The following is a 57671-nucleotide window of genomic DNA, read 5'->3' as shown; positions in this document are numbered from 1 at the left end:
GCGGGTCGATCGACAGGTTCGGGCTGCGCTTCAACAGGAACCACACGAAGTACGCGTCGGTGAGGATGTTCGCGATCACCGTGGCCCCCGCGGAACCGGCCGCACCCCAGCCGAAGACGTGGATGAACAGGGGATTGAGCACCACGTTGATCGCGGTGCCGGCGATCGAACCGATCATCGACTGCACCGCATGGCCCTCGGTGCGCAGCATGTTCGTCGGCGTCATCGACACGATGATGAACGGCGATCCGATGATGATCAGCGTGTAGAACTCGCTCGCCGGCACCCACGTGTCGCTGGTCGCGCCGAGGAGCGTCAGCATCTGATCGCGGAAGACGAGGCCCAGCACCACGATGAGGATGCCGGTCAGGATCGCCGCGTAGAAGCAGAACACGCTCAGCCTCTTGCCGTCGGCGAACCGGTGCTGGCCGAACAGACGGGAGATGACCGAACTGCCGCCAAGGCCGAAGATGTCGCCCAACGCGATCATCACCGTGAACACCGGGGCGGTCAGCGAGACGCCCGCAACCATGTTCGTGTCACCGGTGTGCGCGATGAAGTAAGTATCGACCATGTTGTACACGAGCGTGACCAGCATGCTCAGCACCACCGGCATCGCCAGACTGAAATACGCCTTCGGAATCGGCGCCCTCTCGAACAGTTCGCTGTCCATGACCGCTTGGCTCCTCCCCATGTCCGTTCGTTCTCCTCCGCACGCCCATCCACTCGGGCCGTGGGCATTGTATCCGCAACAGTGCGGACAACGACACGCTGGACGACCGTTGACCTCCAGCGCTTGAAGTCCATAGGGTGGGAATCAGTCGTCCACGCATGTCAAGGGAAAGGAACCATCGATGTTCGGAACCAGGAAAGGCGGTCTGTTCGCCGACAACAAGCCCACGCTCGGCCAGTGTGACCCGGAGTTCATCGACCTGTTCACCCGATTCGCCTACGACGAGGTCATCCACGAGCCGGGTGCCAACCACCCCGATCTCGACGACGCCACCCGGTCGATGGCTATCCTCGCCACGCTCATCGGATGTCAGGGCACGGACGCGTTCGCCACGATGCTGCCGGTCGCGCTCGACGGGGGAGTGACGCCCGTCCAGGTCAAGGAGGTCGTCTATCAGTCCGTCGCCTACCTCGGATTCGGCCGCGTCCTGCCGTTCCTCAACATCGTCAATGAAGTGCTGACCGATCGCGGAGTCACGCTACCGCTCGAAGGACAGTCCACCACGACGCCCGAGACGCGCGCCGAGGCGGGCGAGCGCTCTCAGATCGAGATCTTCGGCGAGGGGATGCGCGGCTTCGCCACGTCCGGACCGGAGGAGACACGACACATCAACAAATGGCTGGCGGACAACTGCTTCGGCGACTACTACACGCGCGGTGGTCTCGACACGCGTCACCGCGAGATGATCACGCTGTGCTTCCTCGCCGCGCAGGGTGGCTGCGAACCGCAGCTCGTCGCCCATGCGAAGGCCAATCTGCGCGTCGGCAACGAGAAGGCGTTCCTTATCGCCGTCGTCTCCCAGACGATGCCCTACATCGGCTATCCGCGCACCCTGAACGCGATCCGCTGCATCAACGAGGCCGCCGCCTCAGCCTCCGCTGATTGATCAGCGAGTCAACGACGCCGCAAACGATGCCCAGCACGGCCGGCAGCACCCATCCGAGCTGGGCATCATGCAACGGCAGCAGCGCGAGCGTCGCATCCATCCAGGGGATTGAGCCGCCGAACACCGTGACCAGCGAGGAGACGCATCCGGCGAACGCCACGAGACCGACCAGCAGCACTGTCCAGAAGTACACGCGCGGCAGTCGTGCACCCAGCACGCGATGGGTGAGCGCCAGCAGGACCAGCACGATCGAGATCGGATACAGTGCGGAGAGCACCGGCACGGACACCTTGATGATGAGGCTCAGCCCGGCGTTCGACACCACGAAGCTGAACACGGTGAACAGCAGCTGCCATGCGCGGTAGCTCACCGTGCGTCCGCCGACAGTGGGGAATTTCGTGTGGAAGTACGTAGCGCATGTGCAGATCAGTCCGGTGCACACGTTGAGGCAGGCGATGACGAACACGACGCCCAGGAACGCGGTGCCGGCCGTACCGAACACCGACTGGGTGAGATTGGTGAGCACCGTGGCGCCAGTATCGCCGGACGGGTTGATCGCGGTGATCGCTCCGGAGACCACGCCCACGTAGCTCAGCGCGCCGTAGATGAGGATGAGCAGCACGCCGGTGCCGACGCCCGCATATGCGGTCTCGACCTGCACCTGCCGTTCGTTGTTGATCCGCTGGGCACGGATGTTGGCCGAGATCACGATGCCGAAGTACAGCGCGGCCAGCAGATCCATCGTCTGATATCCGTCGAGGAATCCACGCGCCATCTGCCCGGACGCATAGTCGCCGATCGGCGCCACGTTCCGGTCGATGCCATGCACGAGGCAGGCGGCGAACAGCACGGCGATGAGCGTCAACAGCAGCGGTCCCATGAACCGTCCCAGCACCTTGGAGAGCTTCTCCGGGTGCTGCGCGAAGATGAACGACAATGCGAAGAACACCAACGAATAGACGAGCTGCGCGATCCATCGCGAGTCGGACGCGATATACGGCGCGACCATCATCTCGAACGACGTGGTCGCCGTGCGTGGGATCGCGAAGCACGGTCCGATCGTCAGAATGATGGCGATTCCCAGCAGCAGCGCGAATCTGGGGGAGACCCGTCCGGCGAGCGCGTCGAATCCGCCCGCGAACGTGACGGCCAGCACGCCGAGGATAGGCAGGCCGACCGCCGAGACGATGAAGCCGACGGCCGCGGGCAGGGCGGCGGATCCCGCCTGCGCGCCCACGAACGGCGGGAAGATGAGGTTGCCCGCTCCGAAGAACATCGAGAAGAACGTGAAGGTCATCACCAGCCGTTGGCGTGCGTTCAGTTGCGTGTTCGATTGCATGGAGCGTCATCCTCTCTGTTGTCTGTTGTTGTCTGTTCCGTTGTCCGTCGTGATTCGCGCGGCACGATGCGATTCGTGCGCATTCCACCATACGCATTGAGGCTCCCGACCGTAAAGGTCGGGAGCCTCAATGGTTCAGCTATTCAGCCGGTATGTGGACGCGCGATGCGCGACTGAGGGGATCTCAGGCGTTGACGCGGTCGATGCCGGACTGGACGTCGGCCAGGACGGAGTCCCAGGACTTGATGAAGGCGGCGACACCGTCGGCCTCCAGCTTGTCGGTGACGTCCTTGAGGTTGATGCCCAGCTCAGCCAGCTTGTTGATGATGGCGTGGGACTCCTCGTAGGTGCCCTCGATGGACGGAGCGCCGTTGCCGTGGTCGGCCAGAGCGTTCAGGGTCTTCTCCGGCATCGTGTTGACGATGTGCGGGGCGACCAGCTCGTCGACGTACTTGCAGTCGGAGTAGGCGGCGTTCTTGGTGCCGGTGGAGGCCCACAGCGGACGCTGGACCTTGGCGCCCTTGGCGGCCAGATCGGCCCAGCGCGGATCCTCGGCGAACTTCTTCTCGAACAGCTCGTAGGCGAGGCGAGCGTTGGCGACGGCGGCCTTGCCCTCGAGGGCCTTGGCCTCGTCGGAGCCGTTGGCTTCGAGCAGCTTGTCGACCGCGGTGTCCACGCGGGAGACGAAGAAGGAGGCGACGGAGCCGATGTGCTTGAGGTCGTGGCCGTTGGCGTCAGCCTGGGCGATGCCCTCGATGAAGGCGTCGATGACCTGCTCGTAGCGCTCGAGCGAGAAGATCAGGGTGACGTTGACGGAGATGCCCTTGGCCAGGGTGGCGGTGATGGCCGGCAGGCCCTCGAGGGTAGCCGGGATCTTGATCATCGCGTTCGGACGGTTGACCTTCTCCCACAGCTCAACGGCCTGCTTGGCGGTGTTCTCGGTGTCGTGGGCCAGACGCGGGTCGACCTCGATGGAGACACGGCCGTCGACGAAGTCGGTCTTCTCGGCGATCTCGCGGAAGATGTCGGTGGCGTTGCGCACATCGGTGGTGGTGAGCTCACGCACGGCGGTCTCGACGTCGACCTTGCCCAGCTCCTTGAGCTGCGCGTCGTACGGACCGACCTGGCTCAGGGCCTTCTGGAAGATGGACGGGTTGGTGGTGACGCCGACCACGTTCTTGTTGGCGATGAGGTCCTGCAGGGAGCCGGACTCGATGCGGGAGCGGGACAGATCGTCCAGCCAGATGGAAACGCCGTTGTCGGACGTGCGCTGAGTTGCTTCAGTCATTTATTTTCTCCTTGATACCTTATTGGATCAAACTTCGAAATCTATTGTTGGTGGGCGGATCGGTGGCCTTCGGCACGGCCGCTACGGCGTGCCGAAGGCCACCGATCGACGGGTCACTTGGCGGCTTCGACTTCCGCGATGGAGGCCTTGGCGGCTTCGACCACGTGCTCGGCGGTGATGCCGAGGTCGATCATGTTCTGAGCGCCGCTGCCCTGCAGGCCGAACTGCTCGATGGAGACGGGCTTGCCGTAGGAGCCGAGGTACTTGTACCACGGCATCGCCACACCGGCCTCGACGGAGACGCGGGCCTTGACGGCGGCCGGAAGCACGGCCTCCTTGTACTCGGCGTCCTGCTCCTCGAACCACTCCATGGACGGCACGGAGACGACGCGGGCCTTGACGCCCTCGCCGGCCAGGGTCTTGGCGGCGGAGACGGCCCACTGGACCTCGGAGCCGGAGGCCATGATGATGACGTCCGGAGTGCCCTCGGTGTCGACCAGGACGTAGGCGCCCTTGCGGACACCGTCCTTGGCCTTGGCGGCGGTCTCGGCGAGCACCGGCACGCCCTGACGGGTCAGCACCATGGCGCCCGGCAGCGTGTTCTTCTTCTCGAAGAAGTAGCGGTAGGCCTCGGCGGTCTCGAAGGCGTCCGCCGGGCGGATGACCTCGAGCTGCGGAATGGCGCGGAAGGAGGCCAGGTGCTCGATCGGCTGGTGGGTCGGGCCATCCTCGCCGACGGCGACGGAGTCGTGGGACCACACGTAGAGGTTCGGGATCTCCATGAGGGCGGCCAGACGGACGGCGGAGCGCTCGTAGTCGGAGAACATGAAGAAGGTGCCGCCGAACGGACGGGTGTGGGAGCCCAGCAGGATGCCGTTGGTGATGCAGCCCATGGTGAACTCGCGCACGCCGAAGTGCAGCTGGCGACCGAACTCGTTGCAGTTCGGCCACTGAGCGGTGGCGCACTCGGCCGGGGCGAAGGTGGCGGCGCCCTTGAGGTCGGTCTTGTTGGAGCCGCCGAGGTCGGCGGAGCCGCCCCACAGTTCCGGCATGACGGCCGCGATGGCGTTGAGGACGGAGCCGGAGGCGCCACGGGTGGCGACGCCCTTGCCGACCTCGAAGGTGGCCTCGAGATCATCGATGGCCTTGTCGAAGCCCTCCGGCAGCTCGCCGGCCTTCAGGCGGTCGTACAGGGCGGCCTTGTCCGGGTTGGCCTTGCGCCAGGCGTCGAACTTCTCGTCCCATTCCTTGTGGGCCTCGAGGCCGCGCTCGGCGACCTTGCGGGCGTGGGCGAGGGCCTCCTCGTCGACGTGGAAGGACTCCTCCGGGTCGTAGCCGAGGAGCTTCTTGAGGCCGGCGACGGCCTCGGCGCCCAGCTTGGAGCCGTGGGAGGACGGATCGTTGGTCTTGCCCGGGGTCGGCCAGGCGATCAGGGAGTGGACCTTGATGAGCTTCGGCTGGTCCGGAGCGGCGGCCTCGGCCTTGGCGATGACGTCGGCCAGGCCCTCGATGTCCTCCTTGTAGGAGCCATCGGGCTGGATGAAGCTAAACTCGTCGGTGTACCAGCCGTAGGCCTGGAAGCGCTTGAGCACGTCCTCGGCCAGCACCAGGTTGGTGTCGCCCTCGATCTGGATGCGGTTGGCATCGAAGATCACGGTCAGGTTGCCGAGCTTCTGGTTGGCGGCCAGCGAGGCGGCCTCGCCGGAGATGCCCTCCTCGATGTCGCCCTCACCACAGATCGCCCAGATCTTGTGGTAGAAGGGGGACTCTTCCTTCGGGGTGTTCGGGTCGAGCAGGCCACGCTGGAAGCGCTCGCCGTAGGCGAAGCCGATGGCGGAGGCGAAGCCCTGGCCCAGCGGGCCGGTGGTCATCTCGATGCCCGGGGTCAGACCGTACTCCGGGTGGCCCGGGGTGCGGGTGTCCGCGCCGCCGCGGAAGTGCTTGAGGTCGTCCAGGGTCACGCCGTAGCCGGAGAAGTACAGCTGAACGTACTGGGTGAGGGATGCGTGACCGCCCGAAAGGATGAAGCGATCGCGGCCTTCCCAGTTGGGATCGTTCGGATCATGCTTGATGAAGTGCTGGTACAGGGTGTAGGCGACGGGCGCCAGGGAGATGGGGGAACCGGGGTGGCCGGAACCGGCCTTCTCAACCGCGTCGGCCGACAGGACCTTCGCCATCTTGATGGCGCGTTCGTCCAGTTCGGTCTCCTTGAATTCGGTCATGGATTACTTTCCTTCCAATTGGTCGGGCCGCGTATCCGGCTTGTGCCGAGCGCAAGACGCCCTCACATTGCGATGCCTATGTTACCGTCATTTCACGACGTAGTGGTGTGATTTTGGCGTGTTTTGGTAGCTTCTGTTCCGTTAGCGTTCACAGAATGTGCCACTTCGCTGCCGACGAACGTGTTAGCACTCGACATATGGGAGTGCTAATACAATGAATATGTGCAAATAGGCCATTTTTGGCGGCGTGTCGACGCCGAAGGCCGCATTGCATGAAGCGAGATGAATTGTTGATGAACGTTTGTCCGGCGGGCGCGGGCCGCTGCCCATCGGGCCGTATCTGAAGGAGGTGCGCATGCCTCAATCGAGGCGCATGCTGGTCCTGCGCGCCGTCGTCGAGGACTACATCCGTTCGCAGGAGCCGGTCGGATCCGGGGCGCTGACCAAACAGCACGATCTCGGGGTGAGCTCGGCCACCGTGCGCAACGACATGGCCGCGCTCGAGGACGAGGGCTATCTGATCCAGCCCCACACCTCGGCCGGCCGCGTCCCCACGGAGAAGGGATACCGATACTTCGTGGACCGACTCGCCACCGTCGTGCCCCTGTCGAAGGCGCAGCGGCGGGGCATCGACAGCTTCCTGTCCGGATCGGCAAGCCTGCAGGACACCCTGCAGCGGGCCGCCCGACTGCTCTCCCAGATCACCGGGCAGGTGGCCGTCGTCGCATCGCCGTCGCTCGCCCGTGCCACGCTGCGCCACGTCGAACTGGTACCCGTGGCCATGAGCACGCTCCTCGCCGTAGTCATCACCGACACCGGACGCGTCGCCCAGCACACGCTTGCCATCACGACCATGCCTCCGACCGGCGCCCTCAACGACCTCACCGACGCGATCAACGCCGGATGCTCCGGTTCGTCGCTGCTCGCCGCCGCCCAGATGGTGCGCGCGCTCGCCAGGGACGCGCGCTTCCGCGACCTCGCCCCGCTGGCCGAGGAACTGGCCGAGGCGTTCACTTCGATGTCCGACGATGAACGCGCCAGCGAACTGTACATGTCCGGCGCATCCAGACTCGCGCACCAGCGCACGATGGCCGACCTCGCGCCGCTCTTCGACGCATTGGAGGAGCAGGTCGTCCTCATGAAGCTCATGAGCGCGCTGAGCGAGCAGAGCGCGCGCGCCGACGGGGTCGACGGCGTCGGCGTCGCCATCGGCTCCGAGACCCACACCCCGGGACTGCTGCACGCCGCAGTCGTCTCCGGCGGATACGGCCACGCCGAATCGGAGTCGTCCGCACTCGAGCCGGTACGCAACGAATCCGGCGAACCGGTCGCGTTCGTCGGCTCGATCGGTCCAACCCACATGGACTACGCCGCCACCATCGCCGCCGTGCGTGCGGTGGCCCGATACCTCACCGCCTTCCTTGGCGGCGACGAGCCCGCCGACGGATCCACAGACAACCCATCCCGATCCGCACCATCCGCATCATCCGGACGGTCGGACAGGGCGGACGGCGAACCGGCCGCCTGACCGAGCCTTGTGACACAATAACCCGCTAGCAACCAACCAGAATAAAGGACCAAACGAACCGTGGCAGATTACTACGAGGTGCTGGGAGTCGAACGCACCGCGAGCGAAGAGGAAATCAAGAAGGCCTATCGCAAGATGAGCCGCAAGTACCATCCAGACATCGCCGGACCCGAGTTCGAGGACAAGTTCAAGGAGGTCAACAACGCCTACGAGGTGCTGCGCGACCCCGACAAGCGGCGCATGTACGATTCCGGCGTCGACCCGAACGATCCCAACGCCGCGGCATCCGGCTTCGGACAGGCCGGCTTCGGCGACATGGGCGACGTGTTCAGCACGTTCTTCGGCGGCGCGTTCGGAGGCGGCGCACAGGGGCCGACGCCGCGCACCCAACCCGGACGCGACGCGCTCGCCAGCATGTCCATCGATCTGAAGACCGCGGTGTTCGGCGGCACCGAACAGGTGCGCATCACCACGTTCGGGCTGTGCCCCGACTGCTCCGGCACCGGATCGGCCGACGGCTCCAAGCCGACGACGTGCCCCGACTGCCACGGCAGCGGCTTCAGGCAGAAGGTCGTGCGCACGATGCTCGGCCAGATGATGACATCCGCACCGTGCGAGCGCTGCGAGGGCCACGGAGACATCATCTCCAAGCCGTGCCCCTCGTGCATGGGCCACGGTCGTGTGCGCGTCACGCGCAACGTAGGCGTCAAGGTGCCCGCCGGCATCCGCGACGAATCCCGCATCCGGCTGGCCAATCAGGGCGAGGTCGGCGAGGGCGGCGGCGCGGCCGGCGACCTCTACGTCGACATCCGCATCAAGGCGAACAAGGAGTTCACCCGCGACGGCGACGACCTGCACTGCTGGGTGCGCGTGCCGATGAGCTGGGCCGTGCTCGGCCACGATCTCGAGATCGAGACCTTCGACGGGCCGCAGACCGTCTCCGTGCCCGCCGGATGCCAGCCCGAGGACACCGTCACCCTGAAGGGTCTGGGCGTGGCCCGCATGCGCGAGCAGGGCGAGCGTGGCGATCTCGTCGCCCATATCGCCGTGGAGATCCCCACCAAGCTCTCCGACGAGGAACGCGACCTGATCGAACGCTTCGCCTCCTCGCACGACAACGGTGCCACCCATGTGGCGCAGAGCTCGCGTCCTGCCACCGGCGGCGCCTCCGGCAAGAAGGGCTTCTTCTCGAAATTGAAGGACGCCTTGAGCTGAAGCGATTCCGGACGATAACGAACGAGGGCCGCATCCCCGCGCGCATTGCGCAACGGGATGCGGCCCTCACTCATGGAAGCATGATTCGCCGCAGGTCATGTCCGGCGGCGAACGTCATCATCCGGCGACGGACGGATCGATCGCCGGCAGTACGCCGGTCAGCAGCAGAATCGCCACCACGACGGCCAGACCGATGCGGTAGATCGCGAACGCCCTGTAGGAGAACGTCGAGACGAACTTCAGGAAGCCGATGATCACGATGTAGCCGACGAAGAACGCCACGATCGTCGCGGCGATCGTCGGACCCCAGCCCGGCCAAGCCGCGCCGCCGATCGCCGCGCACGCGTCGGCGGCCTTGGTGGCGGCGCACTCGTTCACGTCCTTGATCGCGGAGACGGACTCGAGGATGCCCGCGCCGAACACGGCCGGGATGGCCATCAGGAAGCTCACACGCACGGCCGCCTCGCGGGTGTAGCCCATCGCACGGCCGAAGGTGATGGTGCCGCCGGAGCGGGAGACGCCGGGAATCAGGGCGAGCATCTGGCCCACGCCGAAGATGATGGCGTCCTTGACGGTCATCTGGCTCATCGACTTGACCTGCTTGGCGCGCGAATCGAAGATCCACAGCAGCACGCCGAACACGGCGAGCACGGTCACCGTGATCCACAGGTTGCGCAGCGTGGTCTCGATGACGTCCTTGAACAGCAGGCCCGCGATCAGGATCGGCATGGTGCCGATGATGATGAACCAGCCCATCTGCGTATCCGGGTTCTTGGCGCCCAGGCGCGATTTGAGATCCGTGCCCTCCTTGCCGAACAGCGAGCCGAACCATGCGCCGAGAATGCGGATGATGTCACGGCGGTAGTACAGAATCACGGCCAGCTCGGTGCCGATCTGGATGATGGCGGTGAACGCGGCGCCCGGATCGGAGCCGATCATCAGATCTCCGATGATGCGGATGTGCGCGCTGGAGGAGACCGGCAGATATTCGGTCAACGCCTGGACGAGACCGAGGAAAATCGCCTGAAAGAAATTCATATCCCTTTACTTACCTTCTATGATCTTCGGGCAAATCGTCAATTGCGGTGTCCACTGTACTCATTGGGGGCTAAGACCACGCTCACGACGGGGGGTATATGTGGATATCCTGCACAATACACACATTGGAGCCGACTATCGTGGGCTACGGAACGTGGCATGGTCGTCGTCACGCACTGCGCGGCCATGGAGAAGCGTAAAAGCAGCATTGAAAGGAGTCGTCATGGACACGTATCGCAAAAGCAGGGCCTTCAGCCCGAAGGGATTCTTCGAATGCGAGGGCAGGGGACTGCAGTGGCTTGGCGAGGCGATGGAGCAGGGCGGCCCCCGAGTCGTCAAGGTGATCGGCTGGGGTGACGACCATCTCGACATCGAACGCGTGCATTCGGCGATGCCGACCGTCAAGGCCGCGCACGACTTCGGCGCGGCGCTGGCTCGGATGCATGACGCCGGCGCACCGCACTTCGGTTCGGCTCCGGCCGGCTACGAAGGCACCTGCTATTTCGGGCCGCTGCAGGACCCGGTGCCGATGGACACCGGCACGTGGGACGACCCCGCCACCTACTTCGCCGAGGGGCGGCTTCTGCCGATGGTCGAGCTCGGCATGCGCCGTGGAGAGCTCGACAGGCAGGACATGGAGCTGACCGAACGAGTCATCGATGCGCTGCCCGATCTGCTGGGACGCGCCGCGAATGACAAGCCGGCGCGCGTGCACGGCGACCTGTGGAGCGGCAACGTGATGTGGACCGCGGATCGCGGATACAGCGAGGCGGTGCTCATCGACCCGGCGGCTCATGGCGGGCACCGCGAGGAGGATCTCGCCATGCTGGGTCTGTTCGGCATGACCTATCTGCGTGACATCCTCGACGGCTACCAGTCCGTGCATCCGCTCAAGGCCGGATGGGAGGAGCGCATGACGCTGTGGCGTCTGTATCCGATCGCCGGGCACTGTGTGTTCTTCGGCGGAGGATATGTGAGCGAATATCGCTCGATGTGCCGTTCGCTGCTCGGATGATCAGAACCTCTGATCAGAGGTTCTTGAGGAAGTCCTCGGCTTCCTTGACCAGTTGTTCGGCCTGGGCGGGGTTGGCGGCGGCGGTCCGGCGGGCCTCCTCGGCGGCGTCCCAGTCCCGCTCGAGGTGATGCACGTACTCGGCGAGCTGGTCGCTGCAGTGCAGCAGCATCGACGCCTTGGCCTCCCAGACGCGGGTCTCGGCCTCCAGATCGCCGGTATCGAACGTAAGGCCCAGCTCGTCGCCCAGACGATCGAGCAGCGCTAGTGTGGCCTTCGGGCAATCGTCGTTGCCGGTGTACTGGGGAATGGACGCCCACAGGGACGTGGTGTCGAACGACTGCTCGCGGGCCATGTCGTCGAGCACCGTGGGAATGCCGACCGGACCCGTATAGCCCTCCGAGGGATTCTCGACTTCGAGATCGTGGGAGACATCCACCGGTACCGGGCGCGTATGCGGGCAGTTGGCGAACATCGAGCCGAGCGTTACGATATGGTCCACGTCAAGCTCGTCGGCGATGTGCAGGCTCTGACGGCAGTACTCGCGCCACCGGTAGTTGGGCTCGGGCGCGATCTGCGCGAAGATGCGACGCGTGGGGGAGATGGTGATCTCGTAGAACGTGGTCTGCGGCCATATGATGCGCGGTGAGCCGAGCGCCCGGCAGAGCATCGGGCGCGACACCTGATAGTCGTAGTAGCCGTCGCAGCTGATGTGCCTGATCTCGCGGGCGTCGTACCGGTCCACCAGATGACGGACCGTGTTCGTGGCGGCCTGGCATGCGTCATTCCAACCTTCGAATGCCGCGATCAGCACATTCGGATGTTCGTCTCGTTCTTCGCTCATACCTCCTACAGTAACCGGCGAATGTGTCGGAAAGGGCGGTTTCATGCGGTTTTCGCCGTGGGCGTTCCCATATGTTCCCGACCCGTTCTCCTGCCGATCAGGAGCGCGACACGCCGTGCTTGCAAAACGGAAGGATGTCGTTATAGTAGTTACTCGTGCTTCGGCGGGAACAACCGCTGGAAATCACGCGGACATAGCTTAGTTGGTAAAGCGCAACCTTGCCAAGGTTGAGACCGCGGGTTCGAGTCCCGTTGTCCGCTCTAAGGTCCGAAGAGTTGACGAACCTTACGGTGGGTTAGCCAAGCGGTTAGGCAGCGGCCTGCAAAGCCGTATAGACGAGTTCGACTCTCGTACCCACCTCTCGGACGGCTGATGTACATCGGCCGAATGACATGCAGGCCCGGGCGGTTGGCGCAGTGGTAGCGCACTTCCCTGACACGGAAGGGGTCACAAGTTCGAATCTTGTATCGCCCACGAAACCGGTTTTCCGGCGGATATAACTGAATACCGAAGTAATTCGGGCGATTGGCGCAGCGGCTAGCGCACTTCGTTCACACCGAAGGGGTCGTAGGTTCGATTCCTACATCGCCCACTGGAATCCCGCTTCTCACGGCGGGAATCCTATGCGGACATAGCTTAGTTGGTAAAGCGCAACCTTGCCAAGGTTGAGACCGCGGGTTCGAGTCCCGTTGTCCGCTCCATCATAACCCCGCTTCAAGCGGGGTTTTTCTGTTTGCACAGAGTTCTGTTTGTGAAGATTTTCGCAGGCTTCATCCACATTCTCCGTTCGACTGGACTCCTCCCGGTCTTCGTGTGCATCGTGGACGGGACCATCCATCGATGGGGACCATCCATCACGTGGCAAAGGAGCCCGATTATGAACACCATGAACCCATTGCGTCGTGCATACGACGCATGCAAAGCATATATGACGCGAGCAGGTCGCGATCGTCGCGATCGTCGAGGTCGACCGGATAAGAGGAACGACGAACGTCGACGCCGCGGAGAACGTCGGTATCACGGATCCGGTCCGAATCGCGGTCCCGGTGGAGGAGACAATGCAGGAGGCATGGGCCCCAGACGACGTCTCATGGCGGCAATGCTGACGGCAACGGGGATGATGGCGCTGATGATGACGACGATCCCGGCCGGCGACATCGCACTGGCGAATGCGGCATCATTCGGCATCTCATCCGGCGATGGCGATGACATCGGCGATGACATCGGCAGCGCCAATGGTGCGTGCCGCGTGGGCATGGCCTGGCCGGTGGATGCGCCCGTAGCCGTTGTCCCGTTCGATGCTCCCGACAGCCCATGGCTCGCCGGACATCGCGGCATCGATCTGGAGGCTCAGGAGGGGGATCGGCTGATCGCCCCGGCGCGGGGCGTCATCGCGTTCGCCGGTCAGGTCGCCGGCAAGCAGGTGGTCAGCATCCGCACAGACGACGGTCTCACCCTCACCTTCGAACCGGCGTCCACCGATCTGCCGGTCGGCACGGCGGTGACCCGCGGCGAGCCGTTCGGTCAGGTGGCGGTGGCGTCGGACCACTGCCATGACGGCTGTCTGCACTGGGGTATTCGTCGAGGCAGACGCGACTATCTCGATCCGCAGCCGTTGACAGGCAGGCGACGCATCGGTCTCAAACCGGCCGTCCTTCCGTCGGGCTGGCTACAATCGGGGACGAAGCATTAGGTACAACTCGTAGGGGAGCATATGATCAAGGAATACCTGCGGCCGTTGGAACAGCCGATCGACACCGACGGTAATCTGTTCTCGATCCTCGATGACCGCGCCGCGCGTACGCCGGACAAGTCGCTCGTCGAATACAAGGATCCGAAGACCGGTGAATGGAAGTCGTTCACCGCCGTCGAATTCCGCGACAAGGTCATCGCACTGGCCAAGGGGCTGATCGCGCGCGGCGTCATGCCCGGCGACTGCGTGTCCGTGATCTCCAAGACCCGTTGGGAGTGGACCGCGCTCGACATGGCCATCATGTCCATCGGCGCGCTCACCGTGCCGGTGTACGAGACCAACTCGTCCGTGCAGGTGAGCACGATCTTCAACGATTCCAATGTGAAGATGGCCTTCGCCGAGAACGACATGCAGCGCGACAAGATCGAATCCGTGCGCGATCGCTGCCCGGATCTGGGTGACGTGTACGTCATCGATTTCGGTGCGCTCGATACCATCGAGGAATACGGCAGGACCGTCACCGACGCGGAGTTCCGCGAACGCGAGCAGGCGGTGCGCGGCACCGATCTGGCGACCATCGTGTACACGTCCGGATCCACCGGAACGCCGAAGGGCATCGAGCTGAGCCATGGCAACTTCCTGTTCATCACCTATTCCGGCGTGCGTTCGATGCCGGACATCGCGATGCCGGAATACGCGCGTCTGTGGCTGTTCCTGCCTCTTGCGCACGTCTTCGCCCGGTACATGCAGTTCTTCTGCTTCGCCGGCAACGTCACGCTGGGCCTGTCCGGCAACCTGAAGACGATCCTGGCCGACTTCGCCGCGTTCAAGCCGACGTTCATCCTCGCCGTGCCGCGCATCTTCGAGAAGATCTACAACGCCGCCTCGCAGAAGGCAGGCGCGGGTCTCAAGGGCCGCATCTTCGCGGGCGCCACCGGCGTTGCGCGTGAGTGGAGCGTCGCTCAGCAGTCCGGGGAGCCGATCCCGTTCTGGCTGGGCGTCAGGCACGCGGCGTACTCCAAGCTCGTCTACAAGTCGATCATGCAGGTGTTCGGCGGCCACGTCGAATACGCGGTGTGCGGCGGCGCTCCGCTCGACAAGTCGATCGCGCACTTCTTCAACGGCATCGGCCTGCCGCTGCTCGAGGGCTACGGCATGACCGAGACCTGCGCGCCGGCCTCCGTCAATCCGACCTCCGGCTATAGGATCGGCACGATCGGCCTGCCGATGCAGGGCACCGCGGTCGGCATCGCCGAGGACGGCGAACTGTGCATCAAGAGCCCGGCCGTGTGCGTCGGCTACCACAACCATCCGAAGATCACCGCACAGCAGATCGTCGACGGCTGGCTGCACACCGGCGATCTGGGATCGCTTGACGACGACGGCTTCGTCACCGTGACCGGCCGCAAGAAGGACCTCATCATCACGGCCGGCGGCAAGAACGTCAGCCCCGGCGAGCTGGAGGCGTCGGTGATGACCTCGCCGGTCGTCAACCAGTGCGTGGTCGTCGGTGACCGCAAGCCGTTCATCGCCGCGATCATCGCGCTCGATCTGGCCGAGACGAACGCATGGCTGGAATCGCAGGGTGCCGCACCGTGCAGGGATCTGGCCGAGGCCTCGAGGAACCCGATCGTGCACGCGGAGGTCGAACGTGCCGTCAACCAGGCCGACGAATTGGTCTCCCGCGCGGAATCGATCCGCAAGTTCGAGATCGTGCCCGACGACTTCACCGAGGACAACGGTCTGGTCACCGCGTCGATGAAGGCCCGCCGCGAGGCGATCACCGAACGCTATCGCGACCTCATCGACAACGTGATCTACGCCGGCAAGCGCTGAATCGCAAACAACAAAGCCCCCTCGTCATCCACGAGGGGGCTGTCGTATGGAAGACCGCCGACCGTCACTGACGCGGGGCGGTCTTCTTCGTATACATCTGCGTGGCGAGCAGCGTGGCGTAGCGCTTGATCACCTTCGGGCGGATGACCTTCAGAGACGCGGTCATCAGTCCGTTCTCCTGCGTGAACTCCTCGGGCAGGATGATGAACTTGCGCACGGACTCGGCGCGGGAGACTCCCTCGTTGGCCTGATCGACCCACTTCTGCACTTCGGCGCGCACGGCCGCGTTGTTGGCCGCGTCCTCCATCGACATGTTGCGGTCCAGTCCCTTGGCCTCGAGCCACGGGCGCAGCGTCTCCTCGTCAAGCGTGATCAGCGCGGAGATGAACGGACGCTTGTCGCCCAGCACCAGCGCCTGCGAGACGATCTCACAACGCTGGATGACCTCCTCGATCGGACCGGGCGCCACGTTCTTGCCGCCGGCGGTGATGATGAGATCCTTCTTGCGTCCGGTGATGTACAGGAAGCCGTCGTTGTCGAGTCGGCCCAGATCGCCGGTCATATGCCAGCCGTCCGGCGTGAACGCGTTTTCGGTGGCCTCGTCGTTCTTATGGTAGCGATGGAACACCACCGGGCCGGCCACCTGGATCTCGCCGTCCTCGGCGATGCGAAGCCTGAAGCTCGGGAACGGAATGCCGACCGAACCCTCGTGGAACGGCACGCCCAGCGGGTTGAACGCGCACGGGGCGGTCGTCTCGGTCAGACCGTAACCCTCGTACACCGGCACGTTCGCGCCGCGGAAGAAGGCGAGCAGCTCGGGGTCGAGCGGCGCGCCGCCGGTGACGATCCAGCGCATGCGGCCGCCGAGCACCTCGCGCAGCGACTTGTAGACGATCGGGTCGAAGGAGGAGCGGCGCATCGCGGTGAGTGCACTGGCCTTGCCGTTCTCGCTGATCTCCTTCATGTACTTCTGCGCTGAGGTCACGGCCGCGGCGAACAGCATGCCCTTGGCGCCATGGCCGGCCTTCTGCGAGGCTGCGTTGTACACCTTCTCCAGCACGCGCGGCACGACGATCATCACGGTGGGCTTGGCGACCTGCAGGTCGGTGAGCAGCGTCTTGATGCCGGTAGCGATGTAGATGCGCAGATTGCTGGCCACGCAGATGTAGTTGATCGCACGGGCGAACGTGTGCGCCTGCGGCAGGAAGAGCAGGATGGATCCGTGCTTGTCGTTCTTGAGCAGGTCGGGCATGTAGTCGCGCAGATTGAACGCATCGGTGCAGTAGTTCTCGTGGGTCATCTCGACGCCCTTCGGAGCGGAGGTGGATCCGGAGGTGTAGATGATCGAGCACAGGTCGGTCTTGCGCAGGGAGTCGATGCGCTCGTCGAGCTCCTCGTCGCTCACCGAATCGCCGTATGCGGCGATCTCGTCGAGGCCGCCGGTCTCGATGCATACGATCTGCTCGAGCGAGGGGCAGTCCTCGATCGCCCCGTCCGCCTTGTCTCGCATCGCCGTGTCCTGGACGATGAGCAGACGGGCGTCGGAGTTGTTGACGATGTTGCGGATCTGCTCGGCCGAATCGGTGTCGTAGATGGAGGCGAGCACGCCGCCGCACGCCATGATCGCCGCGTCGGCCAGATCCCACTCGTAGGAGGTGCGGCACATGAACGCGACCGCATCGCCCTTCTTCAATCCGTAATGCAGCAGGCCCTTGGCCACCTTGCGCACTTCGACGAGGAACTCGTTGGCGGTCTTCGAGACCCACTCGCCGTTTTCCTTGTATGTGTACAGCGGCTCGTCGCCCATGCGACGCGCACGGTCCTCGTAGATGCTGTAGATCGTCGTGTGGTCGTCGAGCGGCGGATTGCCGGCGGTCTCGGCGGTGAGCAGACCGGTCTTCTCGTCGATGAAGGTGGTGGTCGGGTATCCCGGGCCCCACTCGTCGGTGTGGGGCAGGGTGATGTTCTCCTCGCGGGAGATGCCCTCTTGGGCCTCGTCCTCGGAGACGTAGTCGGGCTCCATGCCCGAATCGTCGCCCACCGGGTGCACGAAATCGGTGCCGAGACGCAACGCCTTCCGCGTGATGTTCGTGGTCTGCTGTTTCAACGTGGAGAAAACCGACACGTGACGCTCCTTGCCAATGCTGCTATGTCCTGTCTCAACCAAGCCAGTGTAGCCGTCACGTCGCGACACGTCACCTTACGGTAGCGTAGGGAAAATGCCGGGGGAAAGCCCGTTTGTCGGATGATATCCGGGCGCGGCGCGCTTTTTCGATTACACTGGTCAGCGTATGGCCAGTTATGGTGCTGGCCTAAAGCCAATGTCAGAAAGGGCTCTCATGGCTGGAAGCAAGGAAGCCACGGTGGCTTTCGGTGTGCTCAGCGAGACGTCGGATGTCGAATCCCGCGTCGCGCTGACCCCGGATATCGTCACCAGACTCGGGCGGAGCGGGGTCTCCTGCCTGATCGAAGGCGGCGCGGGTGCCGCCGCGCACTATACGGATGATGATTACGCGAAGGCGGGGGCGACCGTCGCGACGCGGGACGAGGTGATCGCCGGAGCCGATGCACTCGGATTCGTCGACAGGCCGGACGCCGACGTGCTCGCACGTCTGCGTGAGGGCCAGTGGGTGATCGGCATGCTCGGCTCGTTCACCGATGCCGAATACGTCGCTGCGCTCGAGAACGCGGGCCTCGTCGGTGTGGCCATGGAGAAGCTGCCGCGTCAGCTCTCCAGTGCGCAGTCGATGGACGAGATGACCTCCCAGAACTCCGTGATGGGCTACAAGGCCGCGATCCTCGCCGCCGACGCCTACGGTTCGTTCCTGCCGATGATGACCACCGCCGCAGGCACGATCCGCCCCGCCAAGGCGCTCGTGCTCGGCGCCGGCATCGCCGGTCTGCAGGCCATCGGCACGCTGCGTCGTCTCGGTGCGGTCGTCACCGCCTACGACGTGCGTCCCGCCTCCAAGGGCGAGGTCGAGTCGCTGGGCGCGAAGTTCCTCGATCTGGGACTCGACTTCTCCAAAGGACAGGGCGAAGGCGGCTACGCGCGCGCCCTGACCCCCGAGGAGCAGGCGCAGCAGCAGGCCGCCGTCGATGAGAAGGCCGCCGGCTTCGACATCGTCATCACCACCGCGAAGGTTCCGGGCAGGAAGCCCCCGGTGCTGCTCACCAAGGCCGGCGTCGACGGGCTCAAGCGCGGTGCCGTCATCGTCGACTGCGCGGCATCCGATCTCGGCGGCAACGTCGAGGGATCCGCGGTCGGCACGCACGTGACCGACGGGGGAGTCACCATCATCGGCGCACCGTATCTGGCTTCCGGCGTGGCTACCACCGCGTCCAACCTGCTCGCACGCAACGTGGCCGACGTGCTCGCCCACTTCGTGCGCGACGGCAGGCTGACGCAGGACCTTCATGAGGAGCTGGACTCCGCGCTGATCGTGGCCGGGCGCGCCGAGGCGCCGACGCCCACGGCGTCCGGAGCATCCGCGGCGGAAGAGAAGAAGTAAAGGAAGGGGATAAGGATGCCTACGCTCGTCGTTTCCATCACACTGTTCGTACTCGCCCTGCTCATCGGCATCGAGGTGATCGGCAAGGTGCCCGCCACCCTGCATACGCCGCTCATGTCCGGAGCGAACTCCATCCACGGCATCGTCATCGTCGGCGTCGTGATCGTCGCCGCCGAGGCCAACTCGCCGCTCGCCTACGCGTTCATCTTCCTCGCCGCTGTACTCGGCACGATGAACGTCGTCGGTGGCTACGTGGTCACCGATCGCATGCTCGAGATGTTCAAGTCCAACAAGAAGAAGGGGGAGGAGAAGTAAATGGCCTCCGCAACCGTGGGAACCATCGACATCGTCGCATGGTTCGTCTATCTGTTCTCCGCCGTCATGTTCGTGGTGGGTCTGCACTTCATGAACTCGCCCAAGACCGCGCGCAAGGGCAACCAGATCTCCGCGTTCGGCATGGTCGTCGCCGTGCTCATGGCGTTCATCGTGCTGTTCGCCAAGGGCTTCATCAACACGATCGCCGTCGTCGTGCTCGTCGTCGGCATCGCCATCGGCGCGATCGCCGGCGTCGTGTCCGCCAAGAAGGTCAAGATGACCGACATGCCGCAGCTCGTCTCCGTGTTCAACACGGTCGGCGGCGGCGCGGCCGCTCTCGTGGCCTTGAACGACATCCTCACCAAGGAGGGGCTGCCGGACATCGTGGTGCTCATCACCGCCGGCCTCGGCATCCTCATCGGCTCCGTGACGTTCACCGGCTCGCTCATCGCCGCCGGCAAGCTGCAGGGCATCAGGTGGGTCAAGAAGCTCGCCCTGCCCGGCAAGGGCGTGTGGAACGTGCTGTTCGCCGTGCTGTCCATCGCGGCACTCGTCATGCTGTGCGTCCAGCCCGAGCAGCGACTCCTGTGGTCGATCCTGACCACCGTGTTCGCCCTCGCCTACGGCCTCGTGTTCGTCATCCCGATCGGTGGCGCCGACATGCCGGTCGTCATCTCCGTGCTCAACGCCTGCACCGGTACGGCCGTGGCCATGTCCGGTCTCGCCATCGACAACGTGGCTCTGATCGTCGCCGGTGCGCTCGTCGGCTCGGCCGGTGTGACCCTGTCCATCCTCATGGCCCAGGCCATGAACCGTCCGCTGATCTCCGTCCTCGCCGGCGGCTTCGGCGGCGGCTCGGGTGCCGCGGCCGCGGGCGAGGGCCCCGAGGGCACGATGAAGGAGACCACGCCGGACGACCTCGCCGTCCAGCTCGTCTACGCCGAGAAGGTCATCTTCGTGCCCGGCTTCGGTCTGGCGCAAGCGCAGGCGCAGCGCGAACTCGCCGACCTTGGCGAACTGCTCAAGGCTCACGGCGTCGAGGTCTCCTACGCCATCCACCCGGTGGCCGGCCGTATGCCCGGCCACATGAACGTGCTGCTCGCCGAGGCCAACGTGCCCTACGAGGAGCTGGTGGACCTCGAGGAGATCAACCCGCAGTTCCCGCAGGCCAACGTGGCCTTGGTCGTCGGCGCGAACGACGTGACCAACCCGGCCGCGCGCCGCCCCGGCACCCCGGTCTCCGGCATGCCGATCCTCGACGTCGACAAGGCGCAGAACGTGGTCGTCATGAAGCGCGGCCGCGGCATGGGCTACGCCGGCATCCAGAACGAGCTCTACTTCGAGGACAACACGCAGATGCTGTTCGGCGACGCGAAGAAGAGTCTGCAGGCCGTCATCGCCGCCGTCAAGGAGCTGCTGGCGTAGGGGAGGCTGTGCACGTCCTGCGTGCCGCATCAGATTCGAAGCATGCGGCTTCGCCTGCGTGCGGCACTAGAGACGCGTGCATCCATGCCATGCTTTCTCCCACTCGTGGGACTCAAGCGGGACTCAACGCGACTGCAGCCGGATTCGGCGTTGAGTCCCACGGAATACCAAATGAGGCTAGAGAAATAGGCCGGTAGTCGATCACAGCGTGTGGCGGAACGGGGGAGCGGGGAGGGCGTCGCCGTTGAACAGTGGAGCGGGACCCCAACTGCGCCACGCGTAGCGCACCTGCGTGGGTCGGTCCACCTGCTCGGTTCGCACGGTGATGGTGCCGTGCTCGACGTCGATGGTTGCCTCGGCTGGATGGAAGTCGCCGTCGGCGTCCGCCAATTCGAAGCCCGATTCCGCCGCGTCACGGTGGAATCGGGAATATGTAACGCCCATATCCGCCCCGACTTCGGCCGTATTTGACGCCGCCGGCGCGGTGGTGGCGATGTCGTGTCCGAATGTGCCTGGCACGGTGCCGTCGAAATGCAGTCCTGTGGCGTGACTGTAGCGCAATGTCACCGCTGCGCCCTCGCATTTGCCGTCACGTGCGGCGCTGCCGCTTGCGTTGTCGTCGGTCTCGGCCGCGGCGTGCACGACGACGGACGTGACCTCCGGTCCATCGACGGCGATGTCGCCGCGGTCGTATATCTCGTGCAGCGCGCAATCGGCCAGACGCTCGCCCGGCGTGCGCTTGTCGGTGGGGTGGAGATTATCGAACTCGCCGCAGTCGATCAACGTGATCATGGACACGCCTGAGATCGTGCGCGCCGCGTCTTGCTGTGCCTCGCGGATCAGCGGCCAACGCAGCGGGTCATTGCCGGCCGCGGCCGTCGCCTTGTCGATCCACTGCGGCAACTGCACGATAAGGAACGGCAGCGGCTTGCCGTTCGCGTTCCCCTCATCCGATCCCGCGCCGGGAACCGTCCACAGCCCACGCCATTCGTCGATGAGCATGCCCAGCAGATGACGGTAGCTTTCAGGGCAACCCTCATCCGACTCGCCCTGATACCATAGGAATCCCGCGATGCCATACGGTGCGACCCGCTCGACCATCGTGCCGTACGCGCCGGTCGGGCGCCACTGTGAGGTCGGCGTTTCCGGCGGCGGCCACGGGCATTCACCGTACTGCGCGGTCAGCTTCTCCCACGCCACACCCGGATCCGCCTTGCGCGCCGTGTCGATGTCGTGATTCCACTGGTCGAACTTCGTCTGCCACGCTTCGGTTTCGGCTCTGAACTGCTCGTCCGTTTTGCCTGCGATCGCCGCGTCGAACCGCTCCAGATAGTCGCGTCCGGCCTTGCACTGTTCCACGCTCGATCGACTCATCCACGCCGTAATCGACGTGCCGCCGATATAGCAGTCCACAACGCCCACCGGCACGTTTGGGCCGAGTTCGGCGCGCAGCTTCCGCGCGAAGTAGTAGCCGATCGCGGACATCGACCCGCTGGTGTCCGGTCCGGCGACCTGCCAGCGGGCGTGACGCTCGAGTTCCTCGCTGACGACACCGGTTTTCGGCGTGTTGTAGAAGCGCAGCAGCGGGTCGGCGCTCGCGGCGATGGCCGCGTCCGCGCCTGCGCTGGAATGCAGTTCGAGCTCCATGTTGCTTTGTCCGCCGGCGAGCCACACTTCGCCCACGACCACGCGACGGTAGACGAGCGTCACGTGGTCGCCCGACGAGGTGATTTCCAGCCGGTACGGCCCGCCTGCCTCCACCGCGGGCAGCAGCGCCAGCCAGTCGCCGTGTGCGTTGACGACGGCGGTCGCTTCGGCAACGCACACGGCGGCCGTCCCGGCAACGTCAGTTGCTGCCGACTCGCCCGATTCCTCCTCGGTCAGCCGCACACGCACGTCGATGCCGGGCTTACCGGTGCCGAATACGGGGATCGGGCGTCGTCGTTGCAGCACCATGTCATGCGAGAAGATGGCAGCGGCACGCAACGCGTCCGTGCCCAGCGGTTTCGCGTCGTTCGCCGCGTCGCCGTGATCGTTTAATCCGGAAAGGTTGGCGCCGGGCGCAGGTCCGGTGACCAGAGCAGTGGTTTCGGTCATGATGATCCTTAGAGGATGGGTAGGGTGTGATTGGTTGATGTGGAGTATCCGTCGTTCAGTCCGGCCCGTTCGATCAGTCTTGCCAGACGCCCTCGCCGAGGGATTCGATGAAAGCGGTCAATTCTCGCGCCATCTCCTCATGCTCGGCGACGCGCGGGTGGCCCGGCGTGGCCGAACCGTTACGCGTGAACAGGAAATGATGGGCTACGGCGGGGGTGGCGGCGTCGCGCACGGCGCCGATCTCGTCGTTCGTCGTGCCGTCGGCAACGGGTGCATCACTTTCGGCGAACTTGCCATACGCTGCGCTGACCGGCGCATCCGGAGCAGCGTTGAACGCGCGCACCGCCTCGTCGATGGCGCGATCCCACGCCGGATCATGCTGCAGCACCGTGGTGAGGCACACGATGACGGCCTTCGGATAACGCGCATGCAGCGACTTGAGGAAGTCGACGTAGCGCGTACGCCAATGCCGCGCGCGCTCGCCGTCGTAATCGGAGGCCATGAAATCGTCGGGATGCGCGTCGTTCTGCCCGATCGCGACGACCACGACGTGCGGCGTGTACCGGGAGAAATCCCACGGCTTCGATTCGCCGAGCGCGGGGTTGTACTGGATGCAGTCCCACGCGCTTTCCTGCCCCACGTAGTCAGGGCCCGCGAACCAGCCGATGCCGTCAAGCAGCGAAATGCCGCCCTGCGAAGTGTCATGCAGCTGCGCGCCGAGATTGCGTGCGGTGATGGCCGCATACGAGTACCACGCGTTGCTGTATCCGCTCAGGTCCGCGGCCGGGTCGAGCCTGCCGACGTACAGGGATGCCTCGTTACGCTCGCCGCAGGACACGGAGTCGCCGAACACTTCGATGCGTCGCGTCGGTTCGGGTGTCGCCGGCGGCAGGATGGTTGCGCCCGCGTCCAGCCTGTAGTCGAGCACTTCGAGGTAGTGCATGCCGTCCTGCCGTTTGAACAGCGTTACCTCGTGTTCGATGTCCGGCAGCCGGTCCGCCAGGGTCACGGTAACCGGTCCATACGTTGGCGCGGTGCCGCTTGTGTCGGCCGCGACGTCCGCTTGCGCGGCGTCGTCGGCCTCGACGGCGGTTGCCGGCGCCGCGTCCGTGCCCTCGCTGGTGCTGCTGTTGGGCATGTCGTTCGCGCCGATGAAACCGGAGGGGATGCGTACGGCGGTCTGCACGCCGTCGATGACGACGCCGAGTTTGGTGTCTCCATAGTTCCAATGGTTGACGACAGTGACGCTGAGCGAGGTTCCGGTGAAGCGGAAGGAAACCTGCGTGTAGGGGTACACCCACACCGGTCGGGTCGGGTCGGTCAGGTCGATGCGGCCCATGGCGCGCAACGCCGGATGATCGGGACTGATGATGGTGCGGTCGCCGTCCCGTGTGACATCCGCATCGGCGGCGGAAGTGGAAACGTCCGTAAAAGCGATCGTGTCTGGTAGGTGTGACATGGCGATTCGTGGCTCCTCGTTGACTGAATCGATGCGGTTCTAGGTCTTTTCCCGGTTCCTTCGATGCGACGTGGGCGTGAAACGCTTGCGCTCGCAACGCCTTAACCGGTTCATGTTTTTATGATACACTACTGCCGGACGGACCGACACCCGGCCGTTACCACAGCAATCACATACGCACCTGACGTCAGGCCGATGAAGGCCTCGACGACGCATAACCCCAAGAAAGGACATGGCAATCATGCGATTCCCCGAAGGATTCCGATTCGGCACGGCCACCGCCTCCTACCAGATCGAAGGTGCCGCAAAGGAAGGCGGGCGTACCCCTTCCATCTGGGACACGTTCTCGCACACCCCTGGAAAGACGGTCAACGGCGATACCGGCGACGTGGCCTGCGACTCCTACCATCGCTGGCGCGAGGACATAGCCCTGCTTGCTGACCTCGGCGTCAACTCCTACCGTTTTTCGGTGGCCATGCCGCGCGTGCTGCCCACGGAGGACGGTCCGGTGAACGAGGAGGGCCTCGACTTCTACGAGCGCATTGTTGATGAACTGCTCGCCAAGGACATCGAACCCACGGTGACGCTCTACCATTGGGACCTGCCGCAGTATCTGGGCGACAAAGACGGCTGGCTGAACCGTTCCACCGCCTATAAACTCGCCGATTACGCCGGTGTCGTGGCCCATCGTCTGGGCGACCGCGTGCGGACCTACACCACGCTGAATGAGCCGTGGTGCTCCTCCTACCTGAGCTACGGCGCCACCGAGCATGCGCCCGGCCTGGGGCTCGGTCCAGGCGCCTTCCCCGCCGTGCACCACCTCAACCTCGCGCACGGCCTGATGGCGCAGGCCGTACGCGCCGAAGTCGGCGACCGTTCGGACGTGTCGGTCACATGCAACCTCCAGCTCAACCGCGGTGACGCCGACGCCGTGCACCGCCTCGACCTCATCGCCAACCGTGTGTGGCTCGATCCGATGCTGCGCGGCTACTACCCGGACGAACTGTTCGCCATCACCAAGGGCATCTGCGATTGGGAGTTCATCAAGGACGGCGATCTGGAGCAGATCCACCAGCCGATCGACGTGCTCGGCGTCAACTACTACAACACCTCGCTGCTCGCGATGAGCGACCGGCCGCAGTTCCCGCAATCCACTGCCGCCTCCACCGCGCCGGGCGCCAGTGATGTGGATTGGCTGCCGACCGAGGGGCCGCATACCGCGATGGGCTGGAACATCGACCCGGACGGACTCTACGACCTGCTGATGCGCGTGCACAACGACTACCCGGAGATGCCGCTGATGGTCACCGAAAACGGCATGGCCTGCGACGACCATCTGGTTTCCGAAGCCGATCCCTCCACGGGCGAGACGGTCAAGGCCGTGCACGACGCCGACCGCATCGACTACCTGCGCCGTCACTTCGAGGCCGCCGGCCGTGCAATGGACGCTGGTGTTGATCTGCGCGGCTATTTCGTGTGGTCGCTGCTCGACAACTTCGAATGGGCGTTCGGCTACACCAAGCGTTTCGGCATCGTCTACATGGACTACGAGACGCTGGAGCGCACCCCGAAGGACAGCTTCAAGTGGTACAGGAAGCTCATCGCCGACCGCGCCATCCCGCAGGCGTAGCGCTTCCTTGCGAGATTCCTGAGGGGCGTCGCGGATAAGCGGTTTGGTCCGCATGACAGACGACACGCCGAGTGGCGCAACTTAACCGGTTGAGTTATAGTAAAGGCAACTCAACCGGTTAAGTCACATGATCGGCAAGAGGGACCGGCGAAGCCGCCGGCATAGAGAGAACCAACCAATCGAAAGGATTGACGATGACGTCGAAAGTGAGGAAAGCCCTGCGCCGAACAATCGCCGCGGTGGCCGCGCTTGCCTCCCTGGTGTCCGTCGCGGCCTGCGGCGGGACCTCGTCAAGCACCGCACAGGACGGCACGGTGGTCAGCATCTTCAACGGTACGACGGGTACGTTCAACGAGAATTTCAACCCGTTCTCGCCCACCGCACTCGGCCCCACCCTGGGTGTGATCTACGAGACGCTGTACTGGTACAACCTGGCCGCCGACGAGGATCCGACCCCGATGCTCGCCACCGGCTACGAGTGGAACGAGGATGGCTCCGAACTGACCATCACCACTCGTGAAGGCGTCAAGTGGCATGACGGCGAACCCTTCTCCGCCGCGGACGTGGCGTTCACATTCAACCTGATTCACGACACCCCGGCGCTGAACACCAACGGCACCGCATGCACGGCGGAACTGATCGACGAGAACCACGTCAAGCTCATCTTCCCGACCAAGAACGCCGACGGCACGCCGTTTGATGAGCCGTTCAAGGGTGCCTACATGCAGGAAGGCGGCATCCTCGGCGGTCAGGCCATCGTGCCCGAGCATATCTGGAAGAACGTCAAGGACCCGATGAACTATACGAACGCCAACCCGATCGGCACCGGCGCGTTCAAGCTCAGCAGGTTCACCAACCAGTCCTACAGCTTCTCCGCATTCAAGGACTACTGGAACGGCGCTCCGAAGATCGACGGTGTGCGCTACATCGCCTTGAACGACGCCTCCGCCGCCACCAGCACGCTGATGGCCGGACAGGTCGACTGGATGAGCGCCTACATCCCCAGCTACCAGATGCTGCTCAAGAACTACCCGCGCATCTCGGCCGTGAACACGCCGCGACTGACCACCGTGGTCATGACCTGCTCCAACACCGAAGCCGGATGCAAAGGCCCGCAGACCGACACGGCCGTGCGCCAGGCCATGTACTATGGCATGAACCGCACGCAGCTCAACAAGCTCGCCGGCGCCGGCGCGGGCGCCATCGGCTCGCCAACGATGCTCATGCCGGACCGAGACCGCAAGTGGATCACCGACAAGAACCTCGTCACCACGCCGGAAACCGCGGATCAGGAGAAGGCCAAGCAGATCCTCGAGGACGCCGGCTGGAAGATGGGCGACGACGGCTACCGCTACAAGGACGGCGTCAAGCTCAGCATGACCATCCAGACCGTGGCCGGCTGGTCCGACTACATTCTGATCAACGACACGTTGAAGCAGCAGATGAAGCCGCTGGGCGTCGAGATCATCTCCACGCAGATGGCATGGAACCAGTGGAACGAAAACGAGCAGAAGGGCAACTACCAGCTCTCCCTTGACTCGCTGGGCTTGGGTGTCACCGCTGACCCGTACTACACGTACAACCCGCGCTACAGCTCCCTGCAGATGGCCAAGGTGGGTGAGACCTCCGGCGGCCAGAACTACGCCCGCTACTCGAACCCGAAGGTCGACGATGCCATCGAGGCCGCCGCCGGCACGGAGGACGAGGCCGAGCGCAAGGCGCAGTATGCGATCGTGCAGAAGGAGATCGCGAACGACGTGCCCTACATCCCGGTCTACATCAACTCGATGCTCACCGAATTCAACGACTCCAAGGTGACCGGCTGGCCCACCGAGGACAACATGTACGCGCTGCCCGCAGCTTGGAAGGCGTGGGACATGGGCATCATCCTGCAGCATCTCGAACCGAAGCAGTGACGGCAGTAAGGAACCAATCATGAAATATGTCCTGAGAAAACTGGGCTTCTACTTGGTGGCCCTGTGGGCGGCACTGACGCTCAACTTCTTCCTGCCGCGCATCATGCCCGGCAACCCGGTCGACCAGATGATCTCCAAGCTCGCGCAGAAGGGCCAGGTCACCCCGGCCACCCGCCACGCTATCGAGCTCATGCTCGGCTCCGACTCCTCGGTGCCGATGTGGCAGCAGTACCTCAACTACTTCGGCAACATCTTCCGCGGCGATCTGGGTGTCTCCGTCACCTACTTCCCGAACTCCGTCTCCTCCGTGATCGGCAGCACCCTGCCGTGGACCGTCGGTCTGGTCGGTATCTCCACCATCCTCGCCTTCCTCATCGGCACGCTGCTTGGCACACTCGCCGGCTGGAAACGCGGCTCCTGGATCGACAACCTCATCCCGGTGACCACGCTGTTGCAGTCGATCCCGTACTTCTGGCTCGCGTTGATCCTCCTGTACTTCTTCGGCCTGCTCAACCCGATCTTCCCGCTGTTCGGCGGCTATGACGTGTGGAGCGTCACCCCCGGCTGGAGCTGGGAGTTCATCGGCTCGGTCATCAAATACGGCACACTGCCGGCCATCACCATCGTACTGTCCTCCGTGGGTGGCTGGATGCTCGGCATGCGCAACATGATGGTCGCCACCCTCTCCGAGGACTACATCCTGACCGCCGAGGCGAAGGGTCTGTCCCGAGGAAAGATCATGCGCTCCTACGCGGCTCGCAACGCCATCCTGCCGTCCATCTCCGGCTTCGCGATCTCCCTCGGCTTCGTCGTCGCGGGTTCGATCGTCGCCGAATCCGTGTTCTCCTATCCGGGCATCGGCTTCGCGCTGCTGACCGCCGTGCAGAACAACGACTACGCGCTCATGCAGGGCATCTTCATGATCATCACGGTCTCCGTGCTCGGCGCGAACCTGTTCATGGACCTGATCTACGGCTTCATCGACCCGCGCACCAGGGCCCAGGGCTGAGGAAAGGACTGAAAGACAATGGCTGCAACAACCACCAAAGCCGGCAAGGCCCGCAAATCCCGCGCCGACTCCATGCTTCCCCCGATGACGCCGAAGCTGGCCGTCGGTCTGACGATCGTCGTCCTCATCGCCGCGTTCGCCATCTTCGTGCCGTTCTTCGTTGACGACCCGAACAAGGTCAGCGACATCGGCATGACCGGCCCCAGCGCCGAACACTGGCTCGGCACCACGCAGACCGGACAGGACGTGTTCGCCCAGCTCGCCTACGCCTGCCGTGGCTCCCTGTTCATCGGACTGACCGTCGGCGTGCTCGCCGTGGCCCTCTCCAGCTTCTTCGGCATCCTCGGCGCCTACGTGGGCGGCGCCACCGACGAGGCGTTCTCCCTCCTGTCCAACGTGATGCTCGTCATCCCGGGCCTGCCGCTGATGATCGTCATCGCCAGCTACATGCCCTCCAAGTCGTCCGTGCTCGTCGCCGGCGTGCTCGCCCTGACCTCCTGGGCAGGACCCGCCCGAGTGCTGCGCGGCTACACGATGTCCGTCCGCTCCCGCGACTACGTGCTCGCCGCACGCGTCGCCGGCGAGAAGCCGTGGCGCATCCTGTTCGTCGAGATCTTCCCGAACCTCATCCCGCTGCTCGCCTCCCAGGCCATGAGCGCCATCATCGCCGCCATCCTCGGCGAGGCAGGCCTGTCCTACCTCGGCCTCGGCGCCACCGACTCCTACACCTGGGGCACGATGCTCTACTACGCGCAGAACGGCATGGCGTTGATCCTCGGCGCATGGTGGTGGTTCATCCCGCCGGGACTGTGCATCGCCCTGTTCGGCGCGGCCCTCGCGCTCATCAACTTCTCGGTCGATGAGATCGTCAACCCGAAGCTCAAGGCCGCAACCCGCAGCCAGATCAAGAAGTGGAAGCTCGAGGAGAAGGCCGGCAAGGCCAAGACCGACGCCGAGTTCACCCCGGCTGCCAACGTCAACGGCAACATCATCAACGGTACGAAGGAGGCCGTGGCATCATGACCGAGACGACTGAGATCAAGACCAACGTCATCCCGCCCGTCTACGAAACGGACCCGGTGCTCGAGATCGACGACTTCTGCGTCGAATACCGCGCCGAGAAAACCGTGCAGGCCGTCAAGCACGTGAACCTGAAGCTCGGCCGCGGCGAGGTCCTCGGCCTCGCCGGCGAATCCGGCTGCGGCAAGTCCACGCTTGCCTACGGCGTCAACCGGCTCCTGAAGCCGCCGGCGGTCGTCACCTCCGGCCGTGTGGTCTTCAACTCCCGCGAAGGATACCCGATCGACGTGCGAGCCCTCGAAGGCGACGACCTGCGCATGTTCCGCTGGGAGAAGATCTCCATGGTCTTCCAGGGCGCGATGAACTCGCTCAACCCGGTCAAGAAGATCAAGGACCAGCTGGGCGACGTGTTCACCACCCACCGCCCGGAAATGAGCAAGAAGGAACGCCTCGACAAGTGCGGCGAACTGCTCGAGCGCGTCGGCGTGGACCGCAACCGCCTCAACGCCTACCCGCACGAGCTGTCCGGCGGCATGCGCCAGCGCGTGATGATCGCGATGGCCATGGCCCTCGACCCGCAGGTCATGATCATGGACGAGCCCACCACCGCCCTCGACGTCGTGGTCCAGCGCGAGATCCTGCGCGAGATCACCCGTCTCAAGGACGAGTTCGGCTTCGCGGTGATCTTCATCACCCACGACCTGCCGCTGCTGCTGGAGATCTCCGACCGCATCGCCGTGATGCGCAAGGGCGAGATCATCGAACTGAACGACGCGATGAGCCTGTACACCAACCCGCAGCAGGAATACACCGCCAAGCTGCTCTCCAGCTTCCCCTCCCTGACCGGAGACAGAGGTTCGTTCATCCGCACCGGTTCCGAGGACCTCGCCGAAGGCGCCTCGCCGTTCGCCACCAAGGAGTGAGCATCATGACTACGCTGCAACTCAAGGACGTCACCAAGCAGTTCGACCTGCGTTCCGGCCTCAAGACCACGAAGTTCACGGCCGTAAGCCACGCGAACTTCACGCTCGAATCCGGCAAGACCGTGGCCTTGGTCGGCCAGTCCGGCTCCGGCAAGTCCACGATCGCGAAGATGATCCTCGGCCTCGAAACCCCCACCGAAGGCCAGATCCTCATCAACGGCAAGCCCGTCGACCATCATGGACGCAAAGCGGACCACATCTTCCGCAAAACCGTGCAGATGGTCTTCCAGGACCCGTACGCCTCGCTCAACCCGTTCCATACCGTGGAGCACCATATCGCCAGGCCGATGAAACTGCATCACCCGGGCATGAGCAACGAGGAAGTGCACAAGCGCGTCATCGAACTGCTCGACCGCGTGCGCCTCACCCCCGGCGAGGACTTCGCCAAGCGCCTGCCCAGCGAACTGTCCGGTGGCCAGCGCCAGCGCGTCGCCATCGCCCGCGCGCTCGCCCCCGAACCGAGCATCCTCATCGCCGACGAGCCGGTCTCCGCACTTGACGTGTCCATCCGTCTCGGTGTGCTCAACCTGCTCGCCCGACTTCAGCGTGAGGAGAACCTCGGCGTGCTGTACATCACGCACGACATGGCCACCGCACGCCACTTCTCCGACGAGATCATGGTGATGCGCCGCGGCGAGATCGTGGAACGCGGCCCCGCCGACGACGTGATCCTCAACCCGAAGAGCGACTACACGAAGACCCTCATCGGCGCCGCCCCCGACCCGGAGCGCCGCCTCAAGGAGCTCGCAGCCGCCCGCGCCGCCCACTGAAACCGCAAACCGTCATATCATCGCAAGGAACACCATGACGACAATCACCACCCCGAGCACGTTCTCCGCACTCGAGAGCGGATGGACGCTCACCGCGCTCAACCCCGAACTCGCGCCGGAGGAACTGCGCGAACGTCTCACCGCAGGCATCCCCGCCACCGTACCGGGAGAGGCAACCATCGACCTGTTCCACGCAGGTCTCATCGACGACCCCTTCGACGGCGACAACGAGACCCGGCAGCAGTGGATCGGCGACATCGTCTGGCGATTCACCTGCGAATTCGACTGGCATGACGATGGCAACGCGCGCCACGATCTCGTCGCCTACGGACTCGACACCGTTGCGTACGTCGCGCTCAACGGCATCATCGTCGGCGAAACGCGCAACTTCCACCGCACATACCGTTGGGACGCGCGTCCGTACCTGCGCGACGGCGCCAACCGTCTGAGCGTTACGTTCCTGTCGCCCGTGGCAAGCTCCGATGACGCCGAACGTCGCCGCGGCTACTACCCGCACACCGAACACCATGCGTTCAACCAGATCCGCAAGCCCAGCTATTCCTTCGGCTGGGATTGGGGCATCGATGTCGCCAACGCCGGCATCTGGCGTCCGATCGGCATCGACTCGTGGAGCGGCGCGCGCATCGCCTCCGTCCGCCCGCTCGTCGACGTCCGCCCAGACGGCACCGGCGTGCTCGACGTCCACGTCGAGGTCGAACGCGCCGGACGCGGCCGCGTGATGACCGTGGCCGACGCGCTGGACCTCAACGGTGTGACCGGCGACGGCAGCGGCGCACTGCCCGTGACCGTCACCGTCGGCGGCTACGACGTCAATCTCGAAGTGGCCGGCGTCGTCGAGGAAGGATGCGACGAGGCCATGCTCACCGTCGAAATCCCCGAAGTGCGACGCTGGTGGCCGCGCGGCTACGGCGAGCAGCCGCTGTATGACGTGCACGTGGCGGTCGGCGGCACCGCCACGGAAGCCGAGTGGCGCGGCCACGTCGGCTTCCGCACACTCGCCGTCGACACCCGCGCCGACATGACCGGACGTCCGTTCCGGATCGCCGTCAACGACGTGCCGGTGCACGCGCGCGGCTACAACTGGATCCCCGACTCCGCGTTTCCCTCGCAGGTGGACGACGCGCGCTACCGCCGCGGCATCGCCGACCTCGTCGAATCGAACTCGAACATGGTGCGCGTGTGGGGCGGCGGCATCTACGAAGCCGACGAATTCTACGACATGTGCGACCGCGAAGGCATCATGGTCTGGCAGGACTTCATGCTCGCCTGCGCCGCCTACCCGGAAGACGCCGAAACGAAGACCGAAGTGGAGGCCGAAGCCCGCGAACAGATCGCGCGCCTGAGCTCCCACGCCAGTCTGACCGTGTGGAACGGCTCCAACGAGAACTACGTGGCCTACAGCGAATGGTGGGGCTTCAAGCAGGCCCTGCGCGCCGACGACCTGCCCGCCAACGAGCATGGCTACGGCGAAAAGGGCTGGGGCGACTACTACTACTCCGAACTGTTCCCCGCGTTGCTCGCCGAACTCGACCCGGTCCACGTGTACCTGCCGAGCTCCCCGATGAGCTTCACCCAGTTCACCGACGCCAACAAGGACGTGGACGGCACCATGCACATCTGGGACGTGTGGAACCGCGAGGACTACCGCAAATACCTCGACTACACGCCGCGCTTCGCCGACGAATTCGGCTATCAGGCGCCGCCCGCCTGGAGTACGCTCACCAGCGTGGTCCACGATGAGAAGCTCGACCCGTTCGGCAAGCAGATGCTCGTCCACCAGAAAGCGTCCGGCGGCAACGTCAAACTCGCCCGCGGCATGCGCTCGCATCTGACCCCCGGCCGTTTCGACGACGTGAGCTATAACACCGACGGCACGCGCGACTGGCTCATCCCCACCGACCGTTGGAACGACATCGAGGACTGGCATTGGGCGTGCCAGCTGCAGCAGGCGCAGGCCATCCGCTTCGGCGTCGAGCACATGCGCTCGTTGGAACCTGTCAACGCCGGCGCGCTGATCTGGCAGATCAACGACGACTGGCCGGTCGTCTCCTGGGCGGCCGTCGACTACAACGGTCACCGCAAGCCGCTGTGGTACGCCTCGCGCGACTTCTTCGCGCCGCGCTTCGCCACGATCCAGCCGCGCGTCTCCGCCCGGGCGCAGGCCGACCTGAGCTGGGAAGGCAAGAAGGTCAAGCCGGACACGCTCGTGCTTGTCGTCGTCAACGACACCTGCTCGCCGTGGCATGGCTCGTGGACGGTCGAACGCCGTACGCTCGCCGGCGAGACGCTCGCCTCGCAGACCTTCGACGATGTCACGTTGGAGACGACGTCATCGGTCACGCTGACGCTCGACGCGTCCGTCGCCGCGTTCCGCGACGCGACGGACGAGATCCTCGTCGCGACGCCCGCCGGTGGCGACGGCTTCGCCCGCGTCATCCACAACCCGGCCGAAGTCATCGAGCAGAAGCTCGACTGTACACCGCTCACGGCGATGGTCGAGGCCACTGACGGTGGATACACGTTGACGGTGACGGCGCACGCCTACGCCCGCGACGTGTTCTGCATGGTCGACAAGGTCGACGCGGTCGCGTCGATCGACGGCGGACTGGCGACTCTACTGCCCGGCGAGACGGCCGTCTGGCATATCGCATCGGACGGCGTCGACGATCCGCAGGCGTTCACGGCGTCCAATGTGCTGCGCTCGGCCAACGATCTCAAACGAGACTGAGCTGCGGCGCGAAGGAGCTGAACACCCTCGGCCTCGGTCTGGGTGTCGCAGTGGGCGTGTGGTGCGCCGCATGGGTGGCGTAAGGCTAGTATGGGGAACGACTGTACGGGTTCAGTGCCGCGGCATGGAACCCGTACCGCGTACCTGAACGGGAATATGCCGGGATGGACGAGTCCCGCGTAATCGCACGTAAATCGCGCGTAATCGGTTCGGATGAATCATGCGAACCGGTGTGATACGTGGCAGGGCTCCGATGTATGAGGAAAGTGAAAGAACCATGGCGAAAGGCACCATCACCATCGCTGACGTGGCGAAGGCCTCCGGCGTATCGAAAAGCGCGGTGTCGTACGCGCTGAACGGCAAGGCCGGCGTCTCCGAGGAAACCCGCGCCAAGGTGCTCAAATTGGCACGTTCCATGGGGTGGAAGCCGAACAGTGCCGCGAAATCCCTTTCCGATGCCTGCACCAGGTCCATTGGCGTGGTGCTGATGGTGGCCGATGCCGAGGAATTCGGCTCGGGCATGTTCGCCATGGACTGCCTCGCCGGCTTGAGTAAGGCCGTGGACCCGCGCGACTATTCCATCGTGCTGCGCATGACTGCGGGCGGCGCCGCGGCTGCCTGCCGCATCTACGAGGATTGGATCGCCTCCGGCAAGGTGGACGCGCATCTCGTCTTGGGCGTCGAACTTGGAGACCCGCGACTGGCGCTGTTCCGTGAACACCCCGAAGTCAAGGCCCTGTTCATCTCCCAGCGTGAGATCATCAGCGGACTGCCCACGCTCTACAGCTCCGACGACGAGGGCGCGCGCATGGTCGTCCGATACCTGCATGGCTTGGGCCATCGCAGCATCGCGCGCATCGCCGGCCCTGAGGATTACGTGCACACGTTGGCGCGCGACAACGCCACCGCCGACGAATGTTCCAAACTGGGCATGCGCTGCATCACCCTGCATGGCAAGTACATGGCCGAAACTGGCGAGCGGCTGTGCAATGCGATTCTGGACTTCGGACATCGTCCCACCGCGATCATATGCGATACGGATATTACGGCGGTCGGCGCGCTGCATGCGGCCTTGGCCCGTGGAGTTTCCGTGCCGGAGGATCTTTCCATCGTGGCCTGGGATGATTCCGCCGCATGCGTTTCGGCCACGCCCACGCTCACTGCCCTGCATCGCGATGTCCGGGCGATCGGACTGAAAGCGGGGGAGATGCTGTTGCGCATGATCGACGGGGAGACCGTCGGCGATGAGCCGGAGCCGCCGTACCGTCTGGTGGAGCGGGCTTCCACAGGGCCAATGGCGTAGGGGCGCCTCTGAGGTCATCGATATGGGGACGTCGTGTTGATCGTCACGATCGACTCGTCCGTCTATTCCGTGGCGATGTTCTAGAAACTGAACCGGTAAAGTACGCAATCGCAAGTCCTCGCGCTGGGCGTGACTCTACACTTCGCGCCTTACCTGCCGCTTCTCGACATACTTCGCTATATCTTTCCCAAATCTAGTAAGAAAGGCAACATAATCATGTCAATCTCACCCCAATACACGCTCGGCACGCCGGAGAACAAGATCTGGCTGAACTCCCAGCGCGACTCCCTGATGGCTTTTGGCCACGCGTTCCCCGCCCCGACCGGCGGTTCGTACTGGCTGGGCGACGACGGCACCCCGTGGAAGGACCGTAATCGCGAAACGTGGATCACCTGCCGTATGACCCACGTCTACTCGCTCGCCGCGTTCACCGGGCACGACGGCGCCGAGGCGCTCGTCGACGCCGGACTGAAGGGCCTCACGGGCGAGCTCCACGACGACGCCAACGGCGGCTGGTACGCGGCCGTCACCCCGGAAGGCGGCCACATCGGCACCAAGCAGTGCTACGCGCACGCCTTCGTGCTGCTCGCCGCATCCTCCGCCACGCTGCTCGGCCGCCCCGGCGCCGGCGAACTGCTCGCCGACGCGCAGCAGGTGTTCCTCAAGCGATTCTGGGATGACGAAATCGGCCTGTCCGTTGACACGTGGAACGAGGACTTCACCGAACTCGACCCGTACCGCGGACTCAACGCCAACATGCACTCGGTCGAAGCGTTCCTCGCCGTGGCCGACGTCACCGGTGACGAAACGTGGCGCACGCGCGCCGGACGCATCATCGACCACGTCATCGGCTGGGCTGAAAACAACGAATGGCGCATCCCCGAGCACTTCCATGAGGACTGGTCGCTGGACCTCGAATGCAACGCCGACAAGAAGGACGACCAGTTCAAGCCGTACGGCGCCACCCCGGGCCACGGCATCGAATGGGCGCGACTCATCACCCAGTACGCGCTGAGCGCCCCTGGCCTTGCCGAGTCGAAGAAGGCGCAGCTGGTCGACGTGGCCGAGCACCTGTTCCGTCGCGCCGTTGCGGACGGATGGGATTCCGACGGCGCGCCCGGTATCGTCTACACCACCGATTGGAACGGCGTGCCCGTCGTGCACGACCGCATGCACTGGACGCTTGCCGAGGCGATCAACACCTCGTCCGTGCTGGCCCGTGTGACCGGCAAGACGGAGTACGCCGACCTGTACTCGACCTTCCTCAAGTACGCCGACGATTGCGTCATCGACCATGTCAACGGGTCCTGGTTCCACCAGCTCGACCGCACCAACCAGCCGATCGGCACGGTCTGGCCGGGCAAGTCGGACCTGTACCACGCCACCCAGTCGATGATGATCCCGTTGTACGACCCGTCGCTGTCCATCGCCGTCGCCGCCAAGGAGACGCGCGGCTGATCTACAGCCCGAACACCCGTTCCACGAACGCCGTGACCCGGCTCCAATAGAGGTCGGGATCAGTGCTCGTGCTCATCGCGTGACCCGCGCCGGGCACGAGCAGGCGTTCGCGGTCGGGGCCGGCGCACGCCGCGATGTTGCGGTCGAGGAACCCCGGATCCACGAAGGTGTCCGCGGCGCCGTGGATGAACATCATCGGAATGATCGTGTGCCGCAGCGAGGCGACGCTCGATGCCTCCTTGAAGTCGTATCCGGCCCTCCTTCGCGCGATCGCGGACATCGCGGAGACGACCGGCACGCCCATCCAGCGATACGGCAGATGGTACATGTGCTTCGCGTTGAACAGGAACTGGTCCCACACCGACGTGTAGCCGCAGTCCTCGATAGCTGCGACCACGTTGCGCGGCAGCTGCGGCTCGCCGGTGGTCATCATCACCGTCGCGGCCCCCATCGATACACCCTGCAGCAGGATGCGCGCCTCCGGATCGCTTGCGACGATGAGCGTGATCCATCCCATGAGATCGCGACGCTCCAGCCATCCCATGCCGATGTAGCGGCCCTCGCTCCTCTCGTGGCACCGCTGCGCGGGGACGAGCACGGTGAATCCCATGCGCGCGAAGCGATGCGCATACTTCGCCATCTCCGCCGGGCCTCCGGTGTATCCATGCATGGTGATCGCATACAGGTGCGGGGCGGGGGAGGCGCAATCCGGATCGAACAGCCATCCGTTGAGCTTCAGACCGTCCTCGCTGCGCAGGGAAACCGGCTGCTTCGCCGTCTCGAACCATCGGGCGGCCTCCGCCTCCTCGGCGGCATCGCGTCGCGGTGCCTCGAGGTACGGGGCCGCGGCCGGGGCCGACATCAGACGCTCCATCCAATGCGAGTATTTGACGTCCAACGACAGGCGGAACATCAGCTCGGCCGTCGACAGCAATCCCGCGCCAAGGACTCCGGCCGCGACGCCGGACCCGATAAGCGCGTCTCTGGTGATTCGCTTCATCGCAACTCGATTCCCTCGAAGCAACATCAATCCCCTCCAGTCTAGTCGTTACCGGTACCTTGTCCCGACTTTGGATATACTTGAATGCTGTTGCTTTGGCAGGCCGAGCCGTGAAGCGAACAATCCGGTGGATTGTTCGTAGGCGAGGGGAACGCGGTGTACCGCGTGACCTTGCACCGAGCCAAAGCGTGTTGCTTTGGCGAGGGAGGATGCAGTCCCGCAAGAGATCCGCGTTCTCCGTTATCGACTCGGCGTGAATACCTTCCCTCCTTAGGGGATCGTTCTGCGGCGCGTCGTGGCGTCAAACAAGACAGAACGACAAGTGACACAACACTGTTAACCAACCTAAGGAGTCCAGCAATGGCCAACAAGATCACCCTCAACGGTGAAGTCCGTAACGAGTTCGGCAAGGGCGTCGCCCGCCGTATGCGCGTCGCCAAGCGCATCCCCGCCACCATCTACGCCGGTGGCGCTGAGCCGAAGTTCATCACCCTCCCAATGAAGGAGACCACCAACGCCCTGCGCCACACCAACGCCCTGTTCGAGCTGACCTTCGGCGAGGACAAGGCCATGGCCGTCGTCAAGGACGTCCAGCGCAACCCCGTCAAGCGCATCGTCGAGCACATCGACTTCTACGAGGTCAAGGCCGGCGAGAAGATCGACGTCGAGGTGCCGGTCTTCGTCGAGGGCACCCCGAAGGGCGCCGCCGTCGCGTTCGTCGACATCCAGGAGCTCAAGGTCCGCGCCGATGTCGCCAACCTGCCGGAGAAGATCGTCATCAACGTCGACGGTCTGGCCGACGGCGCCAAGGTGTTCGCCAAGGACGTCGTCCTGCCGGAGGGCGCTGAGCTGGACATCGAGGATCCGGAGGAGTCCGTCGTCTCCGTCGAGGTTCCGGAGGACGCCACCGAGTCCACCGCCGCTCCGGAGGCCGCTCCGGCTGCGGATGCCGCTGCCGCTCCGGCTGCGGATGCCGCTGCCGCCAAGTGATCGATGCCGGAGCGAATCCGGCCGACGACATGACGGGTCTCGCGCCCGTCGTGCCACATGAGATCGATATCGAATCGACCCGCGACCTTGAACCGTCGCGGGTCTTTTCATCTCTTTTCAGAATGTGAACCAGACCATATTTTGGATGACGGGATGTGACAAAGTATCCCTCAGCACCGCGTGCCACGAGCGCGCGACCGAATCTTCGTAACGAACGCCGCTTCCGGCGGCCCGATACAAAAAGAAGTGAACATGACTGAAAACACGCATCACGATCCTGCGGAACTCGACAAGCTTGCCGAGCCCTTCACCGTACTGCCGAACGAGAACCCCGCATCCGACGCCAAGCGTCAGGAGCTGATCGACAAGCCGGCGTTCGGACAGGTCTTCTCCGATAACATGACCCACATGACCTGGACCAAGGGCGAAGGCTGGTCCGATCGTCGCGTCGAGCCGTACGCGCCGCTCAAGCTGGACCCGGGCGCCTCCGTGCTGCACTACGCGCAGGAGGTCTTCGAGGGCCTCAAGGCGTACCGTCATGCCGACGGCTCCACCTGGCTGTTCCGCCCGGACGCGAACGCCGAGCGTTTCCAGAACTCCGCCAAGCGTCTCTACCTGCCTGAGCTGTCCATCGACGACTTCCTCGGCTCCGTCGCCGCGCTCGTCAAGCGTGACGTCAACTGGGTGCCGTCCCGTCGCGAATACACGCTGTACATGCGTCCGTTCATGTTCGCCTCCGAGCCGTTCCTCGGCGTGCGCGCCCCGCAGGAGGTCGACTACTGCGTGATCGCCTCCCCGTCCGGCCCGTACTTCCCGGGCGGTGTCAAGCCCGTGAGCATCTGGGTCGAGGACAAGTGGTTCCGCACCGGCCCTGGCGGCACCGGCTTCGCCAAGTGCGGCGGCAACTACGCCGCCTCCCTGCTCGGCGAGTACACCGGTATCGACAACGGATGCCAGCAGGTGTGCTTCGTCGACGCCGCCACCAAGACCTATCTTGAGGAGCTCGGCGGCATGAACATGATGGTCGTGCACAAGGACGGCCACGTGGAGACCCCGTCCCTGACCGGCAACATCCTGCCGGGCGTGACCCGTCGCTCCCTGATCCAGCTCATGCAGGACCGCGGCATCGACGTCGTCGAGACCATGATCCCGCTCAAGCAGCTGCTCGAGGACATCAAGTCCGGCGAGGTCACCGAGGTGTTTGCCTGCGGCACCGCCGCCATCATCACCCCGATCGGCCGCTTCAAGTCCAAGGACTTCGACGTGACCGTCGCCGACGGCGAATCCGGCAAGCTCACCGTCGACCTGCGCGACGAGCTGCTCGGCATCCAGCTGGGCGAGCGTGAGGACCCGCACAACTGGATGTGGAAGGTATGCTGAGATAGCCTAGGTTGCTTGGCTTGGAGACCCCTTGGAATCGCAATGGTTCCAAGGGGTCTTCGTGTATCTGGACAAGGTGCGGAAAACCCTTCCGGGTAAAAGGCGCGTTGGTCCTTGGCGTTGGTCCTTGGCGTTGGTCCCTAGTCAGCGTCACATATTCCCGGGATTTCTCCAGTGCTCGGTAAAAGGTGACGCTGACGTCGGGGTAGAGTCACTTATTGCCGGGAGATGGGCTTATTTCGGGAATAAGTGACGCTGAGAGACAGAAATGGGAACGCAGATGGGAGGTATTGGGTGGAAGGTGCTCAACCCGACATCAGGCCAGCCGGACCTGCACACGATTATCACCATCCATACCGCCCGATCCAGTTCGTTTCGCTGACCTGTGACATGCGCTTGGCTGGTGGAACGCGCCGGGGCGCCGGCGGCCTGTGGTAGCTTGTTGTGCGGTTCCATGAGGTTCCGTGCCCATGAGGGTTTCACCGGAGGGAGGAAGACGCCATGCAGCTGGCGCTGGAGAGCAACATGTTCTTCATGCTGGTGGAATACCTTGCGGTGTTCTGCTGCGGACTGGTCGGCGGACTTGCGGCCGTGCACAAGAACTACGACCTGTTCGCCATCCTCGTGACCGCATGGCTGACCGCGTTGGGAGGCGGTATCCTGCGTGATGTGCTCCTCGAGGTGCCGCCCGTCGGCATCACCGACCGATGGTCGGTGCTCTCCGCGCTGGCCTCCGGAGTCGCCATCGCCGTGCTGCACCTTGAGGTCGACAAGCTCAAATGGTCGATGCTGACCCTGGATGCTCTGGCGCTCGGCCTGTTCGCCGTGATCGGCACATCCAAGGCCATGTATCTCGGCGCCTCCGGCATGACCTCGGTGTTCCTTGGCATGGCGACCGCGCTCGGCGGCGGTCTGGTGCGCGACATGCTGCTCAACGACGTGCCGATGATCATCCGCGACAAGCACTGGTATGCCGTGCCCTCGGCCGTCGGATGCATCATCGACGTGTTCGTGTGCAAGGGGCGCATGGCCGGTCTGCTCAACGCGGAGCAGGAGATCGCGCTCGATCTGGTCATCATCGCCCTGGTCGTCGGCATGCGTCTGTCGTCGGTGATCTTCAACATCAAACTTCCCGGTGCGATGGAGCGCCATACCGTCTACCTGCCCGGCGAGGCCCGGTACCTCAGGCGTCCGGATATCACTCCCCACAAGACGGATAAGAAGACGGATAAGACCGGTCAGAGCCGGCGCGCGGGACGTGACGACAAATCCCGTCGAGCGGGAGACTGACACCCGCAACGGCAAGGTGCGAGTGTCGCGTCGTTTATCCTCGCCGCGTGCTATCATCTACGTCTCGTATGTCCTTATAGCAAACGTCGTTTGGAGTTACATTGGCAAACATCAAGTCGCAGAAGAAGCGCGTCATCACCAACGAGAAGGCGCACAAGCGTAACGTGGCCGTCAAGTCCGCGCTGAAGACCGCGATCCGCAACACCCGTAAGGCCATCGAGTCCGGTGACAAGGCCGCCGCCGAGGCCGCCTTCAAGGTCGCCGCCCAGAAGCTCGACAAGGCCGCCGGCGCCGGCGTGATCCACAAGAACCAGGCCGCGAACCGCAAGTCCGGCCTCGCCGTCGCGATCAACGCTCTGTGAGTGAAGGACACCCGGTAATCAGGGTGTGAGTCGCCGTCAATGGCGACATTGCCGTAAAGACCCCGTGAACCCGTCCGGTTCGCGGGGTCTTTCGCGTCGAGTACACTGGTTTCGTTTGACTTGAGTAAGGCTTGACAAGCAAGGTAGGAGGCACGTTCAGTGGTCAGCCAGCACAACCAGCCCGGTTCCACCGATCAGTCGTTGATCCGTAATTTCTGCATCATCGCGCACATCGACCACGGCAAGTCCACCGTGGCCGACCGCATCCTGCAGTTGAGCGGCATCGTGCCCGAACGCGAGATGCGAGACCGCTTCCTCGACCGCATGGACATCGAGCAGGAGCGCGGCATCACCATCAAATCGCAGGCCGTGCGCGTGCCGTGGACCTTCGACGGCACCGAATACACGCTTGGCATGATCGACACCCCCGGCCACGTCGACTTCACCTACGAGGTCTCCCGAGCGCTCGCCGCATGCGAGGGTGCGGTCCTCCTCGTCGACGCCACGCAGGGCATCGAGGCGCAGACGCTGTCCAACCTGTACATGGCCGTCGACCATGACCTGACCATCATTCCGGTGCTCAACAAGATCGACCTGCCCAGCGCCGAACCGGACAAGCACGCCGAGGAGATCGCCGGCCTCATCGGCTGCGAGCCTAGCGATGTGCTGCGCGTCTCCGGCAAGACCGGCGAAGGCGTGGCGGACCTGCTCGACCGCATCGTCATGGAGGTTCCCGCGCCCCACGGCGACCCCGAGGCTCCGGCGCGAGCCCTGATCTTCGACTCCGTGTACGACTCCTACCGCGGCATCGTCACCTACATCCGTATGGAGGACGGCGAACTGCACGATCGCGAGAAGGTGCACATGATGGGCATCGGCATGACCCACGATCCGATCGAGATCGGCGTGATCAGCCCCGACATGACCCGCACCAAGGCGCTCGGCGCCGGCGAGGTCGGCTACATCATCACCGGCGCGAAGGACGTGAGCCAGTCCAAGGTCGGCGACACCCTGACCTCCGCCGTGCGCCCGGCCACCGAGCCGCTGCCCGGCTACCGTGACCCCAAGCCGATGGTGTACGCCGGCCTGTTCCCGATCGACAACGCCCAGTTCCCCGAACTGCGCGACGCGCTCGACAAGCTCAAGCTCAACGACGCCGCGCTCATCTACACGCCGGAGACGTCCGTGGCGCTGGGATTCGGTTTTCGCTGTGGCTTCCTGGGCCTACTGCACATGGAGATCGTCAACGAACGTCTCTCCCGTGAGTTCGGCTTGGACCTCATCCAGACCGCCCCGAACGTCACCTACGACGTGACCGCCGAGGACGGTTCCGAGCATCATGTGACCAACCCGAGCGAGTTCCCGGACGGCAAGATCAAGAAGATCGTCGAGCCGATGGTCGCCGCCGACATCATCACCCCCAAGGAGTTCATCGGCTCGGTCATGGATCTGTGTCAGGATCATCGCGGCCAGATGGGCACGATGGAGTACATCTCCACCGATCGCGTCGAAATGCATTACCGTATTCCGCTCGCCGAGATCGTCTTCGACTTCTTCGACCAGCTGAAGTCCCGTACGAAGGGCTACGCCTCGCTCGACTACCACGAGGACGGCGAGCAGTCGGCCGACCTCGTCAAGGTCGACATCCTCATCCAGGGTGAGAAGGTCGACGCGTTCAGCGCCATCGTTCACCGCGACAAGGCGTACAGCTACGGCGTGATGATGACCAAGAAGCTGCGCGAGCTCATCCCGCGCCAGCAGTTCGAGATCCCGATTCAGGCTGCGATCGGCTCGCGCATCATCGCGCGTGAGAACATCCGCGCCTTGCGCAAGGACGTGCTCGCCAAGTGCTACGGCGGCGACATCACCCGTAAGCGCAAGCTCCTCGAGAAGCAGAAGGCCGGCAAGAAGCGCATGAAGATGCTCGGCCATGTCGAGGTGCCGCAGGAGGCGTTCATCGCCGCACTGTCCACCGGCGAGGACTCCAACGACCGCGACACCAAGGACAAGATCCGCGCCGCCCAGAAGACCGAAGGCTGAGCAGGAACGGATTCGGGGAAACTTAGGCACTTTTATCGTTTCCTAGGCAGGTGTTGGTCCGGAGACGGTTCAAAATCCCTGTCTTTTCAAGGGTGTTCGTATCGGTATCCGAGGGGCGGCTGCCTAAGAAATGCGAAATCTGCCTAGGAAATGAGGGGAGGGCATTCGGAATGTCGTTTGAGGTGTACATTCATGTGCCGTTCTGTCTGAGACGTTGCGGCTACTGCGACTTCAACACATATACGGCGGTCGATTTAGGCGCCGGGGCCTCGCGCGGCAACTACGCGAACATGGTCATCCGCGAGATGGAACTCGTGCGTGAATGGCAGGAGGCCCACGGTGTCGACGAACCGCCGGCGGATACCGTGTTCTTCGGTGGCGGCACGCCCACCATCCTCTCCGCGGATGATCTGGTGGCCATGCTGGATGCGATCCGACGCATCTGGGGGCTTGCACCCGGCGCGGAGATCACTACCGAGGCCAATCCGGACACCGTCAACGAGTACTACATCAACCGTCTCGCCGAGGGCGGCTTCACGCGCGTCTCCTTCGGCATGCAGTCGGCGGTGCCGCATGTGCTGAAGACCTTGGACCGCACGCACACGCCAGCGAACGTCGAGGCGGGTGTGCGTGCCGCCGATGCGGCCGGCCTTCGAACCAGCGTCGACCTCATCTACGGGGCGCCCGGGGAGAGCCTCGACGACTGGCGCACCTCGGTCGAGACCGCCATTGGCCTCGGCGTCAATCACATCTCCGCCTACGCGCTGACCGTCGAACCGACCACGAAGATGGGCCGCCGGATCGCCGCGGGCACACTGCCCAAGCCCGATGACGACGACGAGGCCGCCAAATACGAGATCGCCGACGACCTGTTCTCGAAGGCCGGCCTCGAATGGTACGAGGTCTCGAACTGGGCGCGGCCCGGATACGAGAGCCGTCACAACCTCGGATACTGGAGGAACGTCGACTGGGCGGGACTCGGCCCCGGCGCCCACTCGCACTACAATGCGTGCGCCGATGCGGGTGCCCGGCCCCCTCTGACGAGGGGGCTGTCAGCGCAGCTGACTGGGGGAGAGACGGCGTTGGCCCAACCGAGGGAACAGATCACGGGCACGAACGCCCTGCGCGCATGGGACATCGCGCACCCGCGCCTGTGGGGCACGGCCATCAACGAAGGCCGTGTGCCGTGGGCGGGCAGCGAGGAGATCACCCCGGACGAGAATCTCGAGGAGCTCATCATGCTGGGCCTGCGCATCCGCGAAGGGCTCGATCTGGGCCGCATCAACCGTGCCATCGCCTCAGCCGCTGGTAGTGGGGCGGTCGGCTCCTCGAGCCTCAAGCCCATCGACCCCGCGCAGCTCATGCCGATGGTCGACGAGGGGCTCATCACTTTGACCCAAGATTCCCGTGATGCCGGAGACTCCAGTGTCCGCGTCGTTCCCACCCGCAAGGGCCGTCTGCTCAACGACGCCGTCATCGAACGCCTTTTCGACCTCGTCGGCGTGTGAACCCCGCGGATACGGGGGACTCAGTGTGATTGCGTGAGGATTCGTCTTTGAGTCCCGCGGCGCGGCCCTTTCCGTTGATCTCATCATCCTCGCCTCACCGTGATTTCCCCCACGGAAAAATAATATGGCATATTATATAGATGAGATACACAAAGAAGTATGCCGAAACAATGCGACGGTGGAAAGGACTCGACGATGACGACGGCAACACACGAACTCAATTGGGCGACTCTGGGATGCGGAGTCATCGCCAACCAGCTTGCACAGGCGTTGGAATCCAAAGGCCGCAGGCTGTACTCGGTGGCCAACCGCACGCATGCCAAGGGGGTTGCCTTCGCCGAGAAATACGGCATCGGCAAGGTCTATGAGCACATCGACGACGTGTTCGACGACCCGGACGTGGACGTGATCTACATCTCCACCCCGCACAACATGCATATCGGGCTCCTGCGCAAGGCGCTCGCCGCCGGCAAGCACGTACTGTGCGAGAAATCCATCACGCTCAATTCGGACGAGCTGGACGAGGCGGTCGCGCTCGCCGAAGCCAATCATGTGGTGCTCGCCGAGGCCATGACCATCTACCACATGCCGCTCTACAGGAAGCTCAACGAGATCATCGACTCCGGTGCGCTCGGCGAGCTGAAGCTCCTGCAGATGAACTTCGGCTCCTACAAGGAGTACGACATGGCCAACCGCTTCTTCAGCCGCAACCTCGCAGGCGGCGCCATGCTCGACATCGGCGTGTATGCGCTTTCCTTCGTCCGCTGGTTCATGAGCTCCAAGCCCGACCAGATCCTCTCGCAGGTCAAAACCGCCCCCACCGGCGTGGACGAGCAGGCCGGCATCCTCCTGACCAATCCTCACGGCCAGATGGCCACGGTCACGTTGTCGCTGCACGCCAAGCAGCCCAAGCGCGGGCTCGCCGTGTTCGACAGAGCCTATGTGGAGGTCGTCGATTATCCGCGCGGCGAACGCGCCACCATCACCTGGGTGGACGACGGCCGCACGGAGGTGGTGGAAGCGGGGCGTACCGCCGATGCGCTCTCCTATGAGGTGGCCGACATGGAGACGGCGATCGCCGGCGACCCGTCCGTCATGCATCTGGACTACACGCGCGACGTGATGGCCATGATGACCGAGATCCGCGTCGGCCAGTGGAAGATGACCTACCCGGAGGAGGAGCGGTAGTTCAGTCTCCCAGCCGCTTGATGAGCGAATCCACGTGTCCCTTGGCGCGCACGTTGTAACGCGCCAAGGTGATGACGCCGTGCTCGTCGATGGCGAACGTGGAGCGGATGACCCCGACGTGCGTCTTGCCGTACAGCTTCTTCTCGCCCCAAGCGGCGTACGCCTTATGCACGCCGAGCTCCGGGTCGGAAAGCAGCGGGAACGACAGATGATCGCGCTCGCGGAACCGCTGCAGCTTGGTCATCGGGTCCTTCGAGACGCCCAGCACTGTGTATCCGAGCGTGCTCAGACGGGCCATGTTGTCGCGGAAGTCGCACGCTTCGGTGGTACAACCGGGCGTCATCGCCGCCGGATAGAAGTAGAGGATCACCTTGCGGCCCTGCTTGGTCAGATCGGCAAGTGAGATCGTCGATTCCGTGCCGTCCGGTTCGACCGCCGGAAGCGTGAAGTCCGGTGCGTGCTGACCCGCTTCGAGTCTGGTCGGCGGCTCCTGTGCAGGGGCCTGTGCTGCAATGTCTGTTGTGTTCTCTGTCATGTGAGCCATCGTAGTCCGTTGCGGTCCTGCCGATCGCCGTTGCGGTCCTGCCGATCGCCGTTGCGCTTGGGCCGGCCGAGCCGAAACATAGCTGCGCTACCATCGGCGCCATACTTGCGATACGCAATAACGCAATATCTGCCGTTATCAGTTCGGGGAGGACGCAGCAGCCATGCCGGAGATATCGAACCGCGCCCGTGAGGCGCTGTACCCGTCGGTGCGCGAGATGTTCGAACTCGCCTCGCATGTGACCGACGCGATCTCCTTCGCGATCGGCGAACCTGGATTCGACACGCCCCGTCCGATGATCGACGTGGCGTACCGGGCGGCGCTCGCCGGCGACACGCACTACACGCCGAACAGGGGAGCGGAGGCGCTGCGTCGCGCATGGTGCGCCGCCCGCGAACGAGCCGACGGCATGCACTACGTCCCCGAGTCGGAGATCATCGTCACCGCCGGAGGCATGGAGGGCGTGTTCCTCGCGATGACCGCCACGATGGATCCGGGCGATGACATCCTCATCCCCGATCCCGGATACGCGAACTACTTCGGTCAGGCGCAGATGACGCAGACGCACGTCGTGCCGGTGCAGCTGCATGAGAACAGCGGATGGCGCATGCGGGCCGAGGACGTGGAGTTCGCGGTGACTCCGCGGTCGCGCGCTCTGCTGCTCAACTCCCCGTCCAATCCGACCGGTGCGATCATCGAGCCCGGCGAGCTCGCGCGCATCGCCGATGTGGCGAGGCGACACGATCTGTGGGTGATCAGCGACGAGGTGTACCGCGCATTCGTCTACGACGATGACACGCCTTGCATGTCCATCGCGCAGATCCCCGGCATGAAGGAACGCACGCTCGTCGTGGACTCCTTCTCCAAGACATACGCGATGACCGGCTGGCGCATCGGCTGCGTCTTCGGCCCGAAGAAGGTCATCGACCGGATGATGGTGATGCAGGAGAACGTCGTCTCCTGCGTGCCCGGCGCGCTGCAGGCCGGTGCGGTCGCGGCTCTTGAAGGCTCGTCGGACATTCTCGCGACGATGAAGAACGCCTACCGCGCCAACCGCGACATGGTGGTCGATGCGATCGCCGATATGCCGCTGGTCCGCTGCGATGTTCCGGATGGTGCGTTCTACGTGCTCGTCAACGTCACCGAGACGGGCATGGATGACCATACGTTCGCGGTGCGTCTGCTCAGCGAAGGCAAGGTCGTGGTCACTCCGGCATCCGGCTTCGGCGCTCGCGGCGCCGGGTATGTGCGATTGTCCTACGTGGGTACGCGGGAGGATACCGCCGAAGGCTTGAACCGTATGCGTACGTGGCTCGAAGGACTCGCCTCAGAGCGGTGATCCGGGCGTTGATCCGTGATCGTGCTTGGCGGGGCGCTCCGGCGGGTAACGCTCATGATGCTCGTGACGCTCACCACAGGATGTCCACCGGTGCGGTGGTTTTGTTAACCTCGATGATCCGGCAGATCTCCTCCGGGCTCTCCTTGCACCCGCGGCGGATCCACAACCAGATGATCGAGGAGACCGCGGAGACGAGGATCTCCATCGCGTAGTCGGCGGGGATGCCGTTGTAGTCGGTTTTCGGTTCGGCTCCGAACCGCGTTGCCTGCGCGACGATGAGGCGCTTGAGCACCTCCTTCATCCGGTCGTAGATCTGCATGTCGTTGCCGGAGCGGGAGACGACGCTGAAGAAGGCGTAGTCGTCGCGGATGTAGCGCAGGGCGTCGGCTATGGAGGCCGGCTGGAACGCGTCGCAGATGGCCTTGCCTCGGTGCGATGCGATGGCGTTCCCGCCGGGGGAGGCGGCCTTCCGGTCAGGGGAGGCGGCGTCGGTGACGAGGATGCGCGTCAGGTCTTCGATGGCGTCGTCGACGAGCTGCTGGCGCAGGTCCATCTTGTCGAGATAGTGCATGTAGAAGGTGCCGCGGTTGATGCCTGCGGTGCGGGCGATGTCGCTGACGGTCATCGCGTCGAAGCCCTTGGACTGCATCAGCGTGGTGAAGGCCGCCTTGATTCGGGCTTCGGTCTTCGTGTTGCGCTTTGCCGGCTTGCTCGCGGATACTGGGGTGTGTGTGGTGGAAGGCATGTGGTGCTCCTTGGATTCGTGCGGTCGACTGTGGCCGCGCCGTGGGGTCTGCAGGGGTCTGCATTGCTGCTTGGGGATGCTGATACCGATACATTATATCAACATGTTGTCTTTTTAATGGGTGATTCATGGTGATATGAACGGTTTGGGGAACAGTGTTCAATCTGAACGGATCGTCGGAAGTTGTTGATTGACCTGATATGCCGACGCTTCCTATCATCGACATCATTATATCAACATGTTGTTTATTTAGTGGTTGAGGCAACCATAAGGAACACAAGGAGGCGAAGGGCCTGTGGCATATATCGAGATGGTGCACAGCTACAAGCGCTACCACATGGGAGACACCGTCATCGTCGCCAACAATGACGTGAGCTTCGGCATCGAGAAAGGTGAACTGGCGATCATCCTCGGTTCGTCCGGCGCGGGGAAATCGACCGTACTCAACATTTTGGGCGGCATGGACACCAACAGCGAGGGACAGGTGATCATCGACGGCAAGGACATCTCGAACTACACCGCACGTCAGTTGACCGACTACCGACGCACCGACATCGGGTTCGTGTTCCAGTTCTACAACCTCGTGGCCAACCTCACCGCCCGGGAGAACGTGGAACTCGCCTCCGAGATCGTGCGTGACGCGCAGGATCCGGTTCAGGCGCTCGTGGATGTGGGGCTGAAGGACCGTGTCGACAACTTCCCGGCGCAGCTTTCCGGCGGCGAGCAGCAGCGCGTCGCCATCGACCGTGCCGTGGCCAAGAACCCCAAGATCCTCCTGTGCGACGAGCCGACCGGCACGCTCGACTACAACACCGGCAAGCAGGTGCTGCGTATCCTGCAGGACCAGAGCCGAATCAAGGGCGCCACCGTGGTGATCGTCACCCACAACTCCGCCATCGCGCCCATCGCCGATCGTGTGATCCACATGCACGACGCGCGAGTTAAGGACATCGAGGTCAACGAGCACCCCATGGACATCGAGGACCTGGAATGGTGAACGTCATGACGCGCCGTAAGCCTCGCAGGCTCCGCAAGCGCATGCTGTGGCGCGACATCCGTGCCACCCTCGCCAAATCCAAGGGGAGGTTCGCCTCCATCGTGAGCCTCATGGCCCTAGGATCGTTCGCTCTCGTGGGTCTGTTCGCCACCGCGCCCGACATGCGGGCCACCGGCCGCGCGTTCTACGGCGAGCACAATCTTGCGGATGTGACCGTGATCAGCGACTACGGCCTACCCGCCGACGACGAGGCGATCATTCGTGGAACAGCCGGCGTGAAGGACGCCGAATTCGGCTACTTCAAAGATGTGACGATCGCGGACAGTGACCACAGCCTGCGCATCCACTCGCTGCCCGAGACCGTCTCCACCTATGAGGTCGTGGAGGGCCGACTACCGCAAGCGGCCGGGGAGATCGCGCTTGACTCGGGGGAGCGTGATCGATTCGCCGTGGGCAGCTCCATCCGCGTGACCGAACTGCCGGACATCGCCGGCGATACCGTGCTCAAACGGACCGACTTCACCGTGGTCGGCTTCGTAGAGGCCAGCGACACCGTCTCCAACCTCAACATGGGACAGTCCACCGCCGGATCCGGCGAACTTGACGGATACGCCGTGGTCACTGCGGGCACGTTCGACTCGTCAGTGGCAATGATCGGCCGCGTCACCTTTGAGGACACAGCCGGACTGAACTACTGGGATGACGCCTACCGCGACCGCGTGCAGGACCACAAGACCATGCTCTCCCGGCGGCTCGCCAACCAGCCCGCCGCCCGCCGCGACTCCATCCGCTCCGAACGCCGTGAGCAGATCGCCAAGGCGCAAGAGCAGGTGGACGATGCCAAACAACAGCTCGCGGACGCCCAAGCCCAGCTTGACGACGCCAAGGCACAGATCGAATCCGGCAAGGACCAGCTTACCCAAGGCCAGCTCGACGCCGTCGATCAGGCATCCTCCGCGGCCGCCGAACTCGCCGGCGCAACCTCGCAGATCGCTTCCGCCAACTCCACGCTCTCCGCAGCCCAAACCCAGCTCGCCGCCGGCGCCCAGCAACTCAATCAGGGCCAAGACAGTCTCGAACTCGCCTGGCTGCAGCTCAATCAGGCCGGCAAGCAGCTCACCGTGGCCCGCGCGGCGCTCGACGCATCCAAGACAGCGCTCGACGCCACTGGCCGTCTCCTCGCTTCATGGCAGAAAACCGGAATAACCGGCAAGGCATACCAAAGCCTCAAGGGGCGCTACGATCAGGCGCTCGCCGACTGGAACACGGCCGCGGACACATACAACGCCATGCTGAACCAATACAACAGCGGCCTTGAACAGTTCAACGAAGGGGCCGCCAAGCTCGATCAGGGATCCGAGGAGTATCAAAGGAACTCGGCCGCGATCGCGGAAGCCCAAAAACTGCTTGCATCCAAGCAGACCGAACTCGGGCACGCCGTCTCCACGGCCGCATCCGGATCGGCGTCCGACGGTGCCTCACAGATGATCCAAGGCCAGCGCGACCTCGAGAAAGCCGAGGACGAATACGACCAGAAGCTCAAGGAATTCAACGATGCCAGGCCCGAGGCCGAGAAGAAGATCGCCGACGCGGAACGTCAGATCAAACTGGCGAGCGAAAAGGTGGACACCCTCGAAGTGCCCGCGTACTCAATCGACGGACGGCGTGAGGGACTCACCTCCGAGGGATATCGCGTGTACGAGATCATCGCGGACATCGTCATGAAACTCGCGCGTATCTTCCCGATCTTCCTGTACTTCGTGGCCGCGCTGGTCACGTTCACCACCATGGGTCGCATGGTGGACGAGGAGCGCACCGATTCCGGCACCCTCAAGGCGTTGGGATATGGGAACGCGGACATCATGAAGAAATTCCTCGTCTACGGCTTCTCCGCCTCCACGGCCGGCACGATTCTGGGCGTGGCGGCCGGGCATACCATCCTGCCGCTCATCGTCTACCACGCCTATGATTCCGGATTCACCATGCCGCGCATCGAGCTGCACTTCCACCCGGGCGTGACCGCCGCCGCGTTCCTGCTTGCATGGGCGAGCGCCGTGGCCCCCGCGTGGATCGCCGCGTCCCGCGAGCTTAAGGAGAGGCCAGCCGCGCTGCTCCTGCCCAAGCCTCCCGCCAAGGGTTCGAAGATCTTCCTCGAGCGGATCGCGCCCGTGTGGAACCGCCTGAACTTCACCCGTAAGGTCACGGCCCGCAACCTGTTCCGTTACAAGTCGCGCGGCCTTATGACCATTTTCGGCGTGGCCGGCGCAGTGTCGCTGCTCACCGCGGGCCTGGGCGTGCAGGCGTCGATCGGCCAGATCGGCGAGTTCCAGTTCGGCGGCATCATACACTACGACCTGATCGTGGCGGAGAAATCAGACAACAACGCCGACCAGCGCGACGCCGTATCCAAGGCCGTCGCCCCGGCGGACGGGGACGACGGCAATGGGGCGATCGACCAATCCGCGCCAATCCGCTACGAGGAGCTCACCACCACCGCCGGCAAACAGGGCGATAAGCAGACGATCACGCTCATCGTCACCGACGACGCCTACAACTTCGGCGACTACATCACCCTGCGCGACCGTGTCTCGCATGACCCGCAGGTCCTGACCGACCGAGGCGCGATCATCTCCGAACGCATGGCGGATATGCTCGGTGCCAAGGCCGGGGACACCATATCCGTGACGGATCCCGACGGCACGGAGCGCAAGGTGCGTGTGGACGGCGTGACCGAAATGTACATCGGCCACTTCATGTTCATGTCCTCCGGAGGCTACGATCGCGCATTCGGCGCCGACTACCAGTCCAACGCCTACGTGGTCCGTCTCAAGGATTCGTCCGTGGGCAACGCCAACAGGCAGGGAGCTGACCTTATGACTGTGGACGGGGTCAGGGGCGTGGTGCAGAACATCACCATGAGGAACCAGGTGGCCACGATCGTCGACTCGCTCGACCAGATCATGGAGGTGCTCATCTTGGTGGCCGCGCTGCTTGCGGTGGTGATCCTCTACAACCTCACCAACCTCAACGTGTCCGAACGCATCCGCGAACTGTCCACCATCAAGGTGCTCGGCTTCCATACCGGGGAGACGACCATGTACATCTATCGCGAAACGATCGTCCTGTCTGCGTTCGGAGTGCTGGCCGGATACGTGTTCGGTGCCGGCCTGCACCGATACATCATCACCGAGGTGCCGCCGGACGAGGTCATGTTCGACCCGGCCCTCGCCTGGCCCTCATTCGCCGTGCCGCTCGCCGTGGTGGTTGTGGTGCTCGCCATGCTCGGCTGGGTGGTGTACCGCCGTCTCAAGGACGTGGACATGCTCGGCGCGTTGAAGAGCGTGGAATGAGCCGGGAATGGAGAAAGAAAGGAAAACCATGAACCATCCGGTCGAATCGAATGATGCCGCCCCGCTGCGCTTCCGTGGCAAGATCGACTTCCAGTCGCACTACCTGCCTCCCGCGTATCTGGAATTCCTGCGCGCGCATTATCCCGGCAGCCCGGACGGTTATCCCACGCCCGACTACTGGACTCCCGACTGGCAGCGTGACAAGATGGACCTGCTCGGCATCGCCTATGCACATCTGGAACTCTCCTCGCCGAACGTCTTCCTGCCGCAGGCGGATGACTGTCTGCGGCTGGCCCGGAAGATCAACGACCAGGGGGCGGCAATCGCCGCCGAGGAACCGACCCGGTTCGGGCTGATTGCCACACTGCCCCTGCCATGGGCCGAGGAGTCCGCGGCGGAGGCCCGGCGCACGCTCGACGAGCTCAAGGCTGACGGCGTGGGACTGACGACCAACCACCATGGCGTGTATCTGGGTGACCCCCGACTCGATCCGGTGATGCGCGAACTGGACGACCGCGGCGCAATGGCGATCGTCCATCCCACCGCGCCGCCAGTGTCCGTGCCTGGCGCGTGCGAGGGCCTGTCCCTTCCTGCTTTCGAATACTTCGTGGAAACCACGCGGGCCTTCACCAACATGGTGTTGGAGGACACGTTCGTCAAGTTCCCGAACATCCGCTGGGTGATGCCGCATGCCGGCGCGTTCGTCTCCGTCCTCGCCGACCGGTTCGAAAGCTTCGCGTTCATGCTGCGCTTCGCCGACCCGGACCGCCGTGTCGACTATATGGACGCCATGTCCCATGTGTACTACGACCTTGCCGGATTCAGTGAGCCCAAGCAGCTCGCCGACCTTTTACGCAACGTGCCGGACACCCACCTGCTGTACGGGTCGGACACCCCCTACACGCCCATCGAGGCGGTGCTCGGCCAGGCTCGGGCGCTGGAGGGGACCGACAAGCTCACCGAGGAGCAGAAGCGCATGGCGTTCACCGGCAATGCGCTCGCCGTCAACCCGAAGCTCGCGGGGATCCCGGCATTGGCCCGGGCGGCTTCCGAGCCCACGGGGGATGCGGTGGGGGAGCGGGACGGACGGTGGTATGTGCGACTCCTGCACGATCTCTTCCCGCGCAGACATGTGGCCGTGCGCGTGCCTGTTCCGCCGCACGAGGCGGCCCCGAAGATCGCCGGAGCCGTCCGCGATGCCGGCGCCGCGCGTCTTGCGCCCGATTCCGGCGACGACCCGGCGCTCACCGCCCGCTATGACGTGCGGCTCAACTCGCCGGTGGGCGTAATCGCGATCCCTGTGATCGTCTCCTACGACGACGCGACCCGAACCTCGTTCCATGGCAAGGCGAAGGTCATGGGAATCGTGGCATCCTACCGGGATGGAGTGCGCGACGGGACGCGGCATTCGTTCGACATTCGCGTGCGTCTGCCGTTCGGCCCGCTCACCGTCCACCTCGATGCTGACGTGTCCGAACCTGACGGCTCGGTCGTGGGCACGGCCGTCGCGCCCCATCGCAGGCCCATGCCCTTCACCGGCCGGCGGCGCTGATCGATCTCGCATGCGTTTGTCTTCGAGCGCTTGAGGTGGGTATTACTGAAATCGAACGACAGACTGCCCGTATCGGGATGAAGGAAAGGAAGCATCATGTCCAAGCGCATGCTTGTCACGTATTTCTCCGCCACCGGCACCACCCGTGAGGTCGCCGAACGTCTTGCGCACGCGATCGGCGCCGACCTCAAAGAGATCGAACCCGCCGAGCCGTACACCGCCGCCGACCTCGACTGGCGTGATTCCGGCAGCCGCACCAGCGTCGAGCATCGCGACCGCGCCACGCGCCCGGCGTTGAAGACGCCGATCGACGTGAGCGGCTACGACGTGGTGTTCGTCGGATACCCGCTGTGGTGGGAGACCGCGCCGCGCGTGGTGCGCACGTTCCTTGAAAGCGAGGACTGGGAGGGCAGGACCATCGTCACGTTCGCGACCTCCGGGTCCAGCACGCGCGGTGCCGACGGCGTGCAACTGCACGATTCCGCGCCCGCCGCCCACTGGGTGCCGGGTCGCCGCGTGGGCGCAAATGAAAGCGAAGCCAAACTCGCCAAGTGGGTCGAGGGGCTGGCTCTGTAAATTGTAAAGTCGGCCATCGCGCCGCCCAGTCGCTTGCTGATCGCTTCGCTGACTGCCACGGTGTACCCCGTGAGTAGGCCGGAAGCTGATTGGCCTTGTACTGGCCTCTCGGAGGGCTCATACGAGACTGAGGGAGGGGCTGCGGTTTCGCTCACGCGTTCATCGCGCGAATACGACGCAGATCCGTGAGCACCCGCTGTGGTTGGTCGGACAGCGGGAAGTTGTCCTCGTCGCGCACGCCGTCGAGGCGACTGGAAGCGTCCGGTTCCAACGCGGCGAACAGCGGCTTGAGGTCAGGTTGCTCCTCGCCGCGCACGGCGACGAGTTCGAACGTCTTGCCCGTGGCGGCATCGCGGCCGAGGGCGTCCACCAGTGTGCGCGCTATCTGGTCGCGCGAGACGGCCCCATCTGACGGGCTGCCGGTGCGTCGGCCGTCCCCCTGCAGGAACACCAGACGGCGCTCGTCGGGCGATCCGTAGTCGAACCAGCCGGGCCGTACGATGGTGTACTCGTTGCCGCTCGCCCGCACCAGCCATTCTGATCGTCGCTGCGTCGACGTGCGAGCCCATCGTGAAGACGATGCCGTCGATGCCGTCCAGAGCGCGGGTGAACGATTCGACCGAGGTCAGGTCGCCTTCAAAGAGCTCGGCGCCCTGGGGCAGTCCGGCGCGTGAAGCGTCGCGCACCATGGCGCGGACTCGGTATCCCCGCCGCAGCGCCTCGGCGACGGCGAGTCTGCCGACGCTGCCGGTGGCGCCGACGAACAGTACGGATGACGGTCTGGTCATGATTGATTGCCTCTGTTCACTTGGTGGGCTGGAGCGGGCCGTAGAAATAGCTGGCGGTGGCGCCGCCGTCCACGAGCACGTCGGTGCCGGTGATGAACGCGCCGCGCTCGCTCATGAGCAGCTCGGCCACGTTGGCGATCTCGTCGGCGGTGCCGGGGCGTCCTGCCGGGCACTTGGCGAACATGTTCTTGTAGAAGTCGCCGCGCGGTCCGTTGAATTCGTCGATGGCCAGCGGCGTGACGACGATGCCGGGGGAGATCGAGTTGAGTCGCGCGCCGCGCTCGCCCCACGCCACGGACTGAGCCATCACGCGCTTCTCGTTGCAGCGTTTGGCCATCTGGTAGGCGTGCAGCGTGTCCATGATGTTGCCGGGCTGCAGCATGTCGAGGTCGAGCAGCTCCTCGGTGGGTGTGGTGGCCAGCAACCGGTCCTCCTCGGCGGTGAGCTGCTTCATGCGGTGGCCGGACTGGCTGGAGATCGTCACGCCCACGCCTCCGGGGGCGATGATCTTGCCCACTTCCTCGAGCAGTACGGCCGTGCCGTACAGGTCCACGTTGAGGATCGTCTCGATGGACGCCTGGCTGGGGGAGACGCCGGCCGCGTTGACCAACATGGTGACGTCGCCGAGGGAGGTCGCCATGTCGATGAGTTTGGTGATGGACTCGCGCGAGGCGAGGTCCACGGTTTCGGGGCGGGCGTCAAAGCCGGCGTTCCTCATGGTCTGCGCGATGTCGGCGGCGTG

Annotated in this window: 43 protein-coding genes, 5 tRNA genes and 1 pseudogene (2 of these 49 running past the window's edge); 35 read left to right on the top strand and 14 right to left on the bottom strand. The window is 64.3% G+C overall.

Translation table 11 applies throughout. The features are described from left to right. On the bottom strand, window positions 1-673 hold the start of the coding sequence (locus EMB92_RS02295) for an MATE family efflux transporter (protein ID WP_150393925.1). It extends 788 nt beyond the left edge of the window; the window shows 673 of its 1461 coding nt (coding positions 1-673); the start codon lies at window positions 671-673; its stop codon lies off the left edge, out of view. 181 nt (window positions 674-854) lie between these two features. On the opposite strand from EMB92_RS02295, the gene EMB92_RS02290 reads away from it, so the two are divergent. Further along, entirely contained in the window at window positions 855-1619 is a 765-nt protein-coding gene (locus EMB92_RS02290; RefSeq protein WP_150393638.1) for a carboxymuconolactone decarboxylase family protein, read from the top strand. Here the strand turns inward: EMB92_RS02290 and brnQ are convergent. From brnQ to tkt, 3 genes are all read right to left on the bottom strand, one after another. Then, window positions 1585-2958: a branched-chain amino acid transport system II carrier protein gene (gene brnQ / locus EMB92_RS02285; RefSeq protein WP_150393637.1), complete on the bottom strand. Its 1374-nt coding sequence runs from the start codon at window positions 2956-2958 to the stop codon at window positions 1585-1587. The genes EMB92_RS02290 and brnQ overlap by 35 nt on opposite strands. Window positions 2959-3142: 184 nt before the next feature. Next, entirely contained in the window at window positions 3143-4246 is a 1104-nt protein-coding gene (gene tal / locus EMB92_RS02280; protein ID WP_107041684.1) for a transaldolase, read from the bottom strand. Window positions 4247-4359: 113 nt separating this feature from the next. After that, window positions 4360-6468: a transketolase gene (gene tkt, locus EMB92_RS02275; RefSeq protein ID WP_150393636.1), complete on the bottom strand. Its 2109-nt coding sequence runs from the start codon at window positions 6466-6468 to the stop codon at window positions 4360-4362. A gap of 355 nt (window positions 6469-6823) precedes the next feature. Here tkt and hrcA point away from each other — a divergent pair, with 355 nt between their 5' ends. Both hrcA and dnaJ read left to right on the top strand, forming a co-directional pair. Next, window positions 6824-7996 carry a heat-inducible transcriptional repressor HrcA gene (hrcA, locus tag EMB92_RS02270; protein WP_150393635.1) on the top strand — a complete coding sequence of 391 codons (1173 nt, stop codon included), beginning with the start codon at window positions 6824-6826 and terminating at the stop codon, window positions 7994-7996. Between the two features lie 60 nt (window positions 7997-8056). Beyond that, complete coding sequence (dnaJ, locus tag EMB92_RS02265) at window positions 8057-9211, top strand: molecular chaperone DnaJ (RefSeq protein WP_043163740.1); 1155 nt, start codon at window positions 8057-8059, stop codon at window positions 9209-9211. Window positions 9212-9328: 117 nt separating this feature from the next. Here dnaJ and EMB92_RS02260 read toward each other — a convergent pair whose 3' ends face one another. Continuing rightward, the gene (locus EMB92_RS02260; protein WP_043163741.1) at window positions 9329-10249 is read right to left on the bottom strand and encodes an undecaprenyl-diphosphate phosphatase; all 921 of its coding nucleotides are present in this window, start codon (window positions 10247-10249) and stop codon (window positions 9329-9331) included. A 223-nt stretch (window positions 10250-10472) separates the two neighbouring features. Here EMB92_RS02260 and EMB92_RS02255 point away from each other — a divergent pair, with 223 nt between their 5' ends. Next, entirely contained in the window at window positions 10473-11264 is a 792-nt protein-coding gene (locus EMB92_RS02255) for a fructosamine kinase family protein (protein ID WP_150393634.1), read from the top strand. 13 nt (window positions 11265-11277) lie between these two features. Here the strand turns inward: EMB92_RS02255 and EMB92_RS02250 are convergent, their stop codons facing one another. Further along, window positions 11278-12105, bottom strand: a complete 828-nt coding sequence (locus EMB92_RS02250; protein ID WP_150393633.1) for a PAC2 family protein — start codon at window positions 12103-12105, stop codon at window positions 11278-11280. A gap of 187 nt (window positions 12106-12292) precedes the next feature. Between EMB92_RS02250 and EMB92_RS02245 the strand changes: the two genes are divergently transcribed. From EMB92_RS02245 to EMB92_RS02215, 7 genes are all read left to right on the top strand, one after another. After that, window positions 12293-12365 (top strand) — tRNA-Gly (locus EMB92_RS02245). A 29-nt stretch (window positions 12366-12394) separates the two neighbouring features. After that, window positions 12395-12465: transfer RNA gene (locus EMB92_RS02240), tRNA-Cys, on the top strand. 42 nt (window positions 12466-12507) lie between these two features. Beyond that, window positions 12508-12579: transfer RNA gene (locus EMB92_RS02235), tRNA-Val, on the top strand. A gap of 45 nt (window positions 12580-12624) precedes the next feature. After that, window positions 12625-12697, top strand: a tRNA-Val gene (locus tag EMB92_RS02230). A gap of 33 nt (window positions 12698-12730) precedes the next feature. Next, window positions 12731-12806 (top strand) — tRNA-Gly (locus EMB92_RS02225). A 398-nt stretch (window positions 12807-13204) separates the two neighbouring features. Beyond that, a complete protein-coding gene (locus EMB92_RS02220; protein WP_223847523.1) occupies window positions 13205-13798 on the top strand; it encodes a M23 family metallopeptidase in 594 nt (197 codons plus the stop codon). Window positions 13799-13819: 21 nt separating this feature from the next. Beyond that, the gene (locus EMB92_RS02215; RefSeq protein ID WP_150393631.1) at window positions 13820-15634 is read left to right on the top strand and encodes an AMP-dependent synthetase/ligase; all 1815 of its coding nucleotides are present in this window, start codon (window positions 13820-13822) and stop codon (window positions 15632-15634) included. Window positions 15635-15698: 64 nt separating this feature from the next. On the opposite strand, the gene EMB92_RS02210 is transcribed toward EMB92_RS02215, so the two are convergent. Then, window positions 15699-17759: an AMP-dependent synthetase/ligase gene (locus tag EMB92_RS02210; RefSeq protein WP_150393630.1), complete on the bottom strand. Its 2061-nt coding sequence runs from the start codon at window positions 17757-17759 to the stop codon at window positions 15699-15701. A gap of 214 nt (window positions 17760-17973) precedes the next feature. On the opposite strand from EMB92_RS02210, the gene EMB92_RS02205 reads away from it, so the two are divergent. From EMB92_RS02205 to EMB92_RS02195, 3 genes are read left to right on the top strand one after another with little or no spacing between them, the layout of a single operon-like run. Continuing rightward, the gene (locus EMB92_RS02205; protein ID WP_150393629.1) at window positions 17974-19146 is read left to right on the top strand and encodes an NAD(P) transhydrogenase subunit alpha; all 1173 of its coding nucleotides are present in this window, start codon (window positions 17974-17976) and stop codon (window positions 19144-19146) included. 15 nt (window positions 19147-19161) lie between these two features. Further along, entirely contained in the window at window positions 19162-19461 is a 300-nt protein-coding gene (locus tag EMB92_RS02200; RefSeq protein WP_043163752.1) for an NAD(P) transhydrogenase subunit alpha part 2, read from the top strand. Next, on the top strand, window positions 19462-20886 hold the full coding sequence (locus tag EMB92_RS02195) for an NAD(P)(+) transhydrogenase (Re/Si-specific) subunit beta (RefSeq protein WP_150393628.1): 1425 nt from the start codon (window positions 19462-19464) through the stop codon (window positions 20884-20886). A gap of 201 nt (window positions 20887-21087) precedes the next feature. Here EMB92_RS02195 and EMB92_RS02190 read toward each other — a convergent pair whose 3' ends face one another. Continuing rightward, window positions 21088-22983, bottom strand: coding sequence for a sialate O-acetylesterase (locus EMB92_RS02190; protein ID WP_150393627.1), 1896 nt, complete (start codon window positions 22981-22983; stop codon window positions 21088-21090). 73 nt (window positions 22984-23056) lie between these two features. After that, window positions 23057-24322: a GDSL-type esterase/lipase family protein gene (locus tag EMB92_RS02185; RefSeq protein WP_395951744.1), complete on the bottom strand. Its 1266-nt coding sequence runs from the start codon at window positions 24320-24322 to the stop codon at window positions 23057-23059. A 361-nt stretch (window positions 24323-24683) separates the two neighbouring features. On the opposite strand from EMB92_RS02185, the gene EMB92_RS02180 reads away from it, so the two are divergent. The 9 genes from EMB92_RS02180 to EMB92_RS02140 all read left to right on the top strand — a co-directional run bounded on the left by EMB92_RS02180 (window position 24684) and on the right by EMB92_RS02140 (window position 37280). Beyond that, on the top strand, window positions 24684-26072 hold the full coding sequence (locus EMB92_RS02180) for a GH1 family beta-glucosidase (RefSeq protein WP_150393923.1): 1389 nt from the start codon (window positions 24684-24686) through the stop codon (window positions 26070-26072). A gap of 194 nt (window positions 26073-26266) precedes the next feature. After that, complete coding sequence (locus EMB92_RS02175; RefSeq protein ID WP_150393626.1) at window positions 26267-27988, top strand: ABC transporter substrate-binding protein; 1722 nt, start codon at window positions 26267-26269, stop codon at window positions 27986-27988. Between the two features lie 19 nt (window positions 27989-28007). Continuing rightward, window positions 28008-28997, top strand: a complete 990-nt coding sequence (locus EMB92_RS02170) for an ABC transporter permease (RefSeq protein WP_150393625.1) — start codon at window positions 28008-28010, stop codon at window positions 28995-28997. A gap of 18 nt (window positions 28998-29015) precedes the next feature. Beyond that, window positions 29016-30020 carry an ABC transporter permease gene (locus EMB92_RS02165; protein WP_150393624.1) on the top strand — a complete coding sequence of 335 codons (1005 nt, stop codon included), beginning with the start codon at window positions 29016-29018 and terminating at the stop codon, window positions 30018-30020. Beyond that, window positions 30017-30940 carry an ABC transporter ATP-binding protein gene (locus tag EMB92_RS02160; RefSeq protein ID WP_150393623.1) on the top strand — a complete coding sequence of 308 codons (924 nt, stop codon included), beginning with the start codon at window positions 30017-30019 and terminating at the stop codon, window positions 30938-30940. Before EMB92_RS02165 ends, EMB92_RS02160 begins: the two co-directional genes overlap by 4 nt. A 5-nt stretch (window positions 30941-30945) precedes the next feature. Then, window positions 30946-31770 (top strand): ABC transporter ATP-binding protein, encoded by an 825-nt coding sequence (locus EMB92_RS02155; RefSeq protein ID WP_150393622.1) that lies wholly within the window; start codon window positions 30946-30948, stop codon window positions 31768-31770. Window positions 31771-31804: 34 nt separating this feature from the next. Next, window positions 31805-34519 (top strand): glycoside hydrolase family 2 protein, encoded by a 2715-nt coding sequence (locus EMB92_RS02150; RefSeq protein WP_150393621.1) that lies wholly within the window; start codon window positions 31805-31807, stop codon window positions 34517-34519. A gap of 277 nt (window positions 34520-34796) precedes the next feature. After that, the gene (locus tag EMB92_RS02145; RefSeq protein WP_150393620.1) at window positions 34797-35822 is read left to right on the top strand and encodes a LacI family DNA-binding transcriptional regulator; all 1026 of its coding nucleotides are present in this window, start codon (window positions 34797-34799) and stop codon (window positions 35820-35822) included. A 216-nt stretch (window positions 35823-36038) separates the two neighbouring features. After that, complete coding sequence (locus tag EMB92_RS02140; protein ID WP_223847521.1) at window positions 36039-37280, top strand: AGE family epimerase/isomerase; 1242 nt, start codon at window positions 36039-36041, stop codon at window positions 37278-37280. A 1-nt stretch (window position 37281) separates the two neighbouring features. Here the strand turns inward: EMB92_RS02140 and EMB92_RS02135 are convergent, their stop codons facing one another. After that, a complete protein-coding gene (locus EMB92_RS02135) occupies window positions 37282-38280 on the bottom strand; it encodes an alpha/beta hydrolase (RefSeq protein WP_150393619.1) in 999 nt (332 codons plus the stop codon). A 360-nt stretch (window positions 38281-38640) separates the two neighbouring features. On the opposite strand from EMB92_RS02135, the gene EMB92_RS02130 reads away from it, so the two are divergent. The 7 genes from EMB92_RS02130 to EMB92_RS02100 all read left to right on the top strand — a co-directional run bounded on the left by EMB92_RS02130 (window position 38641) and on the right by EMB92_RS02100 (window position 47038). Then, window positions 38641-39270, top strand: a complete 630-nt coding sequence (locus EMB92_RS02130) for a 50S ribosomal protein L25/general stress protein Ctc (RefSeq protein WP_107043590.1) — start codon at window positions 38641-38643, stop codon at window positions 39268-39270. Between the two features lie 252 nt (window positions 39271-39522). Next, window positions 39523-40650 (top strand): branched-chain amino acid aminotransferase, encoded by a 1128-nt coding sequence (locus tag EMB92_RS02125; RefSeq protein ID WP_043163769.1) that lies wholly within the window; start codon window positions 39523-39525, stop codon window positions 40648-40650. A 501-nt stretch (window positions 40651-41151) separates the two neighbouring features. Next, complete coding sequence (locus EMB92_RS02120) at window positions 41152-41940, top strand: trimeric intracellular cation channel family protein (RefSeq protein ID WP_190973523.1); 789 nt, start codon at window positions 41152-41154, stop codon at window positions 41938-41940. Between the two features lie 101 nt (window positions 41941-42041). After that, the gene (gene rpsT / locus EMB92_RS02115) at window positions 42042-42302 is read left to right on the top strand and encodes a 30S ribosomal protein S20 (protein ID WP_043163770.1); all 261 of its coding nucleotides are present in this window, start codon (window positions 42042-42044) and stop codon (window positions 42300-42302) included. A 159-nt stretch (window positions 42303-42461) separates the two neighbouring features. Continuing rightward, window positions 42462-44342, top strand: a complete 1881-nt coding sequence (gene lepA / locus EMB92_RS02110) for a translation elongation factor 4 (protein ID WP_140444726.1) — start codon at window positions 42462-42464, stop codon at window positions 44340-44342. 170 nt (window positions 44343-44512) lie between these two features. Beyond that, window positions 44513-45850 carry a radical SAM family heme chaperone HemW gene (gene hemW / locus EMB92_RS02105; protein WP_150393618.1) on the top strand — a complete coding sequence of 446 codons (1338 nt, stop codon included), beginning with the start codon at window positions 44513-44515 and terminating at the stop codon, window positions 45848-45850. Between the two features lie 195 nt (window positions 45851-46045). Continuing rightward, window positions 46046-47038, top strand: a complete 993-nt coding sequence (locus tag EMB92_RS02100; RefSeq protein ID WP_150393617.1) for a Gfo/Idh/MocA family protein — start codon at window positions 46046-46048, stop codon at window positions 47036-47038. Between the two features lies 1 nt (window position 47039). Here the strand turns inward: EMB92_RS02100 and bcp are convergent, their stop codons facing one another. Then, entirely contained in the window at window positions 47040-47573 is a 534-nt protein-coding gene (gene bcp, locus EMB92_RS02095; RefSeq protein WP_150393616.1) for a thioredoxin-dependent thiol peroxidase, read from the bottom strand. A 172-nt stretch (window positions 47574-47745) separates the two neighbouring features. Between bcp and EMB92_RS02090 the strand changes: the two genes are divergently transcribed. Continuing rightward, window positions 47746-48921, top strand: a complete 1176-nt coding sequence (locus EMB92_RS02090; RefSeq protein WP_150393615.1) for a pyridoxal phosphate-dependent aminotransferase — start codon at window positions 47746-47748, stop codon at window positions 48919-48921. Between the two features lie 70 nt (window positions 48922-48991). Here EMB92_RS02090 and EMB92_RS02085 read toward each other — a convergent pair whose 3' ends face one another. Beyond that, window positions 48992-49666, bottom strand: a complete 675-nt coding sequence (locus tag EMB92_RS02085) for a TetR/AcrR family transcriptional regulator (RefSeq protein ID WP_223847520.1) — start codon at window positions 49664-49666, stop codon at window positions 48992-48994. A gap of 295 nt (window positions 49667-49961) precedes the next feature. Here EMB92_RS02085 and EMB92_RS02080 point away from each other — a divergent pair, with 295 nt between their 5' ends. The 4 genes from EMB92_RS02080 to EMB92_RS02065 all read left to right on the top strand — a co-directional run bounded on the left by EMB92_RS02080 (window position 49962) and on the right by EMB92_RS02065 (window position 56141). Continuing rightward, window positions 49962-50663, top strand: coding sequence for an ABC transporter ATP-binding protein (locus EMB92_RS02080; RefSeq protein ID WP_150393614.1), 702 nt, complete (start codon window positions 49962-49964; stop codon window positions 50661-50663). Continuing rightward, entirely contained in the window at window positions 50657-54013 is a 3357-nt protein-coding gene (locus tag EMB92_RS02075) for an ABC transporter permease (protein ID WP_223847519.1), read from the top strand. Before EMB92_RS02080 ends, EMB92_RS02075 begins: the two co-directional genes overlap by 7 nt. Window positions 54014-54041: 28 nt before the next feature. Further along, the gene (locus EMB92_RS02070; protein ID WP_190973522.1) at window positions 54042-55565 is read left to right on the top strand and encodes an amidohydrolase family protein; all 1524 of its coding nucleotides are present in this window, start codon (window positions 54042-54044) and stop codon (window positions 55563-55565) included. Between the two features lie 96 nt (window positions 55566-55661). Next, entirely contained in the window at window positions 55662-56141 is a 480-nt protein-coding gene (locus tag EMB92_RS02065) for a flavodoxin (RefSeq protein WP_150393612.1), read from the top strand. Window positions 56142-56292: 151 nt separating this feature from the next. Here the strand turns inward: EMB92_RS02065 and EMB92_RS11790 are convergent. Together EMB92_RS11790 and EMB92_RS02055 are read right to left on the bottom strand one after the other, a co-directional pair. Next, window positions 56293-56929, bottom strand: a pseudogene (locus EMB92_RS11790) (NAD(P)H-binding protein). Window positions 56930-56945: 16 nt separating this feature from the next. Then, window positions 56946-57671, bottom strand: partial view of an SDR family oxidoreductase gene (locus tag EMB92_RS02055; protein ID WP_150393611.1) — the 3' portion only. The gene runs 123 nt beyond the window's last position; only the last 726 of its 849 coding nucleotides appear in the window; the start codon falls outside the window, past its right edge; the stop codon is at window positions 56946-56948.

Source organism: Bifidobacterium callitrichos (assembly GCF_008698085.1).
Classification (GTDB): Bacteria; Actinomycetota; Actinomycetes; order Actinomycetales; family Bifidobacteriaceae; genus Bifidobacterium; species Bifidobacterium callitrichos.
This window is presented reverse-complemented; position numbering and strand designations above follow the sequence as displayed.

Coding starts and splice junctions, on each gene's coding strand:
- EMB92_RS02290 (WP_150393638.1), top strand. CDS start 855: ATGTTCGGAACCAGGAAAGGCGGTCTGTTCGCCGACAACAAGCCCACG.
- brnQ (WP_150393637.1), bottom strand. CDS start 2,958: ATGCAATCGAACACGCAACTGAACGCACGCCAACGGCTGGTGATGACC.
- tal (WP_107041684.1), bottom strand. CDS start 4,246: ATGACTGAAGCAACTCAGCGCACGTCCGACAACGGCGTTTCCATCTGG.
- tkt (WP_150393636.1), bottom strand. CDS start 6,468: ATGACCGAATTCAAGGAGACCGAACTGGACGAACGCGCCATCAAGATG.
- hrcA (WP_150393635.1), top strand. CDS start 6,824: ATGCCTCAATCGAGGCGCATGCTGGTCCTGCGCGCCGTCGTCGAGGAC.
- EMB92_RS02260 (WP_043163741.1), bottom strand. CDS start 10,249: ATGAATTTCTTTCAGGCGATTTTCCTCGGTCTCGTCCAGGCGTTGACC.
- EMB92_RS02255 (WP_150393634.1), top strand. CDS start 10,473: ATGGACACGTATCGCAAAAGCAGGGCCTTCAGCCCGAAGGGATTCTTC.
- EMB92_RS02250 (WP_150393633.1), bottom strand. CDS start 12,105: ATGAGCGAAGAACGAGACGAACATCCGAATGTGCTGATCGCGGCATTC.
- EMB92_RS02220 (WP_223847523.1), top strand. CDS start 13,205: ATGCTGACGGCAACGGGGATGATGGCGCTGATGATGACGACGATCCCG.
- EMB92_RS02215 (WP_150393631.1), top strand. CDS start 13,820: ATGATCAAGGAATACCTGCGGCCGTTGGAACAGCCGATCGACACCGAC.
- EMB92_RS02205 (WP_150393629.1), top strand. CDS start 17,974: ATGGCTGGAAGCAAGGAAGCCACGGTGGCTTTCGGTGTGCTCAGCGAG.
- EMB92_RS02200 (WP_043163752.1), top strand. CDS start 19,162: ATGCCTACGCTCGTCGTTTCCATCACACTGTTCGTACTCGCCCTGCTC.
- EMB92_RS02195 (WP_150393628.1), top strand. CDS start 19,462: ATGGCCTCCGCAACCGTGGGAACCATCGACATCGTCGCATGGTTCGTC.
- EMB92_RS02190 (WP_150393627.1), bottom strand. CDS start 22,983: ATGACCGAAACCACTGCTCTGGTCACCGGACCTGCGCCCGGCGCCAAC.
- EMB92_RS02185 (WP_395951744.1), bottom strand. CDS start 24,322: ATGGGCCGCATCGACCTGACCGACCCGACCCGACCGGTGTGGGTGTAC.
- EMB92_RS02180 (WP_150393923.1), top strand. CDS start 24,684: ATGCGATTCCCCGAAGGATTCCGATTCGGCACGGCCACCGCCTCCTAC.
- EMB92_RS02175 (WP_150393626.1), top strand. CDS start 26,267: ATGACGTCGAAAGTGAGGAAAGCCCTGCGCCGAACAATCGCCGCGGTG.
- EMB92_RS02170 (WP_150393625.1), top strand. CDS start 28,008: ATGAAATATGTCCTGAGAAAACTGGGCTTCTACTTGGTGGCCCTGTGG.
- EMB92_RS02165 (WP_150393624.1), top strand. CDS start 29,016: ATGGCTGCAACAACCACCAAAGCCGGCAAGGCCCGCAAATCCCGCGCC.
- EMB92_RS02160 (WP_150393623.1), top strand. CDS start 30,017: ATGACCGAGACGACTGAGATCAAGACCAACGTCATCCCGCCCGTCTAC.
- EMB92_RS02155 (WP_150393622.1), top strand. CDS start 30,946: ATGACTACGCTGCAACTCAAGGACGTCACCAAGCAGTTCGACCTGCGT.
- EMB92_RS02150 (WP_150393621.1), top strand. CDS start 31,805: ATGACGACAATCACCACCCCGAGCACGTTCTCCGCACTCGAGAGCGGA.
- EMB92_RS02145 (WP_150393620.1), top strand. CDS start 34,797: ATGGCGAAAGGCACCATCACCATCGCTGACGTGGCGAAGGCCTCCGGC.
- EMB92_RS02140 (WP_223847521.1), top strand. CDS start 36,039: ATGTCAATCTCACCCCAATACACGCTCGGCACGCCGGAGAACAAGATC.
- EMB92_RS02135 (WP_150393619.1), bottom strand. CDS start 38,280: ATGAAGCGAATCACCAGAGACGCGCTTATCGGGTCCGGCGTCGCGGCC.
- EMB92_RS02130 (WP_107043590.1), top strand. CDS start 38,641: ATGGCCAACAAGATCACCCTCAACGGTGAAGTCCGTAACGAGTTCGGC.
- EMB92_RS02125 (WP_043163769.1), top strand. CDS start 39,523: ATGACTGAAAACACGCATCACGATCCTGCGGAACTCGACAAGCTTGCC.
- EMB92_RS02120 (WP_190973523.1), top strand. CDS start 41,152: ATGCAGCTGGCGCTGGAGAGCAACATGTTCTTCATGCTGGTGGAATAC.
- hemW (WP_150393618.1), top strand. CDS start 44,513: ATGTCGTTTGAGGTGTACATTCATGTGCCGTTCTGTCTGAGACGTTGC.
- EMB92_RS02100 (WP_150393617.1), top strand. CDS start 46,046: ATGACGACGGCAACACACGAACTCAATTGGGCGACTCTGGGATGCGGA.
- bcp (WP_150393616.1), bottom strand. CDS start 47,573: ATGACAGAGAACACAACAGACATTGCAGCACAGGCCCCTGCACAGGAG.
- EMB92_RS02090 (WP_150393615.1), top strand. CDS start 47,746: ATGCCGGAGATATCGAACCGCGCCCGTGAGGCGCTGTACCCGTCGGTG.
- EMB92_RS02085 (WP_223847520.1), bottom strand. CDS start 49,666: ATGCCTTCCACCACACACACCCCAGTATCCGCGAGCAAGCCGGCAAAG.
- EMB92_RS02075 (WP_223847519.1), top strand. CDS start 50,657: ATGGTGAACGTCATGACGCGCCGTAAGCCTCGCAGGCTCCGCAAGCGC.
- EMB92_RS02070 (WP_190973522.1), top strand. CDS start 54,042: ATGAACCATCCGGTCGAATCGAATGATGCCGCCCCGCTGCGCTTCCGT.
- EMB92_RS02065 (WP_150393612.1), top strand. CDS start 55,662: ATGTCCAAGCGCATGCTTGTCACGTATTTCTCCGCCACCGGCACCACC.